The 57,046-nt window shown below is 59.8% G+C and carries 52 protein-coding genes (2 of these 52 only partly in view); 23 read left to right on the top strand and 29 right to left on the bottom strand.

What is annotated here, in order from left to right; translation table 11 throughout:
- Positions 1-447 carry the 5' end (the start) of a trans-3-hydroxy-L-proline dehydratase gene (lhpH, locus tag RY831_RS12850; RefSeq protein WP_326506751.1) on the bottom strand. 564 nt of this gene lie to the left of the window's left edge, so the window shows 447 of its 1,011 coding nt (coding positions 1-447); the start codon lies at positions 445-447; its stop codon lies beyond the left edge, outside the window.
- A gap of 157 nt (positions 448-604) precedes the next feature.
- Between lhpH and RY831_RS12845 the strand changes: the two genes are divergently transcribed.
- Both RY831_RS12845 and RY831_RS12840 read left to right on the top strand, forming a co-directional pair.
- A complete protein-coding gene (locus tag RY831_RS12845; RefSeq protein ID WP_326506750.1) occupies positions 605-1,336 on the top strand; it encodes a FadR/GntR family transcriptional regulator in 732 nt (243 codons plus the stop codon).
- Positions 1,337-1,500: 164 nt separating this feature from the next.
- On the top strand, positions 1,501-2,163 hold the full coding sequence (locus RY831_RS12840; protein WP_326506749.1) for an MlaC/ttg2D family ABC transporter substrate-binding protein: 663 nt from the start codon (positions 1,501-1,503) through the stop codon (positions 2,161-2,163).
- A gap of 99 nt (positions 2,164-2,262) precedes the next feature.
- Here the strand turns inward: RY831_RS12840 and RY831_RS12835 are convergent, their stop codons facing one another.
- From RY831_RS12835 to RY831_RS12815, 5 genes are all read right to left on the bottom strand, one after another.
- Positions 2,263-4,251, bottom strand: a complete 1,989-nt coding sequence (locus RY831_RS12835) for a peptidase U32 family protein (RefSeq protein ID WP_326506748.1) — start codon at positions 4,249-4,251, stop codon at positions 2,263-2,265.
- Between the two features lie 223 nt (positions 4,252-4,474).
- On the bottom strand, positions 4,475-4,933 hold the full coding sequence (locus RY831_RS12830) for a hypothetical protein (protein WP_326506747.1): 459 nt from the start codon (positions 4,931-4,933) through the stop codon (positions 4,475-4,477).
- A gap of 117 nt (positions 4,934-5,050) precedes the next feature.
- A complete protein-coding gene (locus tag RY831_RS12825; RefSeq protein WP_326506746.1) occupies positions 5,051-5,671 on the bottom strand; it encodes an SAM-dependent methyltransferase in 621 nt (206 codons plus the stop codon).
- 4 nt (positions 5,672-5,675) lie between these two features.
- A complete protein-coding gene (locus tag RY831_RS12820) occupies positions 5,676-7,112 on the bottom strand; it encodes an APC family permease (RefSeq protein ID WP_326506745.1) in 1,437 nt (478 codons plus the stop codon).
- 307 nt (positions 7,113-7,419) lie between these two features.
- Complete coding sequence (locus RY831_RS12815; protein WP_326506744.1) at positions 7,420-8,433, bottom strand: DUF6929 family protein; 1,014 nt, start codon at positions 8,431-8,433, stop codon at positions 7,420-7,422.
- A 953-nt stretch (positions 8,434-9,386) separates the two neighbouring features.
- Between RY831_RS12815 and RY831_RS12810 the strand changes: the two genes are divergently transcribed.
- From RY831_RS12810 to RY831_RS12800, 3 genes are all read left to right on the top strand, one after another.
- A complete protein-coding gene (locus RY831_RS12810) occupies positions 9,387-10,433 on the top strand; it encodes a hypothetical protein (protein ID WP_326506743.1) in 1,047 nt (348 codons plus the stop codon).
- A 628-nt stretch (positions 10,434-11,061) separates the two neighbouring features.
- Entirely contained in the window at positions 11,062-11,472 is a 411-nt protein-coding gene (locus RY831_RS12805; protein ID WP_326506742.1) for a response regulator transcription factor, read from the top strand.
- A 336-nt stretch (positions 11,473-11,808) separates the two neighbouring features.
- The gene (locus tag RY831_RS12800; protein ID WP_326506741.1) at positions 11,809-12,873 is read left to right on the top strand and encodes a VWA domain-containing protein; all 1,065 of its coding nucleotides are present in this window, start codon (positions 11,809-11,811) and stop codon (positions 12,871-12,873) included.
- A gap of 215 nt (positions 12,874-13,088) precedes the next feature.
- Here RY831_RS12800 and pbpG read toward each other — a convergent pair whose 3' ends face one another.
- The 6 genes from pbpG to RY831_RS12770 all read right to left on the bottom strand — a co-directional run bounded on the left by pbpG (position 13,089) and on the right by RY831_RS12770 (position 23,537).
- Complete coding sequence (gene pbpG, locus RY831_RS12795) at positions 13,089-14,189, bottom strand: D-alanyl-D-alanine endopeptidase (protein WP_326506740.1); 1,101 nt, start codon at positions 14,187-14,189, stop codon at positions 13,089-13,091.
- Positions 14,190-14,633: 444 nt separating this feature from the next.
- On the bottom strand, positions 14,634-15,548 hold the full coding sequence (locus RY831_RS12790) for a dihydrodipicolinate synthase family protein (protein WP_326506739.1): 915 nt from the start codon (positions 15,546-15,548) through the stop codon (positions 14,634-14,636).
- 231 nt (positions 15,549-15,779) lie between these two features.
- Positions 15,780-19,019 (bottom strand): amidohydrolase family protein, encoded by a 3,240-nt coding sequence (locus RY831_RS12785; protein ID WP_326506738.1) that lies wholly within the window; start codon positions 19,017-19,019, stop codon positions 15,780-15,782.
- Between the two features lie 396 nt (positions 19,020-19,415).
- Positions 19,416-20,009 carry a restriction endonuclease gene (locus RY831_RS12780; protein WP_326506737.1) on the bottom strand — a complete coding sequence of 198 codons (594 nt, stop codon included), beginning with the start codon at positions 20,007-20,009 and terminating at the stop codon, positions 19,416-19,418.
- 326 nt (positions 20,010-20,335) lie between these two features.
- Positions 20,336-22,027, bottom strand: a complete 1,692-nt coding sequence (locus tag RY831_RS12775; RefSeq protein ID WP_326506736.1) for a response regulator — start codon at positions 22,025-22,027, stop codon at positions 20,336-20,338.
- Positions 22,011-23,537, bottom strand: a complete 1,527-nt coding sequence (locus RY831_RS12770; protein ID WP_326506735.1) for an ATPase domain-containing protein — start codon at positions 23,535-23,537, stop codon at positions 22,011-22,013. Before RY831_RS12770 ends, RY831_RS12775 begins: the two co-directional genes overlap by 17 nt.
- Positions 23,538-23,916: 379 nt before the next feature.
- Here RY831_RS12770 and blaOXA point away from each other — a divergent pair, with 379 nt between their 5' ends.
- The 6 genes from blaOXA to RY831_RS12740 all read left to right on the top strand — a co-directional run bounded on the left by blaOXA (position 23,917) and on the right by RY831_RS12740 (position 28,364).
- The gene (blaOXA, locus tag RY831_RS12765) at positions 23,917-24,711 is read left to right on the top strand and encodes a class D beta-lactamase (RefSeq protein WP_326506734.1); all 795 of its coding nucleotides are present in this window, start codon (positions 23,917-23,919) and stop codon (positions 24,709-24,711) included.
- 53 nt (positions 24,712-24,764) lie between these two features.
- A complete protein-coding gene (locus tag RY831_RS12760; protein WP_437126265.1) occupies positions 24,765-25,055 on the top strand; it encodes a TraX family protein in 291 nt (96 codons plus the stop codon).
- Positions 25,056-25,577: 522 nt separating this feature from the next.
- Positions 25,578-25,805, top strand: a complete 228-nt coding sequence (locus RY831_RS12755) for a hypothetical protein (protein WP_326506732.1) — start codon at positions 25,578-25,580, stop codon at positions 25,803-25,805.
- Positions 25,806-25,891: 86 nt separating this feature from the next.
- Positions 25,892-26,131 carry a hypothetical protein gene (locus RY831_RS12750; protein WP_326506731.1) on the top strand — a complete coding sequence of 80 codons (240 nt, stop codon included), beginning with the start codon at positions 25,892-25,894 and terminating at the stop codon, positions 26,129-26,131.
- A 334-nt stretch (positions 26,132-26,465) separates the two neighbouring features.
- Entirely contained in the window at positions 26,466-27,914 is a 1,449-nt protein-coding gene (locus RY831_RS12745) for a hypothetical protein (protein ID WP_326506730.1), read from the top strand.
- 3 nt (positions 27,915-27,917) lie between these two features.
- Positions 27,918-28,364, top strand: coding sequence for a helix-turn-helix transcriptional regulator (locus RY831_RS12740; protein WP_326506729.1), 447 nt, complete (start codon positions 27,918-27,920; stop codon positions 28,362-28,364).
- 44 nt (positions 28,365-28,408) lie between these two features.
- On the opposite strand, the gene RY831_RS12735 is transcribed toward RY831_RS12740, so the two are convergent.
- Genes RY831_RS12735 through paoA form a run of 3 tightly spaced genes read right to left on the bottom strand, consistent with a single transcriptional unit; the run spans position 28,409 to position 32,296 of the window.
- Positions 28,409-30,688, bottom strand: coding sequence for a molybdopterin cofactor-binding domain-containing protein (locus tag RY831_RS12735; RefSeq protein WP_326506728.1), 2,280 nt, complete (start codon positions 30,686-30,688; stop codon positions 28,409-28,411).
- Between the two features lie 10 nt (positions 30,689-30,698).
- Entirely contained in the window at positions 30,699-31,643 is a 945-nt protein-coding gene (locus RY831_RS12730; RefSeq protein WP_326506727.1) for an FAD binding domain-containing protein, read from the bottom strand.
- A complete protein-coding gene (gene paoA, locus RY831_RS12725; protein ID WP_326506726.1) occupies positions 31,640-32,296 on the bottom strand; it encodes an aldehyde dehydrogenase iron-sulfur subunit PaoA in 657 nt (218 codons plus the stop codon). The genes RY831_RS12730 and paoA overlap by 4 nt, the downstream gene beginning before the upstream one ends.
- Positions 32,297-32,708: 412 nt before the next feature.
- Here paoA and RY831_RS12720 point away from each other — a divergent pair, with 412 nt between their 5' ends.
- The 3 genes from RY831_RS12720 (at position 32,709) to RY831_RS12710 (ending at position 36,494) form a co-directional block, all read left to right on the top strand.
- Positions 32,709-33,110 (top strand): c-type cytochrome, encoded by a 402-nt coding sequence (locus RY831_RS12720; RefSeq protein ID WP_326506725.1) that lies wholly within the window; start codon positions 32,709-32,711, stop codon positions 33,108-33,110.
- A gap of 605 nt (positions 33,111-33,715) precedes the next feature.
- The gene (locus RY831_RS12715; protein WP_326506724.1) at positions 33,716-35,416 is read left to right on the top strand and encodes a SulP family inorganic anion transporter; all 1,701 of its coding nucleotides are present in this window, start codon (positions 33,716-33,718) and stop codon (positions 35,414-35,416) included.
- Between the two features lie 277 nt (positions 35,417-35,693).
- Entirely contained in the window at positions 35,694-36,494 is an 801-nt protein-coding gene (locus RY831_RS12710; protein ID WP_326506723.1) for an AraC family transcriptional regulator, read from the top strand.
- On the opposite strand, the gene RY831_RS12705 is transcribed toward RY831_RS12710, so the two are convergent.
- Positions 36,442-37,368, bottom strand: coding sequence for an NAD(P)-dependent oxidoreductase (locus RY831_RS12705; protein ID WP_326506722.1), 927 nt, complete (start codon positions 37,366-37,368; stop codon positions 36,442-36,444). The genes RY831_RS12710 and RY831_RS12705 overlap by 53 nt on opposite strands.
- A gap of 308 nt (positions 37,369-37,676) precedes the next feature.
- Positions 37,677-38,555: a transcriptional regulator GcvA gene (gene gcvA / locus RY831_RS12700; RefSeq protein ID WP_326506721.1), complete on the bottom strand. Its 879-nt coding sequence runs from the start codon at positions 38,553-38,555 to the stop codon at positions 37,677-37,679.
- Positions 38,556-38,742: 187 nt separating this feature from the next.
- Here gcvA and RY831_RS12695 point away from each other — a divergent pair, with 187 nt between their 5' ends.
- The 5 genes from RY831_RS12695 to RY831_RS12675 all read left to right on the top strand — a co-directional run bounded on the left by RY831_RS12695 (position 38,743) and on the right by RY831_RS12675 (position 43,834).
- Positions 38,743-39,042, top strand: coding sequence for a hypothetical protein (locus tag RY831_RS12695; protein ID WP_326506720.1), 300 nt, complete (start codon positions 38,743-38,745; stop codon positions 39,040-39,042).
- 138 nt (positions 39,043-39,180) lie between these two features.
- Positions 39,181-40,308, top strand: coding sequence for a branched-chain amino acid ABC transporter substrate-binding protein (locus tag RY831_RS12690; RefSeq protein ID WP_437126269.1), 1,128 nt, complete (start codon positions 39,181-39,183; stop codon positions 40,306-40,308).
- A gap of 754 nt (positions 40,309-41,062) precedes the next feature.
- Positions 41,063-42,040, top strand: a complete 978-nt coding sequence (locus RY831_RS12685) for an ABC transporter substrate-binding protein (RefSeq protein WP_326506718.1) — start codon at positions 41,063-41,065, stop codon at positions 42,038-42,040.
- A 73-nt stretch (positions 42,041-42,113) separates the two neighbouring features.
- Positions 42,114-43,040, top strand: coding sequence for an ABC transporter permease (locus RY831_RS12680; protein ID WP_326506717.1), 927 nt, complete (start codon positions 42,114-42,116; stop codon positions 43,038-43,040).
- Positions 43,040-43,834, top strand: coding sequence for an ABC transporter ATP-binding protein (locus RY831_RS12675; RefSeq protein ID WP_326506716.1), 795 nt, complete (start codon positions 43,040-43,042; stop codon positions 43,832-43,834). The genes RY831_RS12680 and RY831_RS12675 overlap by 1 nt, the downstream gene beginning before the upstream one ends.
- Positions 43,835-43,909: 75 nt before the next feature.
- Here the strand turns inward: RY831_RS12675 and RY831_RS12670 are convergent, their stop codons facing one another.
- The 9 genes from RY831_RS12670 to RY831_RS12630 form a co-directional block, all read right to left on the bottom strand.
- Positions 43,910-45,163: a putative Na+/H+ antiporter gene (locus tag RY831_RS12670; protein ID WP_326506715.1), complete on the bottom strand. Its 1,254-nt coding sequence runs from the start codon at positions 45,161-45,163 to the stop codon at positions 43,910-43,912.
- A 10-nt stretch (positions 45,164-45,173) separates the two neighbouring features.
- Positions 45,174-45,383, bottom strand: a complete 210-nt coding sequence (locus tag RY831_RS12665; RefSeq protein WP_326506714.1) for a hypothetical protein — start codon at positions 45,381-45,383, stop codon at positions 45,174-45,176.
- 223 nt (positions 45,384-45,606) lie between these two features.
- Positions 45,607-46,884, bottom strand: a complete 1,278-nt coding sequence (locus RY831_RS12660; protein WP_326506713.1) for a TRAP transporter large permease — start codon at positions 46,882-46,884, stop codon at positions 45,607-45,609.
- Positions 46,885-46,920: 36 nt separating this feature from the next.
- Positions 46,921-47,415: a TRAP transporter small permease gene (locus RY831_RS12655; RefSeq protein ID WP_326506712.1), complete on the bottom strand. Its 495-nt coding sequence runs from the start codon at positions 47,413-47,415 to the stop codon at positions 46,921-46,923.
- Positions 47,416-47,506: 91 nt separating this feature from the next.
- Entirely contained in the window at positions 47,507-48,433 is a 927-nt protein-coding gene (locus tag RY831_RS12650) for a TRAP transporter substrate-binding protein (RefSeq protein ID WP_437126268.1), read from the bottom strand.
- Positions 48,434-48,580: 147 nt separating this feature from the next.
- Positions 48,581-49,375: a 2-oxo-tetronate isomerase gene (gene otnI, locus RY831_RS12645; protein ID WP_326506711.1), complete on the bottom strand. Its 795-nt coding sequence runs from the start codon at positions 49,373-49,375 to the stop codon at positions 48,581-48,583.
- A gap of 67 nt (positions 49,376-49,442) precedes the next feature.
- A complete protein-coding gene (gene otnC, locus RY831_RS12640; RefSeq protein WP_326506710.1) occupies positions 49,443-50,084 on the bottom strand; it encodes a 3-oxo-tetronate 4-phosphate decarboxylase in 642 nt (213 codons plus the stop codon).
- Positions 50,081-51,349 carry a 3-oxo-tetronate kinase gene (otnK, locus tag RY831_RS12635; protein WP_326506709.1) on the bottom strand — a complete coding sequence of 423 codons (1,269 nt, stop codon included), beginning with the start codon at positions 51,347-51,349 and terminating at the stop codon, positions 50,081-50,083. Before otnK ends, otnC begins: the two co-directional genes overlap by 4 nt.
- A 21-nt stretch (positions 51,350-51,370) precedes the next feature.
- Positions 51,371-52,183, bottom strand: a complete 813-nt coding sequence (locus tag RY831_RS12630) for a FadR/GntR family transcriptional regulator (protein ID WP_326506708.1) — start codon at positions 52,181-52,183, stop codon at positions 51,371-51,373.
- A gap of 161 nt (positions 52,184-52,344) precedes the next feature.
- On the opposite strand from RY831_RS12630, the gene denD reads away from it, so the two are divergent.
- The 3 genes from denD to RY831_RS12615 all read left to right on the top strand — a co-directional run bounded on the left by denD (position 52,345) and on the right by RY831_RS12615 (position 55,288).
- Positions 52,345-53,331 (top strand): D-erythronate dehydrogenase, encoded by a 987-nt coding sequence (gene denD, locus RY831_RS12625; RefSeq protein WP_326506707.1) that lies wholly within the window; start codon positions 52,345-52,347, stop codon positions 53,329-53,331.
- Positions 53,332-53,456: 125 nt separating this feature from the next.
- Entirely contained in the window at positions 53,457-54,191 is a 735-nt protein-coding gene (locus RY831_RS12620; RefSeq protein WP_326506706.1) for a carbonic anhydrase, read from the top strand.
- A gap of 56 nt (positions 54,192-54,247) precedes the next feature.
- Positions 54,248-55,288, top strand: a complete 1,041-nt coding sequence (locus RY831_RS12615) for a phospholipase A (protein WP_326506705.1) — start codon at positions 54,248-54,250, stop codon at positions 55,286-55,288.
- Positions 55,289-55,472: 184 nt separating this feature from the next.
- Here RY831_RS12615 and RY831_RS12610 read toward each other — a convergent pair whose 3' ends face one another.
- From RY831_RS12610 to RY831_RS12600, 3 genes are all read right to left on the bottom strand, one after another.
- Positions 55,473-55,895 carry a VOC family protein gene (locus RY831_RS12610; RefSeq protein ID WP_326506704.1) on the bottom strand — a complete coding sequence of 141 codons (423 nt, stop codon included), beginning with the start codon at positions 55,893-55,895 and terminating at the stop codon, positions 55,473-55,475.
- 52 nt (positions 55,896-55,947) lie between these two features.
- Positions 55,948-56,136: a hypothetical protein gene (locus tag RY831_RS12605; RefSeq protein ID WP_326506703.1), complete on the bottom strand. Its 189-nt coding sequence runs from the start codon at positions 56,134-56,136 to the stop codon at positions 55,948-55,950.
- Positions 56,137-56,346: 210 nt separating this feature from the next.
- Positions 56,347-56,679: a hypothetical protein gene (locus RY831_RS12600; protein ID WP_326506702.1), complete on the bottom strand. Its 333-nt coding sequence runs from the start codon at positions 56,677-56,679 to the stop codon at positions 56,347-56,349.
- Between the two features lie 294 nt (positions 56,680-56,973).
- On the opposite strand from RY831_RS12600, the gene RY831_RS12595 reads away from it, so the two are divergent.
- Positions 56,974-57,046, top strand: partial view of a methyl-accepting chemotaxis protein gene (locus tag RY831_RS12595; RefSeq protein ID WP_326506701.1) — the 5' portion only. The gene runs 1,703 nt beyond the window's last position; 73 of the gene's 1,776 nt are visible here — the first part of the coding sequence; its start codon is at positions 56,974-56,976; its stop codon lies off the right edge, out of view.

Here is a 57,046-nt window from a genome sequence, read left to right as displayed (position 1 = left end):
GAATGCCGGGACATTCCTGAAAGTGACGTCCCCGGCACGGCTGCCATCCCATTCGACGTGGGCTTCGATGAAGCCCGCCGGCGCGTCGAAGCCGATTCGAGTCGTAGGACTTTGCCGCTCCACCAGCCCCATTTCGACCAGCACCTTGCCCAGCGCGATGATGCCGTGGCCGCACATGTCGCTATACCCTTCGTTGTGAATGAAGATCACGCCGAAGTCGGCGCCGGGTGTGGTCGGCGGCAGCAGGTAGGCGCCGTACATGTCGGCATGGCCGCGCGGCTCGTTCATCAGGAACTGGCGCAGATCGTCGCGGTTGGCTTTAAGCCAGGCCCGCTTTTCGAGGATGTTGTTTCCGGGAACAGGCGGCATTCCCGACAACAGGATGCGCAGCGGCTCGCCGCCGGTATGCGCGTCAATCGTCTGGATGGTGCGAAGGAAGTTCAGCATGAGTCATGTTCATTGTAAGTATGCGGAGCGACTGGCCGGGCGTCCAGGACCATTCGCTGATCCGCATGGCGGTCGGATTTGCTTGGGCAAGGATTTACGCCGGTGGCATCTGGTTTTAGTATAACCAGATTGGTATTTTGGATGGACCAAATAAAACATGAATTTTCCGCCCCCCGACAAACTTTCCGCTTCCCTGAAGGCGCCGCAATTGTATGAGCTGGTGGCGGACAGGCTGAAAAGGCTGATTCTCGATGGCACCCATGCCCCGGGCTCGCGTCTTCCCGCCGAGCGCCATCTGGCGTCTTCACTGGGCGTGGGGCGGGCTGCAGTGCGCGAGGCGATCGCGGAACTGGTGAACCAGGGCGTCATTCAGACCCGGCCGAATTCCGGATCATATGTCCTGCAGGAAGCCGTGGAAGTCATTCGGAAGGCAAAAGCGAGCGTCACGCCCGATACCAGTCCCTTGTCCACTCTGGCGGCCAGGCTGTCCATCGAGCCGCTGATCGCGCAGTTCGCCGCTGCGGTCGGGAAACGCGATACCGAAATCGAGCGCCTGCTGGACTTGATGGAATCGGGAAGCGACTTGTCCGATCCCGAGCAGCGGCGGCAATGGAACGAGCACGACCGCCAGTTCCATGAGCGGATTGCATTGATGACCGCCAACCCCGTCATGATTGGGATCGCGAGAGTCATCGCCACCGCGGTGGATGAACCGCTGTGGCGGCAGTTGCGCGATACGGGAATCCATGATCCCGCTCGGGCGCGCCTGTATGTATACGAGCACCGCCTGATATATGAAGCGATTGCGACCGGCAACCAGGAGGCCGCTGGATTCTACGTCAGGCAGCACCTGGAGCGAGTGCGGAAGGACATGCTCGTTCAGGGTTGAACGGGCCGCCATGCCAAAACGACACCGATTGTGCATTCAGACCGAACAGTGAGTTCGCGCTGGGCCGGTTTATCTCTGATTCGCCGCTACCTACAATGTGGTCATGTTCGATGCCCGGCCAACCGCCGGTTTGATCGCAGTCCATTCAGGTAATCGGGGTTGTCGTGAATCAATTAAGAAAAATCATCCTGCCGGCATTTGCAGCCTTCGCATTCACAGGCTTTGTTTCCTCCGCCGGCGCGGCGGATGCGCAGAATGCGGCTGAAGCGCCCCAGGCGCTGGTGCAGCGCGTTACTCAGGAAGTGCTGGAAGTTGCACGCAGCGACAAGGACGTCAAGGCCGGCGACCGCAAACGCATCCATCAGCTGGTCGAATCGAAAATCCTGCCGCATGTCGATTTCCAGCGTACCACCTCGATGGCGGTTGGGCGCCACTGGCGCGAGGCTTCGCCGGCGCAGCAGCAGCAACTGATCAGCGAATTCCGGGCGCTGCTGATGCATACCTATGCCGGCGCGCTTTCGCAGATCGGCAACCAGAAACCCGACTTCAAGCCGCAGCGCAGCCATGCGGACGATTCCGAAGCCGAGGTCCGATTCCAGGTGTCGCAGGGGCGAGGCGGCGATCCTATGCAACTCAGCTACCGCCTGCACAAGTCGGCCGAGGGTTGGAAGGTCTATGACGTCAATCTGCTCGGCGCCTGGCTGATCGAAACCTACAAGGGCAGCTTTGCCGCGGAAATCAGCAAGGGCGGCCTCGACGGATTGATTCGTTCGCTCACGGAAAAGAACCGGAAGCTGTCTGGTGGAGCCGGCACGCCGAAAACTTGAACTGGCTTGAATGTGTCTTGTGTCTCTCGTTAGTTCCGGATGAACTAACTTGCCCCCTGCGGTCCTGCCGCAGGGGGCTTTTTTACATGCCGCCGCCGATCAGGCGCCGGGCCGGCGGCGATGAAAGACCACCGGACTGTAAGGCACGGCCGACGGCGGCGGCGAGTGCAGGATGCCGGGCTTCATCGCGCCCACCACGTGCATTTCGCAGGGCTTGCAATCGAAACGCAGCGTGTAGCGCTCGTTGCCGCTGACCAGCGTCATCGGTTCCGCCTTGACTTGGCCTTGCACGCCTTGCACGCCCTTGGCCTGTTTGGGACAAAGGTTGAACGAGAAGCGCAGGCAGTGCTTGGTGATCATGAGCGACACCTCTCCCGCTTCTTCATGCGCTTCATACGCCGCATCGATCAACTGCACGCCGTGCCTGTGGTAGAAGGCGCGCGCCTTTTCGTTATACACGTTGGCGAGGTAGGAAAGCTGCGTTTCGGGATACGCCGGGCGCGGTTCGGCAGGCGCCTTGCGCGCCGGACGCTGCCAGGCGGCGAGACGCGCGGCTTCATGCCCGGCGATGGCGTCGCGCCGCAGGGCGTTGATGGCGGCCGCCGGCACGAACCACGGCTGCGACAGCGACAGCTCCACCTGCGCCGCCTCGAACATGGTGTTGCCCAGCTTGCCAAGGCTGGCGCGCAATGCTGAGTCGGCCTGCGCCGCCTGCTGCGCGGGCTGCAGCTCGATGGCGGCATCGCTCGCACTCGCGATTCCATCTTCGTCCAGGATCGACAGGCGCAGGCCCCTGCCATTCCCATGCTCATGTTCGGACAGCGTCAGCCGCAGCGCCACCTTGCGCTCGGCCGACTTCTTGTTCAGCGCCGCTTCCCACTGATGATCGCGATTGCGATGGATGACGACGCCTGCCTTCAGGCCGGACAGGGCGGCGAGGCTTTCATTGGGATAGATGCGCCAGCGCTGGCCTCCGGACTCTTCATCCTCGCCCAGTTTCTCCGCACGGTTTGCCAGGATGCCGACCGTGCTGCGCTTGTGCATGTAATTGAGGCCGTCGCCGTTGGCCAGCGGCGCATTGGTCACCAGGTCGAGATGATCGGCGCCGATGCGGCTGACCGTGCCCAGCTCCACGCCCACGTACTTCGGCGAATCGAAGGCGCCGATGTCAGCCTGCCGTCCCTGGGCGAAATAGTCGGTATGGCCGCGATGGAAATTCTTGTCGACGTCGGGAGAAAACAGCAGGCGCGTGCGACCGCTCGATGCGCGCGCCAGTTCGGGCCGGCGCTCCAGCACCTCGTCGAGCAGCAGGCGGTAGTGGCCGGTGATGTTCTTCACGTAGCCCATGTCCTTGTAGCGTCCCTCGATCTTGAAGGAACGGATGCCGGCGTCGATCAGCGCTTCCAGGTTGCGGCTCTGGTCGTTGTCTTTCATCGACAGCAGATGCTTTTCATAGGCCACCACGCCGCCCTGGCCGTCGGTGAGGGTGTAAGGCAGGCGGCAAGCCTGCGAGCAATCGCCGCGGTTGGCGCTGCGGCCCGTGTCAGCGTGAGAGATGTAGCATTGTCCCGAAAACGCCACGCACAGCGCACCGTGGACGAAATACTCGAGCGGCGTATCGACCGCGTCGCGGATCTTGCGAATCTGTTCCAGCGTAAGCTCGCGCGCCAGCACCAGTTGCGAGAAACCGACGGCGCCGAGAAAGCGCGCCTTCTCGATAGTGCGGATATCGCATTGCGTGCTGGCATGAAGCTGGATGGGCGGCAAGTCCATTTCGAGCAGGCCCATGTCCTGCACGATGAGCGCATCGACGCCCGCATCATGGAGTTGCCAGATCTGACGGCGCGCCGTTTCCAGTTCGGCATCGTGCATGATGGTATTCATGGTCACGAAAATGCGGGCGCGGTAACGATGGGCGAATTCGACCAGGCCGGCGATATCCTCGAGTGAATTATTGGCATTGTGGCGTGCGCCGAAAGCAGGACCGCCGATATAGACGGCGTCCGCACCATGCAGGATGGCTTCGCGGCCTATTTCGGCGGTCTTGGCGGGAGACAATAGTTCAAGCTGATGATCGAGGAGCGACATGGGAAATCCAATCGGGCGACGGCGGCGGGAGAAGGCGGAAATTATAGCCAAAGCAGGTCGCTTCGGCGGAGAAGATGCGATCGCGGCAGTTGGCGGAATGCAATCATGCCGGCCGGACCCGGCCGTCGGTTGCTGCACGGTGCGCAATGCAGCAATGAAACAATGGAGCATTGGAGCGGCGAATCGCCGATCCGATGCTCCATCCAATTACTCAATAACGCAATCAACCATAGACGACTTCGTCGAACAGCCCGATTTGCACGATGCAGTCTGCCGCTTCCGTATCGATATCCGAGGCATCGCCGTCCTCGACGGCAACGCTGATGATTTCCCGGATTCCTTCGGGCACTTCGGCATCGCCGCCGACGATGCGTTCGATGGCGTCGGCGACGCCCTGCAGGTCCAGCGTACCGCCCTGCGCCGGATCCTTCGATGCGAGGAAGGTGGCCGAGGTATAGAGCGGCGCATCGCCGTCATCGGCATCGCCGTCGTGTTCGACATAGTCGGTCAAGTCGAAGTCGCGGATGCCTTCGTTGCCGCCTGCCTTGTCGGCCGATTCGCCGCTGGCGTCGGCCCAGTAGGAGCAGCCGCCTTCGACCGCAAGTTCCAGCACATGCGAAAGGAACTCGTCGCTCAATTCATAGGCGGCGCCGTCGATCGTGATGGTTGTCCGTGTTTTCATCTGCTGACTCCGTGGAAAGGGATGCCTGCGCGCGGCCTGGCGAGGCCGGCGCATCAAGTGTTGCGCCGTCGATGCGGCCAGCCTCCCGCTTCAGCCAAGGTCAGCAAGATACCGAACTCAGCTCTTCGTGGAATTGCCCGCCGCCTTGTGCGCCGGTGTGATTGTCCAGTAGTAGAGCGTCTTTCCACCGATGCGTTCCTCTCTTTCGGGCGGCCACTCGGCGCCCATATCAAAGTCGTGGGAAACGACGCGGGTGCCGACCTTCAGCTGCTTCCATAGCATTGGCCGTATCTTGCGGTTGACTTCCGGCAGCAGGTACAGCGTTACCACGGTGGCTTTCGACACGTCGGCCTTGAACAGGTCACCCACCTTGAAGTCCACCTGTTTTTCGACGCCGGCGGTCTTGGCATTGGCCTTGGCTTCCTCGATGCGCACCGGATTGAGATCGATGCCGACGCCGGTGGCGCCGCGTTCCTTCGCCGCGGTAATCACGATGCGGCCGTCGCCGCAGCCGAGATCGTAAAGCACATCGTTCTTTCCGACCTTGGCCATGTCCAGCATGCGTTCGACGATGTTTTCAGGCGTCGGCACGTAGGGAACATCGAGCTTGGGCGTGGTCTGCGCCTGCGCGCCGGCGATGCCGAGCGCCCAGAGCAGCGCGAACAGGAACATGCCGGTGAGGCCGGTCATGCCGCCGCGTGATACAAGTCTTGTACGGGTACGGGGAAACGATTCCATGGCATTACTCCTTGCTGACGTGAGGGGGAACATGGCGGGGCGAAGCATTGGAAGAGTTCGGGTGCAGCACGTGCATCATGCCCAGCAGCACAATGCCGGCAAGCAGGACCGCCACGCCGATCCAGGCGGCATTGAGGCCGCCGAGCTCCTGGCTGTACACATAAGACAGGCTGGACCACAGCATGAAGGCGCTGCTGGCGCAGAAGCACAGCGGCAGCAGCGGATAGAGCGGTACGCGGAAGGGGCGTTCGGTGTGGGGGTCGCGAATGCGCAATACGATCAGGGACAGGCCCGACAGCAGGAAGAACAGCCAGAACACCGGCGCGGTGAATTCCACCATGGCCTTGAAGCCGCTGCCTATCATCGCGCCCAGCGCCAGCAGGCACAGCGCGGCCAACCCCTGCACCAGCATGGCCGTGGCCGGGCTGTCGCGGTGCGCGTCCCAGTTGGCCAGCTTGCCGAGCACCGGCCAGTCGCATGCCAGGGCATAGCTGGTGCGCGCGCCGACGATCATCGTCGCATTGATCGAAGTCACCGACGACACCACGACCAGCAGCGCGATGAAGATCTGCCCGAAGGGGCCGAGGGTGGACTGCATCATGTCGGCCGCCACCGCATTCGAATTGGCCATCCCGCCGATGCCAAGGCTCTTCCAGAGTGCCCAGTTCACCATCACATACAGCAGGGTGATCACCAGGATGGACAGCGAGAGCGCCTTGACCATGTTGCGCCGCGCATCCTTGATCTCGGCGCTGATGTACGCGGCTTCGTTCCAGCCGCCGTAGGTCAGCAGCACGAAGACCATGGCCAGGCCGAATGAAGTTCCCGACGGTGGAGGCGCGGACACGGCCGGCTCTGGTGCGCCTCCGCGTATCGCCAGCGCGGCGATGACAATGACCAGCAGGCCGAGGATTTCCATCACGGTCAGCCAGGTCTGCATGGAAGCGCCGGCACGCAGGCCGAGCAGGTTGATGCTGGTCAGCACCACGACCGCGGCCGCCGCGTAGATGACCGGTCCCCATTGCGCGCCAGCGATTTCGAGAGGCAGCAGGCGGTTCAGATAATCGCCGAATACGAAGGCGAGCAGGGCAATGGAGCCGGTGGTAATGACCGAGAGACGCGCCCAGCCGAACATGAAGGCGACTGAACGCCCATAGGCGCGACTGAGGAAATGATAGTCGCCGCCCGCATGCGAGTACGCGGTCGTCAGTTCGGCATAGCACAGCGCTCCGACCAGCGAAATCACGCCGCCGAATATCCAGGCGGCAAACATCCATTCCGTACTGCCGGTCATGCCGGCCACCATTGAGGGCGATTTGAAGATGCCGGCGCCGACGACGACGCCGACGATCAGGGCGACCGCCTGAGCCAGTCCCAGGGTAGGGCGGGGCAAGGCTGCGGCGGGAGAGGTTGAAACGGGCGCACGTCCACTATCTGGCATGTTGGGGTCCGGTTCCAGCAGGCGGGCCGCAGGAGAAAAGCCTCGTAAAACGAAGCCTCAAAGAGGACAGGCCACTGCCTGCCGTCTTCCCGTGCAACTGTGCCTGGATTGTATTAAAGGCAGCCGATCCGCGAAAAAATACGCATCGCTCGCAGAAAAATCTTATTCGCCGCCGGTTTATTGGGATGCGAGACAAAGCGGTGCAAAAGGTTCGTGACTTACAGGCACCGCATGACATGGATCACGTTATGTGCCTTGTTGAAATCTTTTACCCAGGAAAAAGCTGTTTAATAATCTGCTGGACAAATCAGGATGACAAGATTCTCGATGCAGCCTGAGAGAACGGATAACCATCGATGTCGGCCGACAATAGCAAGGCCGGTTGTTCCGGATCATCCGCGTCCGTGACTAACAAAATATGCACAAGCGAGCCTTGCACGCTTGCCTCGATCCCTTCGACCTTGTGCGGATGAGCAAGAGGCAGAACAGAGTAGAGCGAACCATCCGCCTTGATGATGCCTACTGCGGCACCTACGCATGTTCCATCGTTGTAGCTGTCGCCCGTATTTTCGGCAACCGCGCAGAATGCAAGATCGCCATTCGGCAGGGCGACGGCATCGCTAAAACATAAGGGAACGCCGCGGATGTCGCCGAGAGCATACTCGATAATGCGGAGCTCTATAGCGTCGCTTGCGGATATGGCGCCGGAGGCCATCGCGTGGAAATCCGAAAGGCTCAGCGAAACGCAGGCACTCTTGGGATTGTTGAGGTTCCCGCGCTGAAGTAAGGTCAGGCGATCGCCCTGGAGAGCGGCGCCCTCTATGTTGAGTTCCTTGATGTATGCGCCAAGCCTATCGTATAAGGGGGCAAGATCCACAACCCGTGGTGCGTCATTTACGGCTCCGGCCGCATCGACGGGTAATATCACGGCTCGTTTACGCGCGACGGTCGAGCCGGAACCAACCGCCAGCAGCGCTCCAAACGGCAAATGTTCGGATGCAGGTAGAAAGGCAAGTGCTTCGAAATCCGGTTTTACTGCCTTTCGTTCGTCCTTGGATTCGGGCAATGTCCCCGGTAACACGCGCATCACTCGTCCAGGTGTATCAATGCTTGTGCTGAATATGCCTAGATGATGCTCGTCGTCTGCGATAACGTACAGATTCGACGCAATCCTGACGAGACCGCTTGCGGCGCTCAAATGAAGAGGACGCCCCGGTGCGCTACCGGACAACAACTGCAACGAGCGTACATGTTTAGTTTGAATCATGTAGGTTTTGGCGCCAGTAAAACCGGGAAGTTCTCGCAGAATCCTTGCATGCATTATTCATCCGCGTATGGACGAGGTTCGTATTTGATGGCAGAGAATGGTTGATGTCTCTTCTTAAACGCAATGCCAATGAGTTTAAGAACAATTGAGACAGTATGGAGAAGTAACAGGCATACCAGCCCAAAGAAGGCATAGAAGGCGTACTCGACCGAGTCAGCGATGAATTTCATATCAATCTCTGGTAACGAATGTGAGTGCGGATGTACTGCCAGACGGATGAATAAGCCGGATAAGATACAACTTCAGGTAGCGCCTGATATTTCACGTCGACATTCACGCGGTAAAAGGTTTGCTCGAAGCGGCAGGCCGTCGGCGACCGATGCCGTAACCTGACGAGACGGTGTCGCCAGTGCTGGTCGGACCCATGCACGATACGGGAGAGTGACACGTATCGCATGATGCCCAGGCGGTTGTAATTTGCCGTCAACAGATTTCCAATTCGCTCCACTGGCCTTCGTCAGGTACTGCTGCGCATTCACGTGTCCATCTTCCTCGATTTTCACAGTTTGGCGTCAAGCTGCCTGCCACCTGAGAACGTCATTTTTCCGCGCGCAGCCGCTCCTGTGCAACGGCGTAGCATGATTTCATCGGAAATATGCCGTGTGTCAAATCGAGTCCGGCAGACTTGGCAAACTGTGTAGGGTTCGCCGGGAATCAATCCTATCCCGCAACAGGACGGAAGGTGATGCTCATCGTAACTCACTGGCATTTCCAGACTCCCAAATCTTCGTTGCAAAGGTCATGTCCATGGTGGAAGTGGCGTCCGCCACCGGCGGCACGCTTCCACCTTATCAGTTTCTTTAGGTTACTCCGCCAATCTGAGCCCAATCTTAAATGGCTTGCTTGTTTTGCCGGAGCGTTACCTAAGATTCCTATAAGCATGAATATCTATACTCACCTTCGTGGTCTTGAGAAGCCAACTTGTCTTTCTGCAAAGGGGCTAGCTTATGGTGATGCGTATATGCCTTGCTGCGATCCTTTTCGCTCCGATTCTGTGTTCTGCTGCAGCCGATGATCAGCGTCGACTCATCCTGCCCAGACTAGGTGAAATACGATTGCCGGAGTTACCAGGCGGGGCTTCGGAAAGCCACTGGGATATCGATATATCGGAAGATGGTGCCGGCCTGGGTTTTAAAAACGGGAAGGTTAGATGGGAGGCCCAAGTCGGCAGCACGCTTGACGGACTATCGTCGATTCAGGTTGAACATCTTGAGCAATTAACAGATCGGCTGGGGATGGGAAGCGTTGTGAGCCATGAAGAGGGCGCCACGTCACTATTGCTGAATTCGGTCTATGCTCCTTCTAAAACGATCCGTATCCGTCTTGCAGCGGCCCGGAAAGTGGACGATGCGGTATTGAAGGCAGGCCCTTCCGTTTCACAACATAGCGTCTTGATCGGTGCCAAGAAAAGCTGGCGGCAGGGCACCATAAGCGATGTAGCGATCCGCTTGTATGGGGTACAAGCACGACAGCTGATATCCGCCTTCTCGCACCCGGAAAACAATGCTGCTTACCATGACGGCGATCCCGGCAATTTCACGGCTTACAGCAGACTCCAGGGTGCACGTATTGACTTGGGTATTCGTCCTCATTCCGATGGAACGTTCAGGTTTCAATATGAGTTCAACCAGACGAGCCATGACGGGTTCAGTACGAATATGAACCGGTTCCGATCAAACACCATGCGAGTTGAATACACCCGGGCACTGGAGAATTGTGTTCACTTGACAAGCGAATTGGTAACGTCGGATAACAGCAATACTATTGAAATAACGCTGAGTCGGCAGCACTGGCGCGTGCATGCATCAAGAACAATAGGGAGTGAATCGTCGACAAGCCTGGTCTTTGCCTTCGTACACGCATTGGACGCAAAGGATGCGGCCGCTGTCCGATGCAGGCCGTCAACTTCCGAGCCAGTGTTCGAACCGATACTGGAGGCCCTCGGTAACAATCCCGAGCAGCTTTTATATGATGCTCACTTCCCGACAATGTAATCATGGTGGGAAGGCAAAGATGCGAGCAACGACACGATGTCCTTTGAATAGACGTGGTGTCCATACCTGATGCCGTTAATGGAAGTGGCTCATCCGCCAATTCCTTCGCTGTTGTTGTATTGGATTTCCATCCTTGAGGTGGCAAGCAATCCCTAATGCCCGTCCGGTTGATCTGTCCGGACATTTTTTGAGATTGGCTTGATGACACCACATTGATCTTAAGTTAAGCATGTCGGATTGGCTTGTAAACTTCCATTGTTTCATTCCTGGAATGCGACATTTTCCGGTCGGTGGCCATATCGATGTCATTGCAGTGATCGTGCGCTGAACCTTTCCCCGCATGTCTGAGCAACGGTTAAGCGTAGCCTAAGAATGGTGTTGTAAAGTGATGAACTTCTCGTAGAGTCGTCCATGCACTTGGTCTTGTCTGCGCGCGAATGAGTCCTTAAATCGCAAGCCATGCGGACACATCATCGTGCCAAAGCGCGTATGTACCCCAATTGGCGCCTCTTCGCCGGTTTTTACAGACGTACCGATGCCGACTTTTGTGAATAGAAAGGCCGCGAGCAGTTTTTCAAGGACTTGGCTCGCTGATAGTTCGATGAGCAGCCATGGTTAGGCATCAACAATGAATCATAAAGTTTTGCTCGTTGAAGATGACACAATGATCGGTGAGAACATTGTGATCGGTCTCGAGCTTGAGGATATCTCTGTCGTGTGGATACAGGACGGTCAGCTTGCTTCCGACATGCTTGCCGACACCGACTTCAGCGCCGCCATACTGGATTTCGGGCTTCCCGGCAAAAGCGGCTATGAGCTATTGCAAGAGATACGGGCCCGCAATGACGCCATGCCTATCATGATCATCACCGCGCTTGAAAGCAGCCATGTTCGAGAGCGGTGCCTTAACGCAGGGGCGAATTTCTATCTCAATAAACCGTTTGATCTTGACGAACTTATCGGCAAGCTGAGACTGATGCATTCCATCGGTGTATCGGAAGCCTTTCCCTATGGTGTGATCCGGCGGGTACAGAACTGACCGGCCCTTGAGTGCCGGGCCAAGCCTACACGGATCGTTATAGATATGAAATTTTCATATGGTTGTATTTAATGAAAAATTAAAACCGGGGTTTTGATGTAGTAAAAAGCCATTCGCATGATCGATTGGACTGTCTTCTCAATCCTGCCTGGAACATGCCCAATGCAATTTCCATGACGAATAAACACCAGGCCGCTAGGCGAGTAATAAGGCAAAGAATGCGTTCCGGTTATTGAGGCGCCTCAGGTAAATCACATTTCTTGCTACGACGAGTCAGGAGCAAGTGCATGATAAAGACACCTGATAGCAGGAATATGATCCGAACGAGGCTTTGTGATGGGATACGACGTAAATTTTCTGTGGCCGGAGTTGTTGGCCCTCTTGCTTGTGCCCATCGTATTTGCAGCATGGTACATACGGGCCACGCGTAAAACAACCGACACCTTGCAGCGCTACCCCGGCCTGACCGCATCATTGCCTACGGCAAGCAAGGACCGAGCGTTCCTGCGCCATCTTTCCCCGGCGTTATTCATTGCGGCGCTTACCTTGCTGATTCTTGCTTTCGCACGGCCGGTTGCCACCGTGATGCTCCCGACCTTGCATAACACCATTATTCTGGCCCTGGATGTATCAGGAAGCATGCGGGCCGACGATGTCCAGCCCAACCGGCTTGATGCGGCAAAGGCCGCTGTGAAGGAGTTCGTTGAACTGCAACCGGATAGCACTCGCATAGGGATCGTCAGTTTTGCAACCGCGGCCAGCGTCGTGCAAGCGCCGAGCAGGAACCACACCGATATCTTGAACGCAGTAAATCAATTGCAGCTTCAAGCCGGTACCGCCATTGGCAGCGCGATCCTGATTTCGCTTAATACCATCTTCCCTGACTTGAAGATCGACTTGGGAACTGCGGACTTCGAGCCGAGAGCCCCTGACAAGAACCTGCGGAATCCCGCTGCAAACGATCCTCTGCGGGTAGACCGTTCACAAACCATCGTGCCGCCGGGTTCTTATAAAAACGCCGCTATCGTTTTGTTGTCGGATGGCGAAGCAACGACTGGCCCTGACCCGATTGAAACCTCCCGTATCGCTGCTGAAAGAGGCGTGCGCATCTTTACTGTCGGCATCGGTACTGCCGAGGGACAGGTAGTCTCTTACGGTGGATGGTCGATGAAGGTCGCTCTTAATGAAGACGCCCTGAGGAAGATCGCCAGTAATACCGGCGGCGAATACATGTACGCAGCGACCGGGCAGCAGTTGACGGATGTCTACAAGAGCTTGAGCGCCCGTTTCGCATATGAAGAAAGGGAAACAGAAATCGGCGCGATTCTGGTTGGCGTTGCAGCCGTCTGCGCCCTCGCATCCGCGCTATTGGCCTTGCTTCGATCTCACCGCATCTTCTGATCGGGCTGTTACATATGCCCTGCGCGGGAACGTAACAGGCATGCCATCAATCCCGCGCCCTTTCAACCTCGCCGGGCATCAGTACTGTTTCGATCAGCGAGATATTTTGCATGGGTTCCAGCAGTCGGCTTGTGGCTGTTTTGAGCGATGTCGCCATCGTAATCAAAATAGACGCTGCGCTTGGCGACAAAGGAGCTTCCTGAGCGCCGGCCTCTTCAGTTAACCCCGAGCTCGGTGACGCTTTGAGTTAATGCGGGAAGCTTTACCTTCTCCAGCCAACCACGTACGCGATTGGCATCCGAGGCACGCGAGTACTTTCCCTTGGAATCGAGGAAAACCATAATCACCGAACGGCCCTCTATTATTGCCTTCATCACAAGGCAACGACCTGCTTCGGAAATATAGCCCGTCTTCTGCAAGACGATATCCCAGTCCGAATTCCTGATCAGGCGATTGCTGTTCCAGTACTGCAATTGGCGACCGCCAGGCTCAACGGCATGCTCCGTGGCCGTGGAATATTCCTTGATCAGCGGATGCGCCTCCGCCGCGGATACCAGTCTGGCAAGATCACGTGCGCTCGACACATTTTGGCTGGACAAGCCAGTCGGCTCGACATAGTGTGTATCGGACATTCCAAGTAGCAAGGCATGCACATTCATAGCCTCGACAAAGGCCGGAAGTCCGCCTGGAAAATGTCGGCCAAGCGCGGAGGCCGCGCGGTTCTCCGAACTCATCAGCGCAATATGGAGCATTTCGCGCCGGGTAAGACGCGCTCCGACCGGCAAGCGCGATGAAGTGAACTTGATGCGGTCGACATCCTCGCTGGTCACCGTGAGCACTTCGTCCATGTCCTGTTTCGCCTCCAGGACCACGAGCGCGGTCATCAACTTGGTCAGCGATGCAATCGGCAGCACGGCCTCGGGGTTCTTCGCGAACAGGATTTCTGAAGAGGACTCGTCCATTACAAGCGCGGCATTGGACCTCAGTCCAAGAATGTTTTCCGAGTGGTTCAGCCCGAGCTTGTCTCCCACGCTGATTGGAACTGCCTGGCGCGATACCGAGGATCGGCTCGGAGAGTAAGCAACAAGGCGTTTAGCGCGACCACTCTTGAGTCGAGCAATTTTGGTTCTTGAGCGAACCGATACCTTGGATCTTTTTTTTGCCGCCGGCGCAGAAGCCACCTTGCGTTTGTTGACTTTTTTATAAGCCGATTTTTTCGCCTTTGAATCCGTTGATTTGACCTTGGCCGCAACAGGGTTCAAGGAAAGGCAGATGTTCAATATGAACAATAAGAATAGAGCCGTGACCTTCTTCATTGTCGCCTATGGGTAAATGCGCCTGATAGTGCATAGTGCAGTTTGCAAACTGCAATAATAACCCAGAGAAACAATGATTTATTGCTAGATCTTAACGCTCTTTCGAGTCCTATTCCAAAGTATGAACTTTGTACTTCCTTTTTGCAGATGGTGGTGCAGGATAACCTTCCCGCGTTTGCCAAGGTTCACCGCGTTTTTCCCCTTAATCGGTGAACCTGGCACACAATCAATTGCGGAGTGCACATCTGGAGTTTCAGCAGTGCCTTGCGGCAGCGTTCCAACCTGATCGATGTACATGCTGTGCCGCAAAACAGTTCATGTGCAACATCGATGGCCGCCGGGAAGCAGAAGGGAGCATAGAGCGGTTTATGGATGAAGACAGGAGCACGGTGAAGCGGAAGAACGCGATCCCGCGTTTGGGAATGAGTCGGAATCGGAATTGACTCAGCCGGGCATTTCCCACTTCTTCAGCAATTGGCCGAGGCGCTCCAGGTCCTGCGGCGCGAGCGGCCAGGTGGCCGGCGGACGCGCGGCGCCGCAGTCCTGGCCCATCAGCTGCAGCGCGGCCTTCACCACGCTCACGTTGGAGCCGTTGCGCTCCTGCGCACGCAGCGCCTCGAAGTCGGCCATGCTGCGGATCAGTGCGCGCGCGGCGGCATAGTCGCCGCGGTCGAGCGCGCCGTGGATCTGCATCGAGAGTGCCGGAAATACATTGATCAGGCCCGAGGTGAAGCCGCGTGCGCCGACCGCGTAGAGCGGGGGTGCCCAGGTCTCTGCCAGTCCGCCGACCCAGGCAATGTCGCGGTCGGCGACCCTGTCCATGACTTCGGCCAGCTGCAGCGGCGTGGGCGACGCCCACTTGACGCCAACGACTTCCGGAATCCGGCACAGCTGTTCGATCACGGCATTGCCGACGCTGGCGTCGCGCAGGTACAAGACCAGCGGCAGGCCATCGGACGCCTCGGCGATGCGCCGCAGGTAGGCGGCGATTCCGCTCGGCGCGACGAAGGGATCGGGCAGCTGGTGCACCATCAGCGCGGCGGCGCCAGCCTTGCGCGAAGCCCTGGCAAGCGCGCAGGCTTCGTGCACGCTGCGGCCGACGCCGCCCACCAGCGGAACGCGGCCGTTGATATGCTCGGCCGCCGCATGGACCATGTGCTCGGCTTCCGCGGCGGTAAGGCCGTAGAACTCGCTGGTATTGCCGTTGGCCACCAGGATGTGGACGCCGGCATCGACCGCGCGATCGACGATGGGTTTGAGATTCTGGGGCGCAAGTCGGTCTTGTGCGTCGAAAGGGGTGACCAGGATGCCGGAAATGCCGTCGAGGGCCTGTCTCAGGGAAGTGGGTGTCGGGTTCATGGCGGTTGGATGGAAAAATTCATGTCAAGCCGGATTACCCGGGTCGGAGGCCGGCTTTCAAGATGATGCTGCCTTGTCGCAAGAGTTCCGTCAACCGGAACGCGGCCAGGCTGCCTTCAATTCAATGGGCGGATCGGGGCATGCGCTTTTTGAACCAGCTGCGCGCGGAAGACAGCCGGGCCATGCCGATATCGCGGCATGGCCCGGTTCAATGCGGATCAGCAGCTGACTTCAATGCGCATGCATGCCGTGGCCGCATTCATGATGGTTCTTCGCGCACATGATGCGATAGGCCATCAGCGACTTCTTGCGCGCGGCGATGGCCGCCGGCGTCTTGAAGGGCTCCAGGATCTGTCCCACCGAATAGTTGAAGCCGTTCTTCATCACATACTCGACATTGGCCGCAGTCTTGAGATCGACGAGCGGATTGCCCCTGACCATGACGAGGTCGGCCAGCTTGCCGGCCTCGATGGTGCCGAGGTCCTTGTCGACCATGCTCATCTTCGCCGCATTGATGGTCACCGTCTGCAGCGCCTGGTGATTGTTCAGCACCAGGCCGGCGCCGCGCAGGTTCATGTGCAGCGCGATGCCCGGCGCCACCAGCGGCGAGTCGGTGCCGTAGGCCAGCAGGCCGCCAGCCGCCAGGATCTTGGACGACTGCTCCGCATCCTTCCTGACGGTGGCCACCTGCGCCGCAGTCGGCTGCGCTGTGCCCAGCAGGCCGCTGATGAAGTTGGGCGGCACCAGCAGGCTGAAGCGTTCGCCGGTCAGCAGGGTCGGATCTTCCCCGACCAGCGCCATCGACGAGAACAGCGTGTCGACCAGGCGGAAGTCGGTCTTCGCATGCATGTCCACCGCATCCTGGTAGGTGAAGCCGCCGACCGACTTCGACCAGCCGTAGCCCATGCGCTGGGTCGCCGACAGGTGAGTGGTGCCGCCCAAGCCGGCCGCCGCGCCCGGCGACAGCATGTGGGTACCGGTCGGCACGCCCAGGTCAAGCCCGGCCTGCGCGATGCGCGTCATGATCGGTATCGGCGCGCGCACATAGGACTTCATGTAATCGGTATCCATGGCCTTGGCCTTGGCGATTTCCATATCGGCGATTTCCGGCGTGCGCAGCGTGCGGGCGAAATTGTAGAACAGGCGGTTACCTTCCCACAGCGGCGGCGAAATGAACAGCCGAGGCCCGTTCAGGTTGCCTGCTTCCAGCGCCTCGCGCATCTCGACGCTCTGGTGCAGCGGCCCGGCCACCGACTGGGTGGAGGTGATGCCGTAGGCCAGCATCAGCGCCGCGATCTGTCCGTACTGGCCGCCCTGGTACAGCGTCAGCGGGTGGATGTGCGCATCCCACAGCCCCGGCATGACAGTCAGCGTCGAGGCATCGATGAAGCGTTCGGCCGAGGCCTGCGCGTTGTCCTGGTGCGGACGGATCTCGGTGATGCGGTTGCCGGTGATGACGATGTCGACGTTCTGCCGCAGCTGCGGGCTCACGCCATCCCAGACGGCGCCCGCGTGAACGATGGTGGTTCCCTGGGGCACCGCCTGCCGCCACTGCAGGTTCACCGGCACTTCGGTGGCCGAGCCGCCTCCGGCGGGAATGGTCTTGAGCTTGCCGGCCGACTTGTAGAGGATAGTGGACGAGTCGCCGCTCCATGACGGCAGGTCCGCGACCTCGTCGGTGAGCTTGCGCGCCGCGCCGGCGGGCGAGCCGTCGGCGTTGAGCGGCATCACATGCAGCACCGAGTCCATGATGAAGGCTACGGTTTTGCCGTCCGGCGACAGGGCGGCGGCGCCTTCGTCGCGTTCGGAGATTTGCTGCGGCGGCTGCGCGACAGGATAGAACTTTGCTTCGCGGCTGCCTACGTCGATCACGCGCAGCTTGTTGTAGCCTTCGCGGAAACGGTTGTTGATGCGCTCGTTGTCGACCAGCATGATGCGCGAACCGTCCGGCGTCCAGTACGGCGTGCTCACCTGGGTGCTAATGGAAGGCGCGATGACCTGCGCCGAGCGCGCGGCGATGTTCCACACTTCGAGCTGCCCCGATCCGCTGGTAAAGGCGATGCGGTCGCCGCTGGGCGACATCTTGGGCGTGACCATCGACTTGGCGGCGATCGATGCCAGCCGCGTGCGGCGGCCGGACGCGACTTCGACCTGGTCGACGGCAAGCGCGCCGGCATTGCCTTTTTCGGAGGAGAAATACACGGCGCTGCCGTCCGCCGTCCATTGCGGGCTACCGTCGCGATCCTTGTCGTTGGTGAGACGCACAGGGGCTTCGCCGATGGTCATCACCCAGACATCGTTGAGCGCGACGAAGGCGATGCGCCTGCCGTCGGGCGAGAGCGCCGGCGCGCTGATGCCCATGATCTGCCGCTGCGCGACATCGTCGAAATGGCGGTCCTTGGTCTTTGTAAAGTTGGGGCGCTTGACCGTGATCGAGGCGCTGAACGGCACGTCGCGCATGTTGCCGCCGGCGCTGTCGCGAATGCGGATCTTGCCGTCGGCGGTATAGAGGAAGCGTCCGTCGGGCAGCCAGCGTACCGGGAAGGGAAACAGGTCTTCGCCGCTGGTGACTTCCCTGCCGTCCATGTTCAGCGCCCTGGTCCCGGTCTGGAAAACCAGGCCCTGTCCGTTCGGCATCCATGCCGGGAAGGCTCCCGGTCCAACCAGCGTTGCCGCATCGTTGCCTGAATAGGCAGCGCGGAACACGCGGTTGGTATCGGTGTAGGCGACCTGCGTACCGTCGGGCGAGACCACCGGGTTGCTTTCCGCGCCAGGCCCTTTCGTGATCTGCACCGGCGTGCCGCCGGCAACGGCCACCCGCCAGATTTTGTATTGCCCGTCACCGCTGCGGTCGGAAGCGAACACCAGCGAACTGCCGTCCGGTGTCCATGCCGGCTCGCGATCGTCGAAGAATCCCGTGGTGACTTCCTTCAGGTTCGCGCCGTTGGGTTCGATGGTGTAGAGATGGTAGTTGCCCTGAGGGGTGTAGTTTTGGAATGCGATGAGTTTTCCATCCGGCGACCAGACCGGAGCGGTCGGTTCGATTTCCCATCCGGTGATGCGGGTGGCGCTGCCGCCGGCAGCCGGAATGATCCATAGCGCGCCTTGCGCGGTGAAGGCGATGCGGCTGCCGTCGGGAGAGGGCGAGGCCGCCATGTTGGTGCCTTGCTGGAATTCCACCGTGACTTCGCGGGTCGGGCCGGTCAGGTTGTTCAGCTGCGAAATGACCGGCGCGGCCGGCGCCTGCTGGCTGGTGTCCGTGCTGGACGCCGCCGTCGGCTGATCGCTGTCGCTGCTGCCGCAGGCGCTCAGCAGGCCGGTCATCGCCATTGCCATCGCCACCAGCGAGGCGGACCGCTTGATGTGCGGTGATCCGCAACCGGAGATGGGCGGGACGGCAGATAAAAAATGCCGGGGGGCGTGCGAGGAAGGGAAGGGAACTGCATTCCGACGAAGTTCCTGTGCTTTCATGTGTGTCTCCATGCGAATCTTGAAGGATTGTTTTTGTTCGCTTCTCCTTCAAACCAGTATTGACACGATAAAAGACTTGTAAATCCCCAAGTGGTGCAGGCTTATGAAATCTCAACGACGGCGTGCGGCAGTGTTGACGCCGCAATGCAGCAGGAAAAAAAAAGGTTTGAATTGGAACGGTGGTCAGACCACCAGAGCAGTTGAGCAATGACGGGCGATGCCACGCGTTTCGCTCGCTGGATGCATTGCACAAGATGAATGATTCGGGTGGTTTACGTGGAATATTGAAAGCACGCATCGTTGCCCGGCCTCGCGGCAATGAGGTCGGAATAGCAAGCTCGAAACGAGCGAGGGCGATCCACTGCGGGATCGCAACTCTCGGAGGAGGCCGGCGAATCAGCGGCTGTCGCTTTTCGCCGCACCCGTCGTGGACGAAGCAAGCACGACCAGATCCGCATCCTGCATGAATGCGATCCGGTGCTGCGCCGCAAAGCTTCTTGCGCTGTCGGTAAGTTCGCCGAGCGCCATATACACGGGGCGTGCGGATTCCTTTTCCGCCGCCTTGACAAGTTCCTGCAGCGGCTCTATGCCGGTACGCGCCGCCTTCCAGCGCTTGCAGCCCAGCAGCAGCTTGCCCTGGGGGCCGAGAATTTCGAAGTCGGCGCCGTTGCCAGCATAGCGGCCAATGGTGCAGCCCTTGCTCCGGTAGCTTTGCTCGACCGCGGCGGAAACTTCGCCCCAGCTCATTGCGGCAAGCGTTTGCCGTGCCTGAGCGATACGGGCCGGGCTCGGCGCGCGCAGTTGCTGCCAGGCCGCGATCAGGCCGATGACCAGGAATGGAAATCCGGCCGATGCCCCCAGTGCGGAATACTGGCGCGGCAGCATGGCGCTGACCAGCAGTCCGAGCACGATGGCAAGCACGAAACTGATCCACCACGGCGAACGCAGCAAGATTGCGAACAGCGACCTTTCCGCCATTTTCAGTTTCATGCCCATGCTCCGGCGACGAAGTGAAACAGGAGCGCGGATTTGGATGGGCGGGAAAATCCGGATGGAGCGTGCAGGTCGGAAGGCATCGTGATGAAAATCGGGTGGCGTCGACGTGATTGTACAGAAAAGGAAAGACCTTCCGAAGGGAACTTGTGCAAGCGTATGGGAAAAGGCACCCGGACGCGAGGGGAATGGCCCTGGCCTGCCGCAGCTTGCCTGCAAGTGGAAGCGCTTCCCCTGCAGGCATCGGATTGACTTTCGGTTTGCCTTTTATTTGTACACGCCGCAGCCGATGACCAGGTTGCTGACGCGCTTTTCTTTGGCCGTCAATCGGAATCGGCAAGGGCTGTCGATATGCCTGCCTTGATCAATGCCTGTTGTACCTTGTAAGACAGATCCTGTAGTTGAAAGGGCTTGCGCAGCACCACATCCGGATCGATGACCGCAGTGATGGCCTGCAGATCGGCATATCCTGTCGCAATGATCACCGGCAGGTCCGGATATATTCTGCGCGCATGCCTTACCAGTTCCGCGCCCGTCATGCTGGGCATCAGGAAGTCGGTGATCAACAGATCGGGCTTCATGGATTCAATGCTATCGAGGGCGACCTGCGCGTCCTCCGCATGAGCGACCTGGTAACCCAGGATCTCGAGACTCTCGACCATGAACTGCCGAACACGCGGGTCATCCTCAACGACCATGATGCAGATGCGATTACCTTCGTGCCTGGAATTCACATTGCTTCGCGGTGCCGGATCGACCGTGTCCTCGGGAGCAGCCAGGGGCAGCCATATTTCCACCGTGGTGCCGACACCGACCTCGCTGCGGATTTTTGCGGTGCCGCCAGATTGCTGCGCAATTCCATACACCTGGCTCAAGCCCAGTCCCGTTCCCTTGCCATGCGGCTTTGTCGTAAAAAACGGATCGAAGACCTTGGCAATGATTTCCGGGTTGATTCCTTCCCCCGTGTCGGTTACAGAGATGACCGCGTAATCCCGCCCGGGCACCAAGCCTTCGGTCGCAGGCTTCATGCCGGTGCCTATGATCACCGTTCCGATATCACGCATTGCGTCCTTGGCATTGATCGCCAGATTCAGCACCGCCAGCTCGATCTGATGCGGATCCGCCTTGACGGGCGGCAGACCGGCCGTGGGCATCAATCGCACCTGAATGCCTGAGCCAAGGGAAGAAGCCAGCAGATCCTGGATACCCTCGAGGGCCTTGTTCAGGTCGAAAATCTTCAGGTCGAGCGGTTGTGCGCGGGAAAATGCCAGCAACTGGCCCGTCAGCTTGGCCCCCTGTTCGGCCGCCTTCCGGATCGTATTGGCCATCCGCTTTATGCGCTCGTCGCCGGCGATCAAATCCACAAGGTCCGCGTTGCCCTGGATGATGCTGAGCAGATTGTTGAAGTCATGGGAAATTCCACTCGTCAGATGACCGAGGGCTTCCATTTTCTGCGTCTGCACCAGGGCGATCTGGGCGCGTTCGCGCTCGGCCATTTCCTGCATCAAGCGGTCATTGGCTTGCGCAAGCTCCGCCGTGCGCTCGGCAATGCGGCTCTCGAGGGTGGCATTGAGGCGCATGCGTTCGTGCAAATCGGAACGCGCCTGATACTGTCGCCTGCGCGCGCGCAACGCCGATGCGGCAGCGGTACGAAGGGTTTCGGCATTGATCGGGCGTTCCAGCAGAATGACGTTGCCGAGGGCTTGAATGGTCGTGTTGACGCCCGTGCTCATCTTGCCGTCCGTCGGCGACATCAGGAAGACAAAAGGAAAATCGGACCACGAAGCTTGCTGCGCCAGCTTGCCGGCCAGAGGCTCGAGGTCAACTCCATGCAGGGCTTCTTCCACGATGAGCGCGGCCGCCGCCAAATCGAGTTGCTGCCACAGCGCCGCGTAGTCGGCGCATACGGTGCAACGCGTCCCGGACCGGGTCAGGACCTGCTCAATGACCTGCGCATCCCTTCCCCGCGGAGCCAGGATGAGGATGCGTTCCTCGTCCTTATGCTCCAGTGTCATTGTTTTCGTCCTGCGTAGTCATCATCGGCGTGGCGCCCCGGTATGTCGGCAGGCCTGTCAGCACACCCTCAAAGCCTTCCAGAGGCTCGCCGATTTCAATGCCCTCGGTACCGAAGCGCAATTCATGGATCGTCTGCGCATGGTCGTTGGTGCGGCTTTTTATGACGGTAATGGCACGGCGCATCCGTCCCTTGGCTTCAAAGAAGCGAAGCAGTACGGTAACGTCGCTCAGGTAGCTCAAGTCCACTTCACTGCGCACCTCGCCGATCAGGCCATGCTGCCCGAGGATAAGCACGGTCGTAATCCCCTGCTGATTCAGATAAGCGAGCAATTCGTGCATTTGCAGCATCAAGTATTTCTCGCCGGGCATAGCCTGCAGATACGCGTTGAGGCTGTCGATAACGATAAAGTTCACGCCGACGTTTTCGACAGAATCGCGCAGCATGTGTGCGAACTCGCCTGGCGCGAGCTCGGCCGGGTCGATATGCTTGAAGAGCAGATGGCCGCTTTCAATATACGGACGCACATCCATGCCGAGTGCCGCACTTCGCGTAAGCAGGGTTCCGAGGCCCTCGTCAAACAGGTAGAGCGAAGCACGCTCGCCGCGTTCAAGGGCCGCCAGAATCGTCTGGATGGAAAGCGTGGTTTTACCGATGCCCGACGGGCCGACAAACAATGTGCTTGTGCCGGGGACCAGCCCGCCGCCCAAAAGCTTGTCCAGTCCGGACGAACCCGAAGGGCGCATGAGGGCAGAGAACTTCCGACCGTGTTCGGCGGCAACCAGGCGCGGAAAGACCCTCAAGCCGCCGGTGTCGAGAATGAAGTCGTGAAAGCCGCCGCGAAACTTGATGCCTCGCATCTTTACGACATTCAAGCGCCGACGTTCCTTGCCGAATTCCTGTGCCAGCTGCTCAAGCGTGATCACGCCGTGAGCAATGCTGTGCAGCTGCTGATCGCTTGTCTCCGAGGTCTTGTCATCGAGAAGGATGACAGTGCATTTTCTCGTGGAAAAATAGTTTTTGATTGCAAGAATCTGGCGCCGATAACGCAAGGGATTCTGTGCCAGCAGGCGCATTTCAGACAGGCTGTCGAACACGACACGCGCCGGGCTGACGCGGTCGACCTCGTTCATGATGCTTCTGGTGGTTTCTCCCAGTTCCACTTCCGACGGATGCAGGATCGATTGTTCGGAATCCGGGTCGAGACCCGCGTCATTGACAAGCTGAAACAGGGACAGGTCTTCTATGGACCAGCCATGGCTGTCAGCGATCTCCTGCAGCTCTTCGGCGGTTTCGGACAAGGTGATATACAAGCCTTTTTCGCCCTGTCGGATACCCTTCATCAGGAACTGGAGGGCAAGCGTCGTCTTGCCCGCGCCGGGAGAGCCTTCCACCAGATACACGCGATTCTGCGACAGTCCGCCGCCCAGGATGTCGTCGAGTCCTGGCACGCCGGTACCAATACGCGGTGAAGTCTTTACAGCTTTTTCGGAAAAACTTCCGTTACCCATGAGCGGCCTATAGTTGTGCAACGGGAATCGATCGATCGCCCCATGCAAATAAGTGAAGTGTCAATCCTGCCTGGCAGATTGTAGCCCTTGTTGGGCAATTAAACTGAAATCACCAAGGCTTGGTTTCCTTTTTGTGCTGAATGGCAATTGAACGGAGTGACCGACTGTCTTTGCCAAGCTTTCCCGGTGCTGCCGGCTTCCCGGCTGCATGCCCAAGACGCCGTGCTTGGTCATTCGGGATTTTCTTCATTCCGAGGTGCAGGAAAATCCACACTGATGGGACAGAGGTTACACCGGTTGCTGCCGTTAAGCGCCGAGCGATTGTCTGACTGCGTGCGCGAATCTAGCATGCATGCTCCTTTTCAACGATGGAGCTTCCATGTTCAAACTGATCTTTCGCACCCTGGCTGCCGCCATGTTTTTCGCCGGCGCTTCCGTCTTTGCAACCGAAACCGTCGAGCGCGCCGAACTCGCGAATCATTTCAGCGCCGCCGGCGTGTCCGGCACTTTCGCGCTGTACGACATTGCCGCCGATCGGATTTCGGTGCATGACAGGAAGCGCGCCAATCAGCGCTTCGCGCCGCAATCCACGTTCAAGATCTTCAATGCGATGATAGGCATGGACACAGGCGCCGTGCAAGACGAACTGGAGGTTCTACCCTATGGCGGCAAACCGCAACTCATCAAGGAATGGGAGCGCGACATGAACCTGCGCGATGGCATTCGCATATCGAATGTCCCGGTATATCAGGAACTGGCGCGGCGTATCGGTGCGCGGCGCATGCAGCACTATATCGATCTGGTCGGTTATGGCAATCGCAAACTCGGCACGGTGATCGACCGGTTCTGGCTCGATGGGCCGCTGGAGATTTCCGCAATCGAACAGGCGCGCCTGATGGCTAGACTGGCGCAGCGCCAGCTGCCGTTCAGCGAACGCAGCATGCTCACGATGCGCAGCATGATTCAGCAGGAAGGTACGCAGGGCTACACCATGTTTGCAAAAACAGGCTGGGGCTTCCACTCGGCGACGGCGCAGATCGGGTGGCTGGTGGGCTGGATCGAGAAGGAGGGCAAGCCCTATGCATTTGCATTGAACATTGACATTCTCGACAATGCCGATGCGGCAAAAAGGCATGCCCTGGTGCGGGATTGCTTGAAGACGCTGCTGTTTTAGTATGCGAACGCCCCGGGCAAGGCTCGGGGCAGTGCCTCATCAGTCAAGCACTTATGCCCTCGTCCGGATCGGTAAGACAATTCAGGGTTCTGGCCGCTTGGACATACTTCAGATGGCCTTCGATGATTGCCGCGGCTTTCGCCGTGGTGTCCTGCGGGGCGCCGTGGGTCATCAACGCGAATTGGTCGACCTTGATGGCCTTTCCGCTGCTTCTGGTGGCCTCCTGTCTCGATCTGCGTGTGCCGCGCCTTCGTCGGACTTTCTACGCCTATTACCCCTTGCATCTAGCCGCGCTTTGGTTGATTCGCATCCCCATGAGCAATGCTGGATACCTGTTTTTCTGATTCTTGAGATACAAATATTTTAATTACTGGAACTCTTTGAGCTCGGTAGTTACTCATCGAGCTTACATATTTGCTGCCGCCTGCCACGGACTACTGGGGCGGTAGCGCATTTTCTTTAGCGAGGAGAGTCAATGTGGTCCCGCATTTTTAATTCAAAATGTAATCCCTGTGCGGAATGGTCTTCCCGGCGGCCAAATGAGCCGGATCAACCCATAGAAATGGACCGCTGATCCAACCAACACGGCGGATACGGGATCACGGCCGGAGTCTCGACGGACTTCATCAGTCTCAAGCGTATTACCTCGACCAGCTTCCGCCTATACAGCAGGACAAAGGGAAGCTGATTCAGTCAATACGGCGGTTACAGGGTCACGGCCTGAGTCTCGACGCACCTCCTCGTTTCTCACTGTAAAAAGCCGGCTCAGTGAAAAGCAAGATTCAACCTCCTCCCAACACCCGCCAACTTACACGGCCCCTGTTGAAGAAATCACTATCGAATAAGCAAAGGCTACAGTTGAAGCTATGCTCGACAATTTGGACGGCTGGCGAGATTATCCAGTTAATTATTTTTTGCATAGAAAAGCACCGGTCCCGGATGAAGAGCAGCGGGCATGGCATAACCGAGTGGACTCGACCCAGATCATGCTGGAAGATATGAAAAGCGCGAATGTCAATCAACTGGCGGGCAGAAAATTCTTTGCATACATCAGCATCCGATTACCAAGGAAAAACACCCTGCAGGCTTGTTGATTGTAAACACCTCAGCAAAAGACGGCATACCTTGCATCGATGATCTAGTCACTCATCCAGGCTCACGAAAGGCGGGAGGGGCCTTGATGGAAAGGGCGGTACAGGCTTCTGATCAGGCAGGAAAAGGTGGCAAAGTTTCCTTATACGCTCTCGACGATGCTGTAGAAGCCGTGTATGCAGCTTGGGGCTTTACTAGAACAGGTGATACAGGAAGCATGGAGCTTGACCCAGAGAGGAGCGACAAATGGGTCAAGCACGACAACGAGTGGTATTTAGCGAGTCGTCTTAATGAAAAACTTGGAACGGCAAGCAGCGCTCAGGGATGAGCGTTAAATGGCAGCCTAGAGCTTTTTCGCCCTGACCGGCCTAGTCGAGGCCGAGGCCGAGGCAGAGTGCCGCTGGAACAGGGCGTGACGACGCGACATGGCCAAGCCATGGCAAGGAGTCACAACGCAGTGCCGGCGGCATCCTGTCCGGGATCGGCAGGCAGGTCAGGGTGAAAACGCTCCAATGACCAACGCCTGGCATGCGGCGAAGGCAGCTTTTCATTTTCGGATGGCAAGGATGGAACCAAGGCAGAGTGATTGCTACTTAGTAAGCCCTTCTGCTTGCAGGAAAAGCAGAACTCTATTACGGCAATCACTTTGGAAAGGAAAGCGGATGAGCAATATCCGACCAATTAGTAACCCGACAGGCATGCCTTATACGGATTTTTCCACCTCCCAGCCTGCTTGCGTGGCTGCGAATCTTCCCGTTTCTGCCGCCCAGAGCGGACGCCCCCTGTCCTTGGCCGTTCTCGTGTCCCCGGGCACCCCAAACAGGCATCTCATTTCCCCACCGCCAGCACCGGCATCGCCGCCCGGCAGCGTGCACAGGGCGGCCATGCTGCGTAGCGAGTATCAACAAGCGCAATCCGGGTCTTTATTGCAACCGGTCTCCTTCCACAAAGGAAAAGGCCGTGCCAAAACCCCCGATGCGCCGTCACGAAGCCCGTCTCCTGTAACAGGCCAGAAGCACGCACGATCGTCCGCAAGCCCGGAAACGGGTGCTTCGACGGGGAAGCGGATCAACACCGGAGCCTCCGCCTTGCTTGAACAGGGCACATCGGCACATGGCGCGGCCGCCAGTGAGCAAGCACATTATTACAAGCAGATCAAACCCAGGCCAGAAGTCGCAGAGATGCTGGCTCAAGGGAAACCGCTACCGGATATTATGGAAAGCCAGGGTAAAAACCTGGATTTTGGACAAAAAAGTACTCTCATTTATTTCTCCAACTTCTTGGAGAATAAAGGCACGACATGTGCAGAGACGTTTGCAAATTTTTATCATTCCACTCCCTGGATACATGAGTACCACGCTGCAAATACAGATGACGCAGCTGCAATGGCCATCCTGAGAAAATTGCGTTCCGTCGTGTTTGATCTTCCTTCCCAAGCAAAGTTGGCAGAACTTGCGTCCAGGAATGGATCGATTTTCGCTCAGATGCCAGGTTCCAAGAAGAAGCTGCTTGAAGACGCGGCGGGCAGACTGGATGAACTAATTACGAAATTGCCGCTTACTGAGTCCCTCTATCAGGGGCCCGGGGCTCAGCAACGATTCATTGCAATGAAGCATGACATCAGCGCAAGGCTGGTCAATCAAGAATGGATGAAAGATCCTCATTTGCTCGAACTAATGAACATCTTGCGCAGAGATCTTTATCCATTGCCTTCGGATGATGTCCTTGTGGCAGCGGCGGAAACCTCGATCAATCATCTTTCATCGAGTGGCAAGCGTGACTACGGCGTTATTCGCAGGACGGCACCCCTGTTGTCTGAAATTGCAGACCTCAAAAACATCCCGAACAACGATTTGATTGATGTGCTCACAAACTGGAAGGAGATTAAACAAAGGATAGATATCTTGGCGGGAAAGCATGTCAGAACCTACAGGAATACACCAGCTGTCGACCCGAACCAGAGGAGAATTTTCACAACTATCTCTCAGTCCTTGGATGAACTTGAATTCCATAAGGGCAATAATACAATCATGGTGCCTCTTGCCAATGCCCTAAAGGCAGCTGGTAACCAAGCTCCAGGCAACGTCTCCGCATCAGGCCAGACTGCCTGAACGGTGCTCAGCCTGGGCATCCGAGGCTTCTCAGGTTCACGTCATGTGACTCAACCCGAAAACTGCCTTCGAGCAGGCAGTTTTCTTCCCCTTGCCGTTCGTACCCGCCCCATCGTGAAGTCAAGATTTGTCTACGGTACCGGGGGTAGTCCAACCGTCGATTCCCTTGCAAGGCTGGCCGGCATGTCCCGCTCCACATTCTGCGCCGGTTTCACGTCGCTGCTGGGAGTAACGCCGCTGCGCTACCTGGCGCAATGGCGCATGCAGTTGGCCAGCGCCTGGCTGATTCACGATGGCATGACCGTGTCGAGAGCGGCACAGCGGCTCGGATATGAATCGGAAGCCGCGTTCAGCCGTGCATTCAAGCGCGTCACGAGCGTGACGCCAGGCCGCCTGTGGCAGATCCAAGCCTGTTCACGGGAAGGTGCGATATACATAGCCGTCCTTTAATGGTTTGACGGCGCAGCATAGGATCGATCCTGCCCGAACCGCATTCAGACCGGCGGCGGCATGTTTGCGATCAGCTTGTCGAGCGTGATCGGATAGTCGCGCACCCTTACCCCGGTGGCGTTGTAGACCGCATTCGCCACCGCCGCCGCGATGCCGCAGATGCCGAGTTCTCCAACGCCTTTCGCCTTCATCGGCGATGAAATCGGATCGGTCTCGTCGAGGAAGATCACCTCCTGGTGCGGTATGTCGGCATGTACCGGAACTTCGTAGCCGGCAAGGTCGTGATTGACGAAGAAGCCAGACCGGGTATCCACCGCCAGTTCCTCCATCAGTGCGGCGCCTACGCCCATGGTCATCGCGCCGAGCACCTGGCTGCGCGCCGTCTTTGGGTTGAGTATGCGTCCTGCGGCGCAGACCGCGAGCATGCGTCTCACGCGCGTCTCTCCGGTCACGGCATCGACGCCCACTTCAACGAAATGCGCACCGAAGGTGGCCTGCTGGTATTGCTCGCTGAGCTTGTCGAAGTCGATGGCATCCTCCGCGACGAGGCCGCGGCTGCCGGCAAGTTCGGCCAGTGCAATGCTGCGCGAGCCGGAACGAACGTGACCGTCGGAGAACACCGCGTCGCCGGGGCCGAGTCCTGCCTTCTGCGCGATGGCCTCGCGCAGCTTCATGCAGGCGGCGTAGACACCGGAGGTGGAGCTGTTGCCGCCCCACTGGCCGCCCGAGCCGCATGACACCGGAAAGCTGGAGTCGCCCAGACGCACCCTTACCTTGTTCAATGGCACGCCCAGCATTTCGGCCGCCGTCTGCGCAATGATGGTATAGCTGCCGGTGCCGATGTCCGTCATGTCGGTTTCGACGGTGACGGCTCCCTGGCCGTCCAGACGCACCCTTGCCGCCGACTTGGTGACGAGATTGTCGCGGTAGGCCGAAGCCACTCCCATTCCCACCAGCCATTGTCCGTCGCGCGTCTGCCCCGGTTTCGGATTGCGCTTGTCCCAGCCGAAGCGCTCGGCTCCGGTCTGGAAACACTGCACCAGCTGCCGCTTCGAAAACGGCGGATTCGGATTTGGCCTTTCCGTCTCCTTTTCCTTCTGTTCGGGCTTTTTCGATTGGGGATCGCTTGACCCCGGCTTGGCCGGGAAGTCGGGAACCACTTGCGTATCATTAAGGATGCGGAATTCGATGGGGTCCATTGCCAGCTTCTCGGCCATTTCGTCCATCGCGATTTCGAGCACCGCGAGCCCGGGCGCTTCATTGGGCGCCCGCATCGCATTCGCTTCCGGCAGGTCGAGCACGGCAAGCCGGTTCGACGTAATGCGGTTGGCGCCTGCATACAGTGCGCGTGTCTGTACCGCGCCTGCTTCGAGTCCGCCGCCCGGCAGGTTGCCCGACCAACTTTCATGGCCGATGGCGGTGATCTTGCCGTCGCGGCTGGCGCCGATGCGCACGCGCTGGAGAGTCGCCGAGCGGTGCACCGTGTTGTTCGGTATCAGTGCGCGCTGCAATGCCACCTTGACGGGGCGCCGCGCCGCCCGTGCCCCGAGCGCCGCCATCAGCGCGTCTGAGCGCAGGAAGAGTTTCGCGCCGAAGCCGCCGCCGATGTAGGGCGACAGCACGCGGATCTTTTCTTTGGATATCCCCAGCGTCTTTGCCATGTCGCTTACCGCCCAGGCGATCATCTGGCTGGAAGTCCACAGGGTCAGCCGGCCGCCGTCCCATGCGGCGACGGATGCATGCGGCTCCAGCATGGAATGGGATTCGTGCGCGGTCGAATACATCGCATCCAGCTGGACCTGCGCCGATGCGAAGGCGCCCGCAAAGTTGCCGACCGAGGTTTCGCCGGCGCTATTGAAGACATCCGCCGGCTTCGCTTTGTCCTTCATTGCGACCAGATCGTAGGCGCCCTTTGCCCGCACGTAGTCGACGCGTATGAGCTGAGCCGCCGCGCGCGCCTGCTCGAAGGTCTCGGCGACCACCACGGCAATGGCCTGATGATAGTGCTGGATCTCGGGTCCCCCCAGCAGGCGGGCGGTATTGAAATCGCCCTTGGCAAGTTTCCCGGCATTCTGGGCGTTGACGATGGCAATGACCCCCGGCGCCGCTTTTGCGGCGGACAGATCCATGGAAGCGATGCGGCCTTTCGCGATGGCCGAACCCAGCACATAGCCGTAGGCCTGATTCTGCACGACGTCGTAGCGGTCGTAGGCATAGGGCGCCGTTCCGGTCGTCTTGAGCGGACCGTCGATGCGGTCGACAGGCTGGCCGACGACCTTGAGCTGGTCGATCGGATTGTTTCCGGCAGGTGTATCGAATTTCATGGCTCAAACCCTATGCTTTGTTAAGAATGGACGCGAGCGTGCGCTCTGCGAGAGGAAGCTTGAACGCATTGTCGTGCGTCGTGCGTGCATCGGCGAGCAGTCGGCTTGTGACAGCCCTTGCACCGCCGGGCATTTCGCGTTCCGCCGCTTCCACGCGCCAGGGCTTGTGCGCGACGCCTCCCAGCGCGATCCGGCCGGTACCGTCCTGCTGGACGATGGCGGCCACGGACACGAGCGCAAATGCATAGGAAGCGCGGTCCCGCACCTTGCGGTACACCTGCGTGCCGCCCGCGGGCCGGGGCAGGGTGACGGCGGTGATCAGTTCGCCCGGCTCGAGCGTATTTTCAATGTGCGGCGTCTTGCCGGGCAGGCGGTGAAAGTCGGCAATCGGAATAACGCGCTCGGATCCGTCGGCGCGCACCGTCTCGACGCGGGCGTCGAGCACGCGCATCGCCACCGCCATGTCGCTCGGGTGGGTGGCAATGCAGGCGTCGCTGGTGCCGACGATGGCGTGATGCCGGCTGTATCCGCCGATTGCTCCGCAACCGGTGCCCGGCTGGCGCTTGTTGCAGGGCTGGTTGGTGTCATAGAAGTAAGGGCAGCGGGTACGCTGGAGCAGGTTGCCGGCGGTCGTGGCCTGGTTGCGCAACTGGCCCGATGCGCCGGCCAGCAGCGCGCGCGACAGCACGGCATAGTCGCGCCGCACACGCTCGTGCGCGGCGAGGTCGGTATTGCGCACCAGCGCACCGATGCGCAGTCCGCCGTCCGCGGTCTGCTCGATTTTGTCGAGGCCGAGTTCGTTCACATCGATCAGGTGCGATGGCGTCTCGATCTGAAGCTTCATCAGGTCGAGCAGGTTGGTGCCGCCTGCGATGAATCGCGCGCCCTTGATGCGCGCCGCTGCCGCTGCCGCCTCGGCGGGCGATGCCGCCCTCTCATAGGTAAAAGGCTTCATGCTTTCACTCCCGCGACTTCGGCAATCGCTTCCTGGATATTGGAATAGGCGCCGCACCGGCAGATGTTGCCGCTCATCCGTTCACGGAACTCCTCGGGCGTTGCCGCCGGCTTCTGGGTCAGATCGGTACTGACATGACTCGGAATGCCGGCCTTCACCTCATCGAGCATGGCAACCGCGGAGCAGATCTGGCCAGGCGTGCAGAAGCCGCACTGGTATCCATCGTGCTTGATGAAGGCCGCCTGCATGGGATGCAGGTTGGCCGGCGTGCCCAGGCCTTCGATGGTCGTGATGTCATGTCCTTCCTGCATCACGGCCAGCGTCAGGCAGGAAGTGATGCGGCGTCCATCGACAATCACGGTGCAGGCGCCGCACTGTCCCTGGTCGCATCCCTTCTTGCTGCCGGTCAGATGCAGGCGTTCGCGCAGTGCATCGAGAAGCGTGGTGCGCGGATCGATCATCAGCTGGTGTTCGGTGCCATTGACGCGCAGCAGTACGCTCATGGTCGCGGGAGTGCCGGCTTGCGGCTGTGCCGGCTGTGCCAAGGGCGCGGCTTCCGCTTCAGGAGCCAAGCGCCCCACGATCGCGGCGCCGCTGGTTGCCACAGCTGTTGCCTTGAGTAACTTCCGCCGTGACGGATTGAATTCGGTCATTTATTGCTCCTGTAATCTCGGGGAGAACTGGCCCTGTAATGCGCCGTGATTCACACCGTACCGCACCGGCGGCGTGCCGCCTTAGCCATCGTCACAGGATCGATGTTTACCGGTTGCCGCTTTATTGCACCATCGAATCGGTCGAGGCCCGGATGCCGGACCGGCGCTTCGTATCGAATCCGCGAACACCGGCACGCGGAGACAAAACGGTAACCCCGAATGCAGCCGAAAGTCGGCCGGGAATTGCCAGAGCCTATGAATGACACTCATGAATGATTCGCTATCGAGAAGCGGCTGACATGACGGACGTCTTTCGCTCCCAAAAGCCTGTAGCACTTGTCGCCTTGCTTATGGGAACAAATTTTCCCGCTGCTAAAATGAACCGGTCCTTCCACGTCCTTGTACGTCGTCCATGAAACTGCCTGAATATAGACCGGTTACCGTCCTTGCGCTGGCAATCGCAGCGGCCGCGTGGAGTGTCCATCCCACGCATGCGGCCGAGGTGATTGCCGACGCCGAAGCCGGCCGTCGCGCTTTTGCCAAATGCGCATCCTGTCACCAACTCGGTCCCTCCGCGCGCGGCACATTCGGTCCGCACCTCAACGGCATCATTGGTCGCAAGGCCGGCGCGACAACGGATTACAAGTACTCCGATGCCATGAAAAATAGCGGCATCGTCTGGACCGAGGACAGGCTTGCCGCCTTCCTGAAATCTCCAGATGACGTTGTGCCGGGAAACAAGATGCGCTTCTTCGGAATACGAAGTGATCAGCAGATCGCGGACCTGATTGCCTATCTGCAGCAATACCGTTGATGGCCGGACCGGCATCTCGGCCGGCATCATGCACACTTTCTGAGAGAGAGGAGCCAGCCGCCAGAGGCAGAAATGGCAGTCGGATAAAGACTTCCACCGCAAGGCGCGGCACTATGCCTCCGCCGCTGCTGGATCGCGCACAGCGGAAGCCCGGGACAAAACACCGGGTCCACCGGGTCACGACTCCCGCTACACCTCGGCGATGCATTCCTGCATTCTGCCGTCCAACGCCGAGTAAGCGAACTAACCGCGGGCCGTTGGCCGCTTATCCGGCGGCCCACAGGCCCGAGCCTGCGGGCCGTTTGTTTTGCAGACCCTGGGGCAGGGCGGCAGGCTATCCCGCCGGGCGAACAACGCTCACGCAGGCTTGCAGGCGATACGCATCCATTCGCATTCGTTACGCATTCGGCACGCATTCGGCGCGGCATATATTCCTCCCGTTGAGGAATTCCACATGCGAGCGCCGGCATTGTCAGCCTTGGCGCACGCAAACGTACGCTGATGCACGCGCTCGCCTTTCAATACAATGCAGCGGAACCGCATTTAACCGCCGACCCCAATCTCTGGCATCATGAGACGGTTACCCGCGTTCCCCTTAACATTCGATGCGATTCCGATTACTGCGCTGGCTGCCCTTCCTGCGCTGGCCACGCCCGAGTACCGTTACCCTTGCGCGCGACGCATGGGCCGGACTAAGCGTAGGCCTCATCCTTATTCCCCAGGCCATCGCCTATGCAACGCTTGCGGGCATGCCGCCCGAGACGGGCTTGTATGCAGCGCTGCTTCCAGCCGTCATCGGGGCGCTGTGGGGTTCGAGCCAGCTGCTTGCGGTTGGACCGGTGGCGCTGACCAGCCTTCTGGTATTCGGATCGCTGTCGCCGATGGCGGCGCCGGGAAGCGGGCAATGGGTAGCGCTGGCGGTCTGGCTCGCGGTCTATTCAGGACTTTTCCAGTTCCTGCTGGGCGCGTTCCGGCTGGGCAGGGTGGCCGACCTGGTATCGCAGCCCGTCATTCATGGTTTCATCAATGCCGCCGCGCTTATCATCATCGTGTCGCAGTTGCCCGACCTGTTCGGGCTGCGTGGCATGCCGTCCGGACAGTGGCGCTCGCTGGCCAGTGGAAGCGTGGAACTGCCGGCGGGCGCCCTGATCTCTTCGCTGTTCGGCATCGCGGCGGTCCTGCTTCTGGTGCTGTTCAAGCGCCTTCTGCCGCGTTTTCCCGGAATCCTGGCGGTCAGCGCGCTGGCGATCGCGGCAGCGTGGCAACTGGATTACCAGGCCCTTGGAGGCGCCGTGATCGGACATCTGCCAGCCGGATTGCCGGCACTTGCGCTGCCGCCGGCAATCTCCTTCGAACAGCATCGGGCGCTATGGCCGGCGGCTTTCGTACTGGCACTGGTCAGCTTTACCGAAGCCATGTCGAGCTGCCGGACGCTGGCGCGCCGCCAGCAGACACCCTGGGATGAAAACCAGGAACTGATCGGCCAGGGGTTGGCGAAGATCGCCAGCGGCATCAGCGGCTCGTTTCCGGTCAGCGGGTCCTTCTCGCGTTCGGCGCTGAACCTGTATGCCGGCGCGGCCAGCGCGTGGTCGACGCTGTTCTCCACCGCCTGCGTATTGTTCGCGCTGCTGTTCCTGCTCGATATCGTGTACTACCTGCCGCGTTCCGTGCTGGCGGCAATGATCATCGTGCCGACATTCTCGTTGCTCGATCTCGGCGTATTCAAGCGCCTGCTGGCAATGTCGCGCGATGATGCGATGGTGGCGGCCGTCACGTTCGCGGTCACTCTCTTTTCGATGCCTTACCTTCACTGGGGCGTATTCGCGGGCATCGGACTGGCGATGACGTCCTTCCTGTATCGCCGTTCGCATCCGCGCATTATCGAGGTCAGCCTGCATCAGGACGGCACGCTGCGCGACCGGCAGCGTTTCGGGCTGGCGCCGATCGCGGACGATGTACTGGCGGTGCGCATGGATTCGGCACTCAATTTTCTGACAGCGGGTCCGCTCGACCGCTTTGTATCGTCGGCTTGTACGCAGGCCCCATCGATCAGGCGGGTATTACTGTGTGCAAGCGGCATCAACGACATCGATGCCTCCGGAATCGAAGCGCTAGAAGCGATGCGCATCACGCTGGAAGCCAAGGGCGTCGTGCTTTACATGAGTGCGGTAAAGAAGCAGGTGTCGGACGTGTTGGAACGCGCGGGCCTGCTTGAACGCATCGGTCCCGACTGCATCTTCGTCACCGACGCGGCCGCGGTAGGAGCCTTGCGCAGCGCCGCGATAAGGCAAGGCGATACCAGATAGGCTCATCCCGCAACTGCATGCCGAAGTCCTGTTTCTTCGCTTCGATGCCGCGATGTGTCGTTTCCCTTCGCGCCGAAGTCCTGCCGCACCGACAACGGCGCGTTCGCAGACGGCCTGTTTCCGCCGGCATGGACGACGGAGGGGCAAGCCATCCGAAATTCAGATACCGTTCTTGCATATTTGTGAATTCAACATCGTACGGACGCGACCTATACTGATCCGACTTCGCCGTCGAGCGGGAATCGCGCATCGACGACGCACGAAAAGGGGGCGGTAGATGGACATGTCGGCTGACCGCATCAGACTAGGCAGGAATGCGCCCGGTGTCGAGCGGCTGGAGGCCTGCCTGCACGGCCAGGCTTTCGCTCCCCATCGGCACGATACCTATGCCATCGGCATTACGCTGTCAGGCGTGCAGCGCTTTCAATTTCGCGGGCGGACATGGCACTGCCTGCCGGGCCAATGCCATGTGCTTCATCCCGATGAACTGCATGACGGCGGCGCGGGAAACGAAGAGGGGTTCCGCTACCGGATCGTCTATATCGATCCTGCCCTGTTGCAGGATGCGCTGCAGGGTCGGCCGTTGCCTTTCATTGCTAATCCTGTGGTGGATGTGCCAAGGCTGCATGCGCATGCGCTCCGCGAAGTCTGGGACATCGACAGCGAACTGGACGAGCTTTCTCGAATCGGCATCGTCGATGCACTGGCCACCTGGCTTCGCGGTGTGGCCGCTGGGACATACCGATCGGAAAAAAGAATCGCGCTCCAGCCGCTGCTGCGCGTGCGCGAATGCATCGCCGCCGCGCCGGCGGTACGGCATTCGATGGAGGAGCTTGAAAGAATCGCCGACATGGACCGCTGGACATTGGCAAGGCAGTTCCGCGCCGCCTTCGGCACCAGCCCCAGCCGCTTCCGTACGCTGCGCCGGCTCGATCACTTGCGCGCGCTGGTGGCCTCGGGCAGCAGCCTGGGTACGGCCGCGCTCGACGCCGGTTTCGCCGACCAAGCCCACATGTCTCGCCAGTTCAAGCTTGCGGTCGGGATGACGCCGGCGCGCTGGGCAAGGACGATGGCCTGAGGATGGAATCGGTGCGGGCTTCGATCGCGCGCACTACGGCGACCATGTCATCCTGCCCGTGTCCGAGCGCGGCCGTCTCGCCATACAGCGCATGGCAGGCATCGAGCAGGGGCGAGGCGATGCCCCGGCGCCTGGCGGCGTCGGCTACCAGGCGGTTATTCTTCAAGACATCCAGAATAGAAGCCTGCACCATGAAATTCCGCTCGACCAGCTTGGCGATCTTCATGCGCGATACGGGGCTGGCCATCGGCCCTGCATCCAGCACCGACAGGAACTGACGCATGTCCAGCCCATGGCTCTCGGCGAAATGCGACGCTTCCGCCAGTCCGGTAACCATCGTGATCAGGTAGAGGTTGACTGCCAATTTCATGAGCAGCGCCGATGGCGCCGCACCGCAGACGAAGGTATCGCGGCACATCGGCTTGAGCAGGGGGCGTACTTCATCGATGCTGTCCCGCTCGCCTGCAAGCATGGCCACCAGCTGTCCGGCTTCAGCCGGCAGGCGCGAACCCGATACCGGGCACTCGACGTAACGGCCGCCGGCGGCAAGGATGTCTGCTTCCAGCTCCGCCGAATATTCAGGCGAGGTGGTGCCCATGTGCACGACCAGATTTCGTGCCACCATGGCTGCGAAGCGTGGCGTTCCGCGGCCGAGAACTTCGTTCATCGCATCCCCGCCGCTCAGCATCAGGAAGACGATGCGGGTGCGGCGAAACACTTCGCCGGCGCTGCCGGCAATCTTGGCGCCGACAGCATGCAAGGCTTCGCATCGGTCGGCGCTGCGATTCCAGACCACAAGCGGCGTGCCTGCCCGCGCAAGGTTGAGCGCCATGGGCTGCCCCATGACGCCGAGTCCGATAAATCCGATCTCCATTTTCCTACCCCCATGTTCAAGACGCATGCGGCAGATTGCCGGGCTACGGAAGGTTCCGCAGTTCATTAAATCTAACGCGGGACCGGCGAGCCCGTCTTGAAGCTTTGTGATGGAAAGCGTCTCACGGCCTCTTCGACAAGTTTTTCTAACTGATCAGTGAAGTATTAATCGTTTGAAGTTTGGACGGCTGATCTTTATATTAAGCATCAGTCCTTGCCTACTAACGTTGAACGGGCGTTAGTTAAGCCTGCATGCATTGCTGCATGCAGGCTTTTTTTATGCCGTTGCGGCCGCGACAGGTGGCGCGCCTAGATTCCGCGCGCTTCCTTGTGCAGCCATTGCCGGAAGATTTCCGCGTCGCCGTTGTCCAGCACGCCCTGCGGATAGACGAGGTAATAAGCAATATCGACACGCAGCGCTTGCGGGAACAACTGCACCAGGTCGCCCGACCGCAATTCCTCTTCGACCAGCGAGCGCCGCAGCAGGGCAATGCCCCGGCCGCCCTTTGCGGCATCGACCACCGCATTGCCGCTGAACAGGATGCCGCGCTCGGCATTGAGCGCATCGGCACCGGCGGAAGCGATCCATGCGCGCCAGTCGTCGCGATGTTCATCATGCAGCAGCATGAAGGAACGCAGATCGTTGGGGGATTTGAAGACCGCATTGCCGATCAGCCCGGGACTGGCTACCGGGATGAGATCGTCGTCGACCAGTTTTTCGCTTGCCAGTCCCTCGTAGACGCCCAGTCCGTGGCGAATCGCGAAGTCCATGTCGTCACGCTCGAAATCAACGAGGTGATGGGTCGCATCGATCTTCACATCGATATGAGGAGCCACGGCGGCGAAGCGTTCCATTCTCGGCACCAGCCACTGCAGCGCGAAACCCTGCGTGCAGCTTACGTTCAATGTCGACTTGCCGTTGCCGCGAAGTCCCCGCGTCGCCTCGCCCAGCACCCGGAACGCCGCGCTCACCGATGTGAAATAGCGCTTGCCTTCCGTCGTCAGCACCAGGCGTCGCGCCTTGCGAATGAAAAGCGGCATGCCCAGCCATTCTTCGAGGTTGCGGATCTGCAGGCTGACCGCGCCGCCGGTGACATTGAGCTCTCCTGCCGCGGCCTTGATGCTTTGCAGCCTGGCGACTGCTTCGAATGCACGCAGCGAGCTGAGCGGTGGAAGTCTATGTGACATGGATTAGGAAAACTAAACGTTTGCGTAAGTATTAATCGTTTGTATGGAACCAAGTGGCGACGCTATATTTTCAACGCATCATGAAACGCGCAAAGTGTAGCGCATCGATGCAGCGCGTGTTGTTCAGTCTTGCGCGAAATATGCACGAGGCGCCATGCGCCGAAATGCGAGTGAGGACAAATTGCTTGTGAACCAAGGTGACCTGGTGGAAGCGGCGAGAGCCCGTGCCGGATTTTCTTCCGATCTGCAGATGGCGGGTGCGCTGGGCATTCATCCCGCGCGTCTGTCCGAGATAAAAAAGGGAATATTGCCTGCGGACCCTTATGAAATTTTCCGTCTTGCTGAAATGGCGAACATCTCGCCGATTGCGGCAGCGGCGGCGTCGCGCCACAAGCGCGAACGCAACCCGAGGAAGCGTGCTTACTGGCAAAAGATCATGGAACAGGATGGAGATTTCCCGGGAGGCGAAAGCAGCCGCGATGCATGATGCGATCGCGAGTGGCAATCGACGACCGGAGCAGTTCGGCTGCATCGGAACTGCTTTGATGTAGGCAGCAGCAGTACTTATTACTAAAACGAAAAGGAGAAACTCATGCAGGTCAAAGAGCTCAAGGCCACCGTACTCATGGTTGCAGGCGCCGTCGCGGCAATGGCGTCCCACGCCGTTCTCGCGCAGGAGCAAGTCGTAAAGATCGGACTGGTCGCACCGGTCACCGGCCCTATCGCTCACTGGGGCAAGGACAATGTGAATGGCGCGCGCATGGCCATCGACGAACTGAATGCGAAAGGCATCGTCCTCGGCGGCAAGAAGGCGAAGTTCGAACTGCTGGCCGAGGATGACGCATCCGATCCCAAGCAGGCGACGGCCGCGGCGCAGAAGCTGGCCGATGCCAAGGTCAACGGCGTGATCGGCCACGTCACTTCCGGCACCACCATTCCTGCATCGCGCATCTACGCCGACGCCGGCATTCCGCAGATCTCGCCATCGGCCACCAATCCAAAGTACACGCAGCAGGGCTTCAAGACGGCGTTCCGCGTCGTTGCCAACGACAGCCAGCTCGGCGGCACGCTCGGCCGCTACGCGGTGCAGATCGCCCAGGCGAAAAGCATCGCCGTGATCGACGACCGTACCGCATACGGCCAGGGCGTGGCGGATGAATTCATCAAGGGCGCGAAGAGCAAGAACCCCAACATCAATATCGTTGCGCGGCAGTACACACACGACAAGGCCACAGACTTCAACGCAATCCTTACCGCGATCAAGGCAAAAAATCCCGACCTGGTATTTTTCGGCGGCATGGACGCGGTCGGCGGACCGATGCTGCGCCAGATGAAGGCGCTCGGCATCAATGCGAAGTTCATGGGTGGCGACGGCGTCTGCTCGGAATCGCTCGGCGCGCTGGCAGGCGATGCGCTGACCGACAACTCGGTGGTTTGCGCCGAAGCCGGGGGCGTCGAAGACAGCCAGAAGAAAGGATTGGATGAATTCAAGGCGGCCTACAAGAAGAAATTCGACATGGAAGTCCAGATCTATGCTCCTTACGTATATGACGCGGTGATGCTGATGGTGAATGCGATGCAGAAGGCCAATTCGCCTGAACCGCAGAAATATCTGCCCGAACTGGCGAAGATGCAGTACAAGGGCGTCACCGGTAATATCGCCTTCGATAGCCGCGGCGATGTCAAGGATGGAACGCTCACGCTCTATACCTACAAGGGCGGCAAGCGCTCGATGATCGCCGTCACGCATTGAGCGCGGCCAGTGCCCCGTACCGCACATCGATGCAAGCATAGTGCGGCGCGCGGGCCTGCGACAGATACGCCGCGCCGGAAACGGCGCGGCTAGTGCTGCAACCGGCACTGGAGCTGTCTTGGCCGGATGACCGGTGCGGCACCGTTGCGGATGCCCTGACAAGACCGGTGCATTTGCGAACGCAGACACAGCTAGAGCGCTTTCGGTTTGACCGGCCTAGGCGAGGCCGAGGTGGTTTGCCTNCGGATGCCCTGACAAGACCGGTGCATTTGCGAACGCAGACACAGCTAGAGCGCTTTCGGTTTGACCGGCCTAGGCGAGGCCGAGGTGGTTTGCCTGCGAAACAAGGCGTGGTGACGCGACATGGCGGGCTCGGCGCCCCCGGGCCATGGCAAGGAGGACTCGGCGTCCCCACACAACGCAGTGTCGCTGGCAAAGCAGCCGGGATCGTCAGGCAGGTCAAACCGAAAGCGCTCTAACGGAGCAGATTCACCCGGGATGGGTCGCGAATGCCTCCATCCTCCTGCTCGTTAAAAATGCAGCTCACGGAGCGGCGATGCCCATGAAACAAACGATTCATGACAGGCTCCGCGGACATCCGGGGCCACCATCCGTCACGGCGCAGCGGGCACCACCAAGCTTCCCCATGCTTCACGGGACCTCATTCATCGCCAATACATCTTGATCGCGGTGCCGGTGCCTGTCAGGCGCGGCATTCTTGATCCAGCCAACCAATTTAATCAGGGACAATCACATGAAGGCATATTTCTCAACATCCGCTCTTTGCGCCTGCCTGGCCGTACCGTTCGCGTTAATGGCCGCAGGGGCCATCCACGCCGCCGACAAGACCGTGGCCGTGACGGCCATTGTCGAGCACCCTGCGCTCGATGCAGTCAGGGACGGCGTGAAGGAGGAATTGAAGGCATCCGGCTTCGAGGCCGGAAAGAACCTGAAGTTCGAATACCAGAGCGCGCAGGGCAATACCGGCACCGCCGCGCAGATCGCGCGCAAGTATGCCGGCGATCGTCCGGATGTCATCGTCGCCATTGCCACGCCATCGGCGCAGGCGGTGGTGGCAACGACGAAGTCGGTTCCCGTGGTGTACAGCGCGGTCACGGACCCGGTCGCCGCGAAGCTGGTGAGCGGCTGGGGCCCGTCCGGAACCAACGTGACCGGCGTCTCCGACCAGTCGCCGCTCGACAAGCATATCGCGCTGATCAGGCAGGTGGTTCCGAAGGCCGCGCGCGTCGGCGTGATCTACAGCCCGGGCGAAGCCAACTCCGTGGCCATCGTCGAAGCGCTGCGCAAGGCTGCGGCGGCGGCCGACCTCAAGCTGGTGGAAGGCGCGGCTGCGCGTACCGTCGACGTGCCGGGTGCGGCGCAGAGCCTGGTCGGCAAGGTGGATGTGATCTATACGCCGACCGACAATAATGTGATGTCAGCCTTCGAAGGCATCATCAAGGTGGCGCAGCAGGCGAAGATTCCCGTGGTTGCCGCCGACACCGGTGGCGTCAAGCGCGGCGCGGTGGCGGCGCTTGGCCTCAACTATGCCGATCTCGGGCGACAGACTGGCAGGATCGTGGTCCGCATCCTCAAGGGCGAGGCACCCGGCGCCATTGCCTCCGAGACCAGCTCGAAATTCGAATTGCATGTCAATCCGGAAGCGGCGCAGAAGCAGGGCGTGGTCTTGTCGGACGCGCTGCTGAAGTCGGCCGCGGTCGTCGTCAAGTAAACCTCTTTCACCTGATTCTCGCATCTGTACCGCAAGGCGTGTGCCTTGCGGTTTCGCCCGTTGGATATTCACAATGTCTATGATTTCCTTTCTCGGTGCAATCGAGATCGGCCTGATTTTCGGCCTGGTTGCACTCGGCGTATTCATTTCCTTCCGCATCATCAATTTTCCCGACCTGACCGTGGATGGAAGTTTCCCGCTTGGCGGCGCGGTCGCCGCGACGCTCATGGTCGCAGGCTGGAGCCCTTACGCCGCGACCGCGGTGGCGCTGTTCGCGGGTGGCATCGCAGGCGCGCTGACCGCATGGCTCAATGTTCGCCTGCGCATCATGCAGCTGCTGGCCAGCATCCTGGTGATGATTGCGCTGTATTCGATCAACCTGCGCATCATGGGCAAGCCGAATGTCGCGCTGATCAATGAGCCCACGGTATTCCAGGTCGGCGTTTTCAGCGATCTGCCGGACTACTGGGTCAAGCCGCTGATCCTGCTGGTCATCGTGATGCTGACCAAGGCCGTCATCGACCTGTTCTTCGCATCGGAGACGGGGCTTGCAATGCGCGCCACCGGCGGAAACCCGCGCATGGCGCGTGCGCAAGGAATCTCGACCGACAGCCTCACCATCTGGGGCCTCGCCATTTCGAATGCACTAGTCTCGTTGGCCGGCGCCCTGTTCGTGCAGACCCAGGGCGGCGCCGACATCTCGATGGGGGTTGGTACCATTGTCATCGGGCTGGCCGCCGTTATCATCGGCGAGACGGTGATGCCCACACGCAGCATGATCATTACCACGCTGGCATGCATTCTCGGCGCGGTGCTGTACCGTTTCTTCATCGCCCTCGCGCTCAATACCGATTTCATCGGACTGCAGGCGCAGGACCTGAACCTGGTCACCGCCGTGCTGGTCACCATTGCATTGCTCGTGCCAGCCTACAAGCGCAGACTTACCGGCATGTTTGGCGCAGGCCGCACAGCGCAAGCCGTTTCCAAGGGAGCCAAATAATGCTGCAGGCCAGAAACCTGGAAATCACGTTCAATCCCGGCACGCCGATCGAGAACAAGGTCTTGCGCGGCCTTTCGCTGGACATACCGACCGGGCAATTCGTGACGGTCATCGGTTCCAACGGCGCCGGCAAGTCGACTTTCCTGAACGCAGTCAGTGGCGATCTGCCGGTCGACCTCGGAACGATTTCGATCGACGGCAGCGATGTCACCGCCAAGCCGGCATGGCAGCGTGCCGACATGGTGGCGCGCGTGTTTCAGGACCCGATGGCCGGCACCTGCGAAGGACTGACCATCGAGGAAAACATGGCGCTCGCATACCGGCGCGGCCAGCATCGCGGCCTCGGGTTTTCCCTGAACCGCGCCATGCGGGATGAGTTTCGCGAGAAGCTGCGCATACTCAACCTGGGACTGGAGAATCGTCTTGCGGACCGAATCGGTTTGCTGTCCGGCGGGCAGCGGCAGGCGGTCAGTCTGTTGATGGCTTCTCTCAAGCCCTCGCGCATCCTGCTGCTGGATGAACATACGGCTGCGCTCGATCCGAAGACGGCGGCTTTCGTGCTGGAGCTGACAGCTAAAATCGTCGAGCAGCAGAAGCTGACCGCGATGATGGTGACCCACAGCATGCGCCAGGCACTTGATTTCGGCAGCCGCACCGTGATGCTGCATGAAGGCCGGGTGGTGCTTGATGTGGCAGGAAAGGAAAGGGAAGGACTGGATGTGCCCGATCTTCTGCGGATGTTCGAGCGCACGCGCGGAGAAAAGCTGGACGACGACAAGCTGCTGCTTGCGTGAGACGGCATGCAAAAGAATCGGGCACGGTACGCAAATGCGAATCGTGCCCGGGCGGCTGGGATGTGAACCTGGTTGTCAGAGCATCAGGAGGAAGGCTGCGGCAACTACGGTGGGCACAATCGCGCCGACAAGCAGCCCGCCGATGCCAATGCTACCGTCGTTGAATCCATCGCGAAGTAACGCCACACCGGCGGGATTCGGTGCATTCGCAATCACGGTAAGGCCGCCTCCCGCGACGGCGCCGGCCACAAGCATGTACTTCGCCTGGTCCGAGATCCCTTCGATCAGGGATCCCAGGTAGGTCAATGCCGCGTTGTCGGTAATGGCCGTCAATCCGAGGGCGCCGAAGAACAGTGCAGTCGGTTCCAGCCGAGAAACGATGGGCTGGAGCCACCATTGCTGCATGCCGCCGAGAACCACCAGACCCGCAAGAAAGAATCCGACCAGGAGGCCTTCCTTGAGAATCAGCGGGTTCTGGTATTGCGCGTAGGCCTGGGTATAGCCCAGGAAGAACAGGAAGATGCCCATGAACACCACCGGGTGATGCGCAAAGACCACGACTGCGCCCAGAAAGAGAAGGTGGATCAGCATGACGATCAGCGGAACGCGAATCCTTGCCGGCTCTGCCGACGTATCAGTCACCTGCGTCACATGCCGGCGCAGGAGCCACGCGATTCCTGTAGCGTTGACGACAACCGCGAGCGCGGACTTCCAGCCGAAGTTCGCCGCCATGAAGGCGCTATCCCATTGCCATGTCGCGGCAACCATCAGTACCGGAGGCGCGGCAAATGAGGTCAGCGTGCCGCCGATGGAGACGTTGACGAACAACACGCCCAGGGCTGCATACTTGATCCATTCCGGCAGGCCGGGCCGGAAAACGAGCGGTGCGAGCATCAATGCGGCCAGCGTCATTGCCGCCGGTTCGGTGATGAACGAGCCGATCAATGGCACGAGAGCGAAGCAGAGCCATATCCGGGCAAGCATCGTATTGACGGGCAACAGCGTGGCAATGACGGTAATGAGAGATCTGACCGCTTCGAGCACGGGCCGAGATGCCGCCACCACCATGATGACGAAGACGAACATGGGTTCGGTGTAGTGCCGGGATTCCAGGTATGTGATGGCTTCGCTGCCTCCCGCAACGAATGCCATGACGACGATGAAGATGAATGCCCAGAACCCGAATACCACCTCGATTTCACCCAGCAGGTGAAACAGGCCCGCATGCCGGGTGCTTCTGTCGGCGATGCGCTCGAAAGACTTGGCGGCAAAGGTGTGGACAAGGGCCAGGCCGAAAATGATGGCGGCGATAAGATTGATGTCTGTCATAGGTCTATTTTTATTTACTGGCGAAGGCGAGCGTTTGCAGGCCGACAGCCGACACATGCAAGATGGCTTGCATGGCCAATATTGCCCAGAAAAGTCGGATATCAGGGATATGTGAGAAAAATCGCAGCGCGATCGGAAAAGAAGGATTCCGGCGGTGCCCTGCTGCCATAGGCGCGATGGCGCCTTGGCTCGAACACGAGCGATAGCGGATTTCTGTCATGCGGAAACAATATGGGTGAGTTCATTGGTCGTCACAAAGCCGCGAGGCGGCCCGACCATCGCATTGACCTGCCACACATCAGTGTGAGCACCCAGACACCGAGTGTACACCATGTGAACGACTAGTTCCCCCACTGCATCAAAACCCCTGCCGGCTTATAAGCGAAGCGGCCGGCATGATGCCGGCCGACAATGGCTACGATCTATCCGTCAACCGACTTATTTCACTTTACAAAGACAAGGTCACGGAGATAGAGCGATAGCGGCGGGAAGTAAGTGATGACCACCAGGCAGCCCAGGATAACGAGAATGAAGGGTATTAGCCTTCCTACGATCTGATCCAGAGAGATTCTTGCCACGGTGCAGGCCGCAAACAGGTTCACGCCGAACGGCGGCGTAATCATGCCGAGCGCCAGGTTGACAATCATGATCATGCCGAAATGCACAGGATCAACGCCGAACTTGATGGCCACCGGAACAAGAATCGGTGCCAGCACGATGATCGCTGCGGAAGTTTCAATGAACATGCCGATGACGAACAGGGCCGCATTGACGCCCAGCAGGAAGAACAGCGGGTGCTGAAGATTTTCCGCCAGGAAGGCGCCGATGGCGTCAGGTACGCCGGCGCGGGTAATCATGAAACTGAACAAGCCCGCATTGGCAATGATGAACATGATTACCGCAGAAGACAGTGCGGACTTTCTGAGGATCGCCCCAAGATCGGCCCAGCGTGTTTCGCGATAGATGAATACACCGATGATGAATGCATAAAACACCGCGACGACCGACGCCTCGGTGGGCGTGAATACGCCGCCATAGATCCCGCCAAGAATGATCACCGGCATCAGCAGCGCCAGCCATGCCTGCTTGAAAGCCGCTCCGAAGCTCATCTTCCCGACATGGTCATTCTGGCCGTACCCCTTGATGCGGGCCCACACGATGACGAAGACCATCAGTGCAATGCCAATCAGCAGGCCAGGGCCGAACCCTGCGATGAAGAGTTCTCCGATGGACACTTCGGCCGATACACCGTAAAGAATCATTGGAATCGAAGGCGGAATGATGACGCCGAGTTCCGCCGACGTTGCCTGCAGCGCGGCGGCGAAATTGAGCGGATAGCCATGCTTGACCAGCGCCGGGATCAGGATGGCGCCGATCGCGAAAGTGGTGGCTACCGAAGATCCGGATACGGCCGCGAAGATCATGCAGGTCAGGACGCAGGTGGCCGCCAGGCCGCCCTGTACGCCGCCGACGATCGATTTGGCGAATTCAACCAGCCGCTTGGAAATGCCGCCGGTTTCCATCAGGTTGCCGGCCAAAATGAAGAAGGGAATCGCCGCCAGCGGAAACTTGTTGATCGAAGTGAAAATCTCCTTGGCGGCCAGCAGCATGGGCGCGTTCGAGGAGTAGACGCCGACGACGCTGGCCAGGCCGATCGATACCGCGATCGATATCGACAGGGCGAAGCAAACGATCATCGTGATGAGCATCGTAAGGGACATGGTGGGTACTCGGTTTGATCTTGTATGTTTTGCTTGTTATTGAGCAGTTTCGAGTTCGCGGTTCTGCGGCTCAAGGAAATTGGCGATGACACCAAAAATGGCACATGCGGACCCGACCGGCAGTGCGAGATAGGCCCAGAACATCGACAGGTCTTCCAGCCCGGCCATGCTCTGCACTTTGCCGCGCTGCGCATAGTCCCAGCCGAACCAGATGATGACGGCCAGCAGCGCCAGCGAGGCGACCATGATCACGACATCCAGCACCCGGCGCAGAGGCGGCGGCGAAAGGCGGTGCAGCATGTCGATGGAAACCATGGAGCCGATCCGGAATGCTTCCGGCAAGGCCATGAAGACCATCCAGATCAGGAAAAAGCGGATGAGCACCTCGCTCCACTCGGCGGGCTGTTCGAAAACAAAACGGGTGACGACCTGGAACATGCCCAGGCAGGCGGATAGAACCAGCATCAGGCAGGCAAAGCCCAGCGAAAGTGCGGAGATGCCGCGTCCCAGCGATAAGAAGGCGGATTTCATGTTTTAGTGTTGGCGAATGTGGTATTGCGCATGCCGCGCGCCACAAGCAGTCATTAAAAAACGCCCCGCCGGCGGCGGGGCGTTGCATGCATTACTTGTAGTTGCGGATCTTGTCGATGTTGGCTTTGCCGAACTGCTTTTCGAAGTCGGCGAAGACCGGCGCCAGGGACGCCTGGTATTTCGATTTGTCGACATTCTCCACCACCTGCATACCCTTGGAGCTCAGGTACTTGACCGCGGTTTTTTCATCTTCATCGACGCGGTCGCGGTTCGCCTTGGCGGCAACCTTGGCCGCTTCCAGGAATGCGGTCTGGTCGGCGGGAGCCAGCTTGTCGAAGGCTCCCTTGTTCATCAGGAAAACGCCCGGCGAGTAGACGTGGCCGGTCAGGGTCAGGTGTTTTTGCACCTGTTCAAACTTGTTGGCTGTGATGACGGACAAGGGGTTTTCCTGTCCATCGACGGTGCCCTGCTGCATTGCGGTGAACACCTCTGTGAAAGCCATCGGCGTCGGGATGATGCCAAAGCCCTTGTAAGCCTGAATGTGAACCGGATTTTCCATGGTGCGCATCTTCAGGCCCTTCATGTCTTCCGGGTTGTTGATGGCGCGCTTGTTGTTGGTCATGTGGCGGAATCCGTTCTCGCCCCACGCCAGCGCCTTCATGCCCTTGCTTTCGAACTTCTTCAGCATCTCCTGGCCGATTGGGCCGTCCAGCACGGCGCGTGCGTGCGCATAGTCACGGAACAGGAAGGGAATGTCGAGGATCTTCACTTCGGGCACGAAGTTCGGGATCGGGCCGGTCGAGGTCCAGGTCAGTTCCTGGGTTCCCAGCTGAACGGCCTCGGTGGCCTCGCGCTCGGCGCCCAGCGAGCCACCGTAGAAGGCCTGGATCTTGTAGCGGCCGTTGGTACGTTTTTCGACTTCCTTGGCCAGCGTATCGATCGCGACGCCCTGGTGCGAGTTCTGCGCGGTAGACACGCTGATGCGCATCACTGTCTGCGCCGAGGCTGCGGATGACATGAAGCCGATTGCCAGTGCGGACACGGCCAGGGCGATTGCATTAAGACGGATGGTTTTCATTTTAAGTCTCCTGAAAAAGTTTTATAACGTAATACAAACTGCATTCATCGCTCCACCGGCATCGCCCGCGGAGAATATGCTCTGCGCCTATGTCGTGGCGGGACGGGCGGCAAATTGCATGAACCAGCCCAGTCCGTCCACCGTTCCTCCTGCCGGGCGATATTCGCAGCCCAGCCAGCCGTCGTAGCCGACCTCGTCGAGCAACTTGAACAGGTAAGGATAATTGATCTCGCCCGTGTCCGGCTCATTGCGTTCCGGGACGCCGGCGATCTGGATGTGCCCGATGTGCGGAAGGTGGCGCCGCACCTTCATTGCGATGTCGCCTTCCACGATCTGCACATGGTAAAAATCCATTTGCACCTTCAGGTTGTCCGCGCCGACCTCTTCGCGGATGGCATGCGCCTCGGCCTGCGTGTTGAGAAAGTAGCCGGGGATGTCACGCGTGTTGATCGGCTCGATCAGGATCATGATGCCGTGCCTGGCAGCCTCGGCGCAGGCATGGCGCAGATTGTCGATGTAGGTGGCGCGTGCGATGTCGCGATCCCCGCCGGCGGGCAGCAAGCCCGCCATCACATGGAGTCGCGGCGTGCCGAGTATCTTGGCATAGCCGATGGCCTTGGCAATGCCTTCGCGGAATTCGGATTCGCGGCCGGGCAGGGACGCCATGCCGCGTTCGCCGCCGGTCCAGTCGCCCGGCGGCATGTTGAACAGCACGTTCTGCAGGCCGTTGTCCTTCAGCGCGCGCGCGATATCCTCGGCGGCGTGTTCATACGGGAACAGAAATTCAACGGCGGTGAAGCCCGCTTCGGCCGCAGCCGCAAAGCGCTGCAGGAAGGGCACTTCATTGAACATCATCGTCAGGTTGGCGGCAAATTTCGGCACGATCTTTCCTTCTAGCGGTGCTTTAGGATGAGGTGTGAATCATTGATCAATACGCATTGCTTATTGGTCATTGCTGGTCCAGCTTGAATACCTGCCGCAGCTCCTCGATCTGCTCGGCATCGAGCGCACGCGGGTTTTGTCCGCGCAGGAGCAGGAACAGCTTCGCGGTCTCTTCAAGTTCTTCCGTTGCGTACAGGGCCGCTTCCAGGTTCCTGCCCGAGACCACCGGGCCATGATTGGCCAGCAGCACCGCGGTATGCTTCGCCGCCAGGCCGCGGATGGCGTCGCCCAGCTTCGGGTCGCCCGGACGATGGTAGGGAATCAGCGGCAGCTTGCCGATCTTCATGACGAAGTAGGCGGTCAGCGGCGGTATGCAGTCGCAGGCATCCAGCCCCGACATGCAGGACACGGCGGCCGAGTGGGTGGAATGCAGGTGGACGATCGCGCCCGCGCTGCCGCGCTCCTCGTACACCGCGCGGTGCAGGAAGGCTTCCTTGGAGGCCGGGTCGCCGGATATCAGGTTCCCTTGCCAGTCGAGCTTCGACAGCCTGGCCGGATCGAGATGGCCGAGCGACGCATTGGTTGGGGTGAGCAGCCAGCCGTCGTCGAGGCGCACACTGATGTTGCCGCTGCTGCCTGTCGCCAGGCCGCGGTCGTACAGCGACTTGCCGCAGTCGCAGATGTGTTCGCGCAGCGCCGATTCGTTCATGGCAGCACGCTCCAGGCCTTGGTGAAGAAGTCAACGCTGCCGAAATTGCCCGACTTGAGCGCCAGCGCCATCGGTGTGTCGCCCAGCGTGGTGGTCCACGGCACGCCGGGATCGATCTGCGGGCCGATATGCAGGCCGCTCACGCCCAGTGCCTGGACAACCGCACCTGAAGTCTCGCCGCCGGCCACCAGCATCTGCCGCACGCCGCGCGCCACCATTCCCCTGGCGATGGCGGCCAGCGCCTCTTCCACCAGCAGCCCGGCGCGTTCGACGCCGAGGCGCGCCTGCACCGCTTTCACGGCGTCCGGGGCCGCGGTCGCATAGATCAGCGGAGGTCCTTCCGGCAGGAGTGGTGCGGCCCAGTCGAGCGCCATGCCGACCAGGTCTTCACCCTCCGCGAGGCGCAGCGGATCAATCGCAAATGCAGGCCGTCCGGACGCTATGAAATGCGCCACCTGGGCATTGGTGGCAACCGAGCAGCTGCCCGAGATCACGGCGCGTAGGCCCTGCGGTACGTTCAGGGCGCCGGCAACCGCGCCTTCGGCCAGCAATCCGGCGCTGCGGAAATTCTGCGGCAGGCCGAGGGCGATGCCGGAGCCGGCCGTCACCAGCGGCATGTCGGCCAGTGCCGCGCCGATGCGCATGAGATCTTCGTTCGACACCGCATCGACAATCGCGATCTGCACGCCGTCGCGCTTCAATGCTGCGATGTGCGCCGTAATGGCGGTTGCGCCCCGCGCGACGACCTCGTGGCCGACCAGTCCGACCTTGCGCGAGGTCTGCTTTTGCAGCACACGCACCAGGTTGGCATCGGTCATCGGCGTCAGGGGATGATTGCGCATGCCGCTTTCGCTGAGCAGTTCGTCGCCGACGAACAGGTAGCCCTTGAAGATCGTTCGCTTGTTTTCCGGGAAGGCGGGGCAGGCAATCGTGAAGTCGGTGCCGAGAGCGTCCATCAACGCATCGGTAACGGGGCCGATATTGCCGCGGTCGGTGGAGTCGAAGGTCGAGCAGTACTTGAAGTAGAACTGGCGGCAGCCGGCATCGCGCAGCCAGTCCAGCGCAGCGAGCGATTCCCGGACTGCATCCTGCGGCGGCGTGGTGCGCGACTTCAGCGCGATCACGACCGCATCGACGTCGCCGGGCAGCGGCCCCTGCGGCACGCCGATCATCTGCACCGTGCGCATGCCTGCGCGCACCAGCATGCCCGCCAGGTCGGTCGCCCCGGTGAAATCGTCAGCGATGCATCCGAGTAAAAGGCTCATGTTGCTTGTTCCACTATCGTTTCAAAGATTTTCAGAAGCGCCGCCGCTTAATGGCTTGGCACCGGCAGCGCGCCGCCGCATAGGCTTCGTCGCCTTGACGGCGACAAAATCCGGATCGATGTTGCGGATGCGGTGCGACGACATTTCCATGTGCTTGCGGGCGGCTTCCCGCGCCGCATTCGCATCGCGGCGGAGGATGGCGTCATAGACCGCCTGGTGTTCGTCCAGCACCTGCTGCCGGGTTTCGTCGCTTTGCGCTTCCCAGGTGCGCGTGAGCTTGATCGTCCCTTTCAGGAATTGGCCAAGGTAATCCCAGAGCGCGAGGAAGTGCGGATTGCCGGTGGCGCGGGCTATGCTGCGGTGAAACTCGATATCCGCGGCCACGCCGTCGCCACCGGCGGCGACATCGCCGTCGATGGCGGCAAGGCGAGCGCCTATCTCGGCGATTTGCTCGTCGCTGGCGCGTTCCGCGGCCAGTGCGGCGATCTCCGCTTCCATGCCGCGCCTGAGCTCGGCGACCTGCAGCACTTCCTGCACCGAATCGATCACGCTCGGCTTGATTCTGAACGGGCGGTCTGGCCCGGCCTCGCGCACGAAGACGCCGCTGCCCTGGCGCGATTCGACCAGGCCTTCGGCCTTCAACCGGGACACCGCTTCGCGCATGACCGTGCGGCTCACCCCGAAATGCTGCGCCATCTCGCCTTCCGAGGGAAGGCGAGATTTGGGCGGATAGGTGCCCTTGAGGATCAGATCCTGGAGGATCTTCGTAATGCGCTCCGGCATTTTCGCCGCAGCCTCAAGAGGGGCCACCTGGAACAGGGGATTGTCGCTCATGCGGGAATATCAAGATTGATGATTACATAATATGCGCTTATCATATAACTTCACAACTTAAACCACAACTGGCCAGTTATCCGGATATTTGGGGATGCGCCGGCCAGATCGCGATTTGCGGCCCATCTCGGCGCGCCGCTCGCGCATTTTCTGAGGAAAGCATGGAAGTTCTAATTACTGGTGGCGCAGGACTGCTGGGCGCCCGACTGGCAAGGCAGCTGCTCGAGCGCGGGACCCTGGCCAACGCGCAGGGCCAACAGACCCCGATTTCCCGCATCACGCTGCTCGATGTCGTGCCGGCCAAGGGATTCAGCGATGACCGCATCCATGTCGTTACCGGCGATATCGCCGACCCTGCCACCATCGCCGGCGTGCTGACGCCGCAGACCGGCTCCGTCTTTCATCTCGCGGCAATCGTCAGCAGCCACGCCGAAGCGGAATTCGATCTCGGCATGCGCATCAATTTCGATGCCACGCGTCTGATCCTGGAACGGGCGCGCCAGAATGGCAACAAGCCGCGCGTGGTATTCACTTCGTCGGTGGCCGTGTTCGGCGGCGAACTGCCGGCGCAGGTGCCGGACAACCAGGTGCTCACGCCGCAGAGTTCCTACGGCACCCAGAAGGTGATGGGGGAGCTGCTGGTCAACGACTACAGCCGCAAGGGTTTCATCGACGGCCGCGCCTTGCGCATGCCGACGGTTTGCGTGCGCCCGGGCGCGCCCAACAAGGCGGCATCGAGCTTCGCCAGCGGCATCATCCGTGAACCGCTCAACGGCATCGAAGCGGTATGCCCGGTGGCGCCCGATACGCCGATGTGGCTGCTGTCGCCCCGCTATGCGATCAACAGCCTGATCCATGGCCATGACATCGACGGCAGCGCCTTCGGCAGCAGCCGCGCGCTCAGCCTGCCGGGCCTCGCCACCAATGTGAAGGAAATGGTGGCGGCGCTCGATCGGGTCGCCGGCAGCAAGGTCGCCGGGCGCATCCGCTGGGAGCAGGATCCGGCCATCATCCGCATCGTCAACTCCTGGCCGGGCGACTTCATCACGAACCGCGGCGATGCCATGGGGTTCCAGCGCGATGCCGATTTCGACAGCATCATCCGCAGCTATATCGAGGATGAACTGGGCGGCAGGATCGCAGCCTGAGACCGCGCTCATTTGCGTGAGCCGGATAGAGGATCATCCTGCGCACTGTCGGATGATCGAAGAATTGCGTTGAACTGCATGGCACCTTTTTGCTCAAACACAACTTTGAACTTGAAGGGGAATCCATGCAGTCACCTGATGTCGACAAGCGTCGTTTATTGAAAGCCTTTTGTTGCGGCGGTATTGCGCTGGGGACGGCAAGCGCTGCGGCATGGTCTCACGCAGCACCGTCGAAGAAGACCGCCATGACGGCGGAGCAGGCATTGCAGGCGCTGAAGGACGGTAACGAAAGATTTCTCAACGACGCCCCGCAGACTTCGGTGCAAAGCAAGGAACGCAGGCTCGAAATCGCGAGAGGGCAGCAGCCATTCGCGGTGCTTGTCAGCTGCTCGGATTCCCGGGTGCCGCCGGAATTATTGTTCGGCCGCGGCTTGGGCGAACTCTTTATCGTGCGTAATGCCGGCAATACGGTGGATACCATTGCGATGGGAAGCATCCAATATGCGGTCGCCGAACTTGGCGTGCCGCTCATTGTCGTGTTGGGGCACGAGCGGTGCGGTGCGGTCGATGCTGCGCTCAGCGTCGTGGAAAAGAATGCGATTTTCCCCGGCAGTATCGGGCAAATGATCGAACCCATCGTGCCGGCCGTGCTGAAGGCGCAAGCGTCCATCAAGGCCAGGGACAAGGTCTCGCGCGATGGGCTTCTCGATGCGGCAGTCCGGCACAACGTCATGCGGGTGGTGGAGCGCCTGCGGACAACGGAAGCCATGCTCGCCGAGCCGATCAGGAGCGGCAAGCTGATGATCGTCGGCGCCCGCTATGACCTGGATGACGGAAGGGTCGAGTTCTTCGATACCTGATTCGGCAAGGAGGCGTTGAAAAAGCGTATCGGCCTGCCGCGTGCTAATGTCTGCCGATGAGAAAAAAACTACCGTTTGGCGCATTCGCCGCTGTCCTCGCCGCAAGCCATGCGCTGGCGCAAGACGTGCCGACCCGGCTCGAAGCCTGCGCTGCGCTTCTCGACGATCAGGAAAGACTGTCCTGTTATGACCGTATCGCGCGCGGCGCGCCCGTGCCGGAACAGGAGCGCGCCGCAGCGGCGGCCTCGCCACAACCCGAGCCGGAGCAGATTGCAGCGAACACGCCGGCAGGCACCGCCGCAACGGCCGACATCTCCTACCTGTCGCGCTATTGGGAACTCGATCCTGCAGACAAGCGCGGCGCTTTGCACTTCCGGCCGCACCGGGAAAACTACCTGATCGCCACCTACAACGACTCGCCCAACATCGGCCCTTACCGGCCGTTGCGGGCTATCGGCGAATCCGGCGGCTTGTCCAATGCGGAACTGAAATTCCAGCTCGGCTTCAAGCTCAAGATGGCGGAAAACCCGGCCGGGCTGCCGGTGGATCTCTGGTTCGGCTATACCCAGGTCAGCTACTGGCAGGCCGAGAACCGCGAAGCGTCGAGCCCGTTCAGGGAGACCAATTACCAGCCGGAAGTCATGGCCGTGGTGCCGCTCAATCTCGACCTGCTCGGCGTCAAGCTGCGTTTCCTCAACGCCGGCTTCGTGCATGAATCGAACGGACAGGGTTCGCTGCTTTCTCGCAGCTGGAACCGCAGCTACCTGCAGGCCGGCTTCGAACGCGGCAACTTCAGCCTGCTCGCACGGGTGTGGAAACGGGTCAATGAAGGCGCCGACGACGATAATGCCGACATTGTCGATTACATGGGCCGCGGCGACGTTGTAGGCACCTGGCGCAGCGGCGGACATGAAGTCTCGGTGCTGAGCCGCTACAACTTCAGCACCGACAAGGGAGCCCTGCAGCTTGGCTGGGCGTTTCCCCTGGCACCCCGCCTGAAGGGATATCTGCAGTACTTTACCGGCTACGGTCATTCGCTGATCGACTACAACGCCTATCAGCGGGTTGTCGGCCTGGGCGTGCTTGTCACTTACTAATACCAATCCCAAGTCATTTCATGACATGGGATTGGTATAAGGCAGGGCTGTGCCGGATTCGTCGTCATGGCATGCAGCGCGAGGCAATCAGGAATCTGATTTGGCAGTCTGGCAATGCTTCATGGGGTAATGAACTGCCGTTCAACATGATGACTCGTCGTGCGGATCGAGCAACGACCTTGCCTCAGTCCTGCGGCAAGAAGTCCGGATTCCATACCACCTCCCAAAGATGCCGGTCCGGATCCTGGAAGTAACCGGCATAGCCGCCCCAGAAGTTGTCTTGAGCGGGCTTGACGATCACCGCGCCAGCCAGCCTGGCCTGCTCCATCACTGCATCGACTTCGTCTTTCGATGAGACGTTATGCCCCAATGTCAGCCCGGTTGCGCATGGAGGATCCTGGGCGAGACCGGTGTCATGGGCAATGCTTTTGCGGGGCCACACGGCCAGTCTTAATCCGGGCTGCAAGTTGAAGAACGCGACCGCGCCATATTCGAATTCCTTTCCGACAATTCCTTCGGATTCCAGGCCGAGACCGTCGCGATAGAACCGGACTGCGCGTTCAAGATCGTCAACGCCGAGCGTGATAACGGAGATACGTGGTTTCATGCGGCGATTCTTTGTCTCGACTGATGGTGGGGGAAATATTTCGGCGTCGTCGTCATTGCGGCATGGTGCTCATTATACGGACAGCGCTTGCATGGAAAAACCCGTCGAGCCATTGCCTTGGCGACTGCCCGCCGTCCATGAACAGTTCCGCTGACTGCTGGAGTTCAAGGCGCTCGGATTCCTGCACGACGACGAGGCGAATCGGCTTGCGATGAACGCCCCGCAGGATGCGCGAAGCCATTGAGCATGGCGGTCCCGCCGATCATCGGGCTCAAAAAGAAAAAACCCGCAGTCCTTGCGGGCTGCGGGAAAAATCCATTCGATGAACACTTGGAGGAGACGGGGCAAAGATGCCCGAGGGATGTGACCGGGCCATGACTGAAACCCTGACCGAACCAAGTGCGGCAGTGAACGTAAATGCAATACGGTTCGATGGGGTACTTTGGTGCTTTTATTCCCGGTCGAGCCAGTTCTCGAGAGCGCTCCAGAACAGGCACATGATCCCGACCACTGCAGCCATGAGGGCCGGCAATGGCGAATCCAGTAATGCCGCCAGCGTGGCAAGCATGAGCAGCATGACGCCCATGCATCGGGTCAGTTTTTTCTCCCTGCGGTCCATATCTGCCTTTAATTTAATGGACGCAATTAAACCGTGGATCGGGCGGCCGCCGCATGCCATAAACATGGGAATTTGGTGATGTTTCAATGGTGGGCGACTTGCCGATGCCAATGCATGCATGCTTTGTAAATTTACGCAGCCAAACGGATCGAAGAAAAGCGTCACCTTGTCTTCATTGCATTAATAATATGGCATCGTTTTCATGTGATTACCGAGTTCGGATCAATCCATCTCGGATGATGCGGGTACCGGGCAAAATTCAGGAATTAAACGGATGTCGCCATGCGTAAAAAGGCTTCCATTTTCCAATGATCAATGGCTATACTTTATTGACGGCAAGAAATTTGCCAGTCAGGAGGAGACGGCCGACGGCATGGCAGGGCATGACGCAATGGCATTCCAGGCAATCGCGCGTCCCAGGCAAGCCGGTCAGCCATAACGATAAAGACAAGGAACATCATGGCCGCGCAGCAAATTTCATCTTCCACGAGCATTACCCGAAAACTTGGCTTGCTGGTAGCAAGCGCCTTCA

The organism is Noviherbaspirillum album (genome assembly GCF_035916955.1).
Lineage (GTDB): Bacteria > Pseudomonadota > Gammaproteobacteria > Burkholderiales > Burkholderiaceae_D > Noviherbaspirillum > Noviherbaspirillum album.
The sequence above is the reverse complement of the archived record's forward strand: the minus strand, read 5'-3'. Positions and strand labels throughout refer to the sequence as shown.

What these genes read in the sequence shown, in the direction of transcription:
- RY831_RS12845 (WP_326506750.1), top strand. Translation starts at nt 605, where the DNA reads ATGAATTTTCCGCCCCCCGACAAACTTTCCGCTTCCCTGAAGGCGCCG.
- RY831_RS12835 (WP_326506748.1), bottom strand. Translation starts at nt 4,251, where the DNA reads ATGTCGCTCCTCGATCATCAGCTTGAACTATTGTCTCCCGCCAAGACC.
- RY831_RS12830 (WP_326506747.1), bottom strand. Translation starts at nt 4,933, where the DNA reads ATGAAAACACGGACAACCATCACGATCGACGGCGCCGCCTATGAATTG.
- RY831_RS12825 (WP_326506746.1), bottom strand. Translation starts at nt 5,671, where the DNA reads ATGGAATCGTTTCCCCGTACCCGTACAAGACTTGTATCACGCGGCGGC.
- RY831_RS12820 (WP_326506745.1), bottom strand. Translation starts at nt 7,112, where the DNA reads ATGCCAGATAGTGGACGTGCGCCCGTTTCAACCTCTCCCGCCGCAGCC.
- RY831_RS12815 (WP_326506744.1), bottom strand. Translation starts at nt 8,433, where the DNA reads ATGCATGCAAGGATTCTGCGAGAACTTCCCGGTTTTACTGGCGCCAAA.
- RY831_RS12810 (WP_326506743.1), top strand. Translation starts at nt 9,387, where the DNA reads ATGGTGATGCGTATATGCCTTGCTGCGATCCTTTTCGCTCCGATTCTG.
- RY831_RS12805 (WP_326506742.1), top strand. Translation starts at nt 11,062, where the DNA reads ATGAATCATAAAGTTTTGCTCGTTGAAGATGACACAATGATCGGTGAG.
- RY831_RS12800 (WP_326506741.1), top strand. Translation starts at nt 11,809, where the DNA reads ATGGGATACGACGTAAATTTTCTGTGGCCGGAGTTGTTGGCCCTCTTG.
- pbpG (WP_326506740.1), bottom strand. Translation starts at nt 14,189, where the DNA reads ATGAAGAAGGTCACGGCTCTATTCTTATTGTTCATATTGAACATCTGC.
- RY831_RS12790 (WP_326506739.1), bottom strand. Translation starts at nt 15,548, where the DNA reads ATGAACCCGACACCCACTTCCCTGAGACAGGCCCTCGACGGCATTTCC.
- RY831_RS12785 (WP_326506738.1), bottom strand. Translation starts at nt 19,019, where the DNA reads ATGAAAGCACAGGAACTTCGTCGGAATGCAGTTCCCTTCCCTTCCTCG.
- RY831_RS12780 (WP_326506737.1), bottom strand. Translation starts at nt 20,009, where the DNA reads ATGAAACTGAAAATGGCGGAAAGGTCGCTGTTCGCAATCTTGCTGCGT.
- RY831_RS12775 (WP_326506736.1), bottom strand. Translation starts at nt 22,027, where the DNA reads ATGACACTGGAGCATAAGGACGAGGAACGCATCCTCATCCTGGCTCCG.
- RY831_RS12770 (WP_326506735.1), bottom strand. Translation starts at nt 23,537, where the DNA reads ATGGGTAACGGAAGTTTTTCCGAAAAAGCTGTAAAGACTTCACCGCGT.
- blaOXA (WP_326506734.1), top strand. Translation starts at nt 23,917, where the DNA reads ATGTTCAAACTGATCTTTCGCACCCTGGCTGCCGCCATGTTTTTCGCC.
- RY831_RS12760 (WP_437126265.1), top strand. Translation starts at nt 24,765, where the DNA reads ATGCCCTCGTCCGGATCGGTAAGACAATTCAGGGTTCTGGCCGCTTGG.
- RY831_RS12755 (WP_326506732.1), top strand. Translation starts at nt 25,578, where the DNA reads ATGCTCGACAATTTGGACGGCTGGCGAGATTATCCAGTTAATTATTTT.
- RY831_RS12750 (WP_326506731.1), top strand. Translation starts at nt 25,892, where the DNA reads ATGGAAAGGGCGGTACAGGCTTCTGATCAGGCAGGAAAAGGTGGCAAA.
- RY831_RS12745 (WP_326506730.1), top strand. Translation starts at nt 26,466, where the DNA reads ATGAGCAATATCCGACCAATTAGTAACCCGACAGGCATGCCTTATACG.
- RY831_RS12735 (WP_326506728.1), bottom strand. Translation starts at nt 30,688, where the DNA reads ATGAAATTCGATACACCTGCCGGAAACAATCCGATCGACCAGCTCAAG.
- RY831_RS12730 (WP_326506727.1), bottom strand. Translation starts at nt 31,643, where the DNA reads ATGAAGCCTTTTACCTATGAGAGGGCGGCATCGCCCGCCGAGGCGGCA.
- paoA (WP_326506726.1), bottom strand. Translation starts at nt 32,296, where the DNA reads ATGACCGAATTCAATCCGTCACGGCGGAAGTTACTCAAGGCAACAGCT.
- RY831_RS12720 (WP_326506725.1), top strand. Translation starts at nt 32,709, where the DNA reads ATGAAACTGCCTGAATATAGACCGGTTACCGTCCTTGCGCTGGCAATC.
- RY831_RS12715 (WP_326506724.1), top strand. Translation starts at nt 33,716, where the DNA reads ATGCGATTCCGATTACTGCGCTGGCTGCCCTTCCTGCGCTGGCCACGC.
- RY831_RS12710 (WP_326506723.1), top strand. Translation starts at nt 35,694, where the DNA reads ATGGACATGTCGGCTGACCGCATCAGACTAGGCAGGAATGCGCCCGGT.
- RY831_RS12705 (WP_326506722.1), bottom strand. Translation starts at nt 37,368, where the DNA reads ATGGAGATCGGATTTATCGGACTCGGCGTCATGGGGCAGCCCATGGCG.
- gcvA (WP_326506721.1), bottom strand. Translation starts at nt 38,555, where the DNA reads ATGTCACATAGACTTCCACCGCTCAGCTCGCTGCGTGCATTCGAAGCA.
- RY831_RS12690 (WP_437126269.1), top strand. Translation starts at nt 39,181, where the DNA reads ATGGTTGCAGGCGCCGTCGCGGCAATGGCGTCCCACGCCGTTCTCGCG.
- RY831_RS12685 (WP_326506718.1), top strand. Translation starts at nt 41,063, where the DNA reads ATGAAGGCATATTTCTCAACATCCGCTCTTTGCGCCTGCCTGGCCGTA.
- RY831_RS12680 (WP_326506717.1), top strand. Translation starts at nt 42,114, where the DNA reads ATGTCTATGATTTCCTTTCTCGGTGCAATCGAGATCGGCCTGATTTTC.
- RY831_RS12675 (WP_326506716.1), top strand. Translation starts at nt 43,040, where the DNA reads ATGCTGCAGGCCAGAAACCTGGAAATCACGTTCAATCCCGGCACGCCG.
- RY831_RS12670 (WP_326506715.1), bottom strand. Translation starts at nt 45,163, where the DNA reads ATGACAGACATCAATCTTATCGCCGCCATCATTTTCGGCCTGGCCCTT.
- RY831_RS12665 (WP_326506714.1), bottom strand. Translation starts at nt 45,383, where the DNA reads ATGACAGAAATCCGCTATCGCTCGTGTTCGAGCCAAGGCGCCATCGCG.
- RY831_RS12660 (WP_326506713.1), bottom strand. Translation starts at nt 46,884, where the DNA reads ATGTCCCTTACGATGCTCATCACGATGATCGTTTGCTTCGCCCTGTCG.
- RY831_RS12655 (WP_326506712.1), bottom strand. Translation starts at nt 47,415, where the DNA reads ATGAAATCCGCCTTCTTATCGCTGGGACGCGGCATCTCCGCACTTTCG.
- RY831_RS12650 (WP_437126268.1), bottom strand. Translation starts at nt 48,433, where the DNA reads ATGTCATCCGCAGCCTCGGCGCAGACAGTGATGCGCATCAGCGTGTCT.
- otnC (WP_326506710.1), bottom strand. Translation starts at nt 50,084, where the DNA reads ATGAACGAATCGGCGCTGCGCGAACACATCTGCGACTGCGGCAAGTCG.
- otnK (WP_326506709.1), bottom strand. Translation starts at nt 51,349, where the DNA reads ATGAGCCTTTTACTCGGATGCATCGCTGACGATTTCACCGGGGCGACC.
- RY831_RS12630 (WP_326506708.1), bottom strand. Translation starts at nt 52,183, where the DNA reads ATGAGCGACAATCCCCTGTTCCAGGTGGCCCCTCTTGAGGCTGCGGCG.
- denD (WP_326506707.1), top strand. Translation starts at nt 52,345, where the DNA reads ATGGAAGTTCTAATTACTGGTGGCGCAGGACTGCTGGGCGCCCGACTG.
- RY831_RS12620 (WP_326506706.1), top strand. Translation starts at nt 53,457, where the DNA reads ATGCAGTCACCTGATGTCGACAAGCGTCGTTTATTGAAAGCCTTTTGT.
- RY831_RS12615 (WP_326506705.1), top strand. Translation starts at nt 54,248, where the DNA reads ATGAGAAAAAAACTACCGTTTGGCGCATTCGCCGCTGTCCTCGCCGCA.
- RY831_RS12610 (WP_326506704.1), bottom strand. Translation starts at nt 55,895, where the DNA reads ATGAAACCACGTATCTCCGTTATCACGCTCGGCGTTGACGATCTTGAA.
- RY831_RS12605 (WP_326506703.1), bottom strand. Translation starts at nt 56,136, where the DNA reads ATGGCTTCGCGCATCCTGCGGGGCGTTCATCGCAAGCCGATTCGCCTC.